This is a genomic window from Rhizobium sp. BK008 (assembly GCF_014197345.1).
In the GTDB taxonomy this organism is placed as follows: Bacteria; Pseudomonadota; Alphaproteobacteria; order Rhizobiales; family Rhizobiaceae; genus Rhizobium; species Rhizobium anhuiense.
Genome location: NZ_JACIFK010000014.1, coordinates 1 through 56867 on the forward strand (window position 1 = coordinate 1; position 56867 = coordinate 56867).

The 56867-nt window shown below is 62.0% G+C and carries 54 protein-coding genes and 1 tRNA gene (1 of these 55 running past the window's edge); 27 read left to right on the forward strand and 28 right to left on the reverse strand.

Annotated elements, in window-relative coordinates:
* Positions 1-465 precede the first annotated feature (465 nt).
* Entirely contained in the window at positions 466-2406 is a 1941-nt protein-coding gene (locus tag FHT69_RS32600) for a M23 family metallopeptidase (RefSeq protein WP_028757565.1), read from the forward strand.
* Between the two features lie 113 nt (positions 2407-2519).
* Here FHT69_RS32600 and clpB read toward each other — a convergent pair whose 3' ends face one another.
* The 6 genes from clpB to FHT69_RS32630 all read right to left on the reverse strand — a co-directional run bounded on the left by clpB (position 2520) and on the right by FHT69_RS32630 (position 12047).
* Complete coding sequence (gene clpB, locus FHT69_RS32605) at positions 2520-5120, reverse strand: ATP-dependent chaperone ClpB (RefSeq protein WP_168334065.1); 2601 nt, start codon at positions 5118-5120, stop codon at positions 2520-2522.
* A gap of 251 nt (positions 5121-5371) precedes the next feature.
* On the reverse strand, positions 5372-6106 hold the full coding sequence (locus FHT69_RS32610) for a DUF4167 domain-containing protein (RefSeq protein WP_168334066.1): 735 nt from the start codon (positions 6104-6106) through the stop codon (positions 5372-5374).
* Positions 6107-6449: 343 nt separating this feature from the next.
* Positions 6450-7310 (reverse strand): peptide chain release factor N(5)-glutamine methyltransferase, encoded by an 861-nt coding sequence (prmC, locus tag FHT69_RS32615; protein WP_183904653.1) that lies wholly within the window; start codon positions 7308-7310, stop codon positions 6450-6452.
* Entirely contained in the window at positions 7307-8386 is a 1080-nt protein-coding gene (gene prfA / locus FHT69_RS32620) for a peptide chain release factor 1 (RefSeq protein WP_127431884.1), read from the reverse strand. The genes prmC and prfA overlap by 4 nt, the downstream gene beginning before the upstream one ends.
* A gap of 29 nt (positions 8387-8415) precedes the next feature.
* Positions 8416-10683, reverse strand: a complete 2268-nt coding sequence (gene ptsP / locus FHT69_RS32625) for a phosphoenolpyruvate--protein phosphotransferase (protein ID WP_047619955.1) — start codon at positions 10681-10683, stop codon at positions 8416-8418.
* Between the two features lie 89 nt (positions 10684-10772).
* Complete coding sequence (locus FHT69_RS32630) at positions 10773-12047, reverse strand: aspartate kinase (protein ID WP_047619953.1); 1275 nt, start codon at positions 12045-12047, stop codon at positions 10773-10775.
* Positions 12048-12345: 298 nt separating this feature from the next.
* Between FHT69_RS32630 and ubiG the strand changes: the two genes are divergently transcribed.
* Positions 12346-13092, forward strand: a complete 747-nt coding sequence (gene ubiG / locus FHT69_RS32635; RefSeq protein WP_097545265.1) for a bifunctional 2-polyprenyl-6-hydroxyphenol methylase/3-demethylubiquinol 3-O-methyltransferase UbiG — start codon at positions 12346-12348, stop codon at positions 13090-13092.
* 55 nt (positions 13093-13147) lie between these two features.
* On the opposite strand, the gene FHT69_RS32640 is transcribed toward ubiG, so the two are convergent.
* Genes FHT69_RS32640 through FHT69_RS32655 form a run of 4 tightly spaced genes read right to left on the reverse strand, consistent with a single transcriptional unit; the run spans position 13148 to position 15506 of the window.
* Complete coding sequence (locus tag FHT69_RS32640) at positions 13148-13576, reverse strand: DUF1178 family protein (RefSeq protein ID WP_047619951.1); 429 nt, start codon at positions 13574-13576, stop codon at positions 13148-13150.
* Positions 13573-14430: a carbon-nitrogen hydrolase family protein gene (locus tag FHT69_RS32645; protein ID WP_097545264.1), complete on the reverse strand. Its 858-nt coding sequence runs from the start codon at positions 14428-14430 to the stop codon at positions 13573-13575. The genes FHT69_RS32640 and FHT69_RS32645 overlap by 4 nt, the downstream gene beginning before the upstream one ends.
* A gap of 10 nt (positions 14431-14440) precedes the next feature.
* Positions 14441-14698, reverse strand: coding sequence for a glutaredoxin 3 (gene grxC / locus FHT69_RS32650; RefSeq protein ID WP_047619947.1), 258 nt, complete (start codon positions 14696-14698; stop codon positions 14441-14443).
* Positions 14699-14729: 31 nt separating this feature from the next.
* Entirely contained in the window at positions 14730-15506 is a 777-nt protein-coding gene (locus tag FHT69_RS32655; protein WP_097545263.1) for a ComF family protein, read from the reverse strand.
* A gap of 430 nt (positions 15507-15936) precedes the next feature.
* Here FHT69_RS32655 and FHT69_RS32660 point away from each other — a divergent pair, with 430 nt between their 5' ends.
* Complete coding sequence (locus FHT69_RS32660) at positions 15937-16821, forward strand: methyltransferase domain-containing protein (protein ID WP_127431887.1); 885 nt, start codon at positions 15937-15939, stop codon at positions 16819-16821.
* Positions 16822-16836: 15 nt separating this feature from the next.
* Here the strand turns inward: FHT69_RS32660 and FHT69_RS32665 are convergent, their stop codons facing one another.
* From FHT69_RS32665 to FHT69_RS32690, 6 genes are all read right to left on the reverse strand, one after another.
* Positions 16837-17004 (reverse strand): Flp family type IVb pilin, encoded by a 168-nt coding sequence (locus FHT69_RS32665; RefSeq protein ID WP_047619943.1) that lies wholly within the window; start codon positions 17002-17004, stop codon positions 16837-16839.
* A 70-nt stretch (positions 17005-17074) separates the two neighbouring features.
* Positions 17075-17392, reverse strand: a complete 318-nt coding sequence (locus FHT69_RS32670) for a hypothetical protein (RefSeq protein WP_047619941.1) — start codon at positions 17390-17392, stop codon at positions 17075-17077.
* 126 nt (positions 17393-17518) lie between these two features.
* Positions 17519-17932 (reverse strand): 8-oxo-dGTP diphosphatase MutT, encoded by a 414-nt coding sequence (gene mutT / locus FHT69_RS32675; protein WP_047619940.1) that lies wholly within the window; start codon positions 17930-17932, stop codon positions 17519-17521.
* On the reverse strand, positions 17929-18735 hold the full coding sequence (locus tag FHT69_RS32680; RefSeq protein WP_183906553.1) for a GNAT family N-acetyltransferase: 807 nt from the start codon (positions 18733-18735) through the stop codon (positions 17929-17931). Before FHT69_RS32680 ends, mutT begins: the two co-directional genes overlap by 4 nt.
* On the reverse strand, positions 18716-19957 hold the full coding sequence (gene argJ, locus FHT69_RS32685) for a bifunctional glutamate N-acetyltransferase/amino-acid acetyltransferase ArgJ (protein ID WP_183906562.1): 1242 nt from the start codon (positions 19955-19957) through the stop codon (positions 18716-18718). Before argJ ends, FHT69_RS32680 begins: the two co-directional genes overlap by 20 nt.
* 174 nt (positions 19958-20131) lie before the next feature.
* Complete coding sequence (locus FHT69_RS32690) at positions 20132-21013, reverse strand: peptidylprolyl isomerase (protein ID WP_183906554.1); 882 nt, start codon at positions 21011-21013, stop codon at positions 20132-20134.
* A 246-nt stretch (positions 21014-21259) separates the two neighbouring features.
* On the opposite strand from FHT69_RS32690, the gene secA reads away from it, so the two are divergent.
* The 3 genes from secA (at position 21260) to FHT69_RS32705 (ending at position 26849) form a co-directional block, all read left to right on the forward strand.
* The gene (gene secA, locus FHT69_RS32695) at positions 21260-23977 is read left to right on the forward strand and encodes a preprotein translocase subunit SecA (RefSeq protein ID WP_063476304.1); all 2718 of its coding nucleotides are present in this window, start codon (positions 21260-21262) and stop codon (positions 23975-23977) included.
* A gap of 178 nt (positions 23978-24155) precedes the next feature.
* The gene (locus FHT69_RS32700) at positions 24156-25571 is read left to right on the forward strand and encodes a lipopolysaccharide biosynthesis protein (RefSeq protein WP_183906555.1); all 1416 of its coding nucleotides are present in this window, start codon (positions 24156-24158) and stop codon (positions 25569-25571) included.
* Entirely contained in the window at positions 25572-26849 is a 1278-nt protein-coding gene (locus FHT69_RS32705) for a GNAT family N-acetyltransferase (protein WP_047619931.1), read from the forward strand.
* Here FHT69_RS32705 and FHT69_RS32710 read toward each other — a convergent pair.
* Positions 26846-28477 carry an AMP-binding protein gene (locus FHT69_RS32710; RefSeq protein ID WP_183906556.1) on the reverse strand — a complete coding sequence of 544 codons (1632 nt, stop codon included), beginning with the start codon at positions 28475-28477 and terminating at the stop codon, positions 26846-26848. The genes FHT69_RS32705 and FHT69_RS32710 overlap by 4 nt on opposite strands.
* Positions 28478-28696: 219 nt before the next feature.
* Here FHT69_RS32710 and FHT69_RS32715 point away from each other — a divergent pair, with 219 nt between their 5' ends.
* Entirely contained in the window at positions 28697-29677 is a 981-nt protein-coding gene (locus FHT69_RS32715) for an aldo/keto reductase (RefSeq protein ID WP_028759090.1), read from the forward strand.
* Positions 29678-29775: 98 nt separating this feature from the next.
* Here the strand turns inward: FHT69_RS32715 and FHT69_RS32720 are convergent, their stop codons facing one another.
* Positions 29776-30354: a TetR/AcrR family transcriptional regulator gene (locus tag FHT69_RS32720; protein WP_028759089.1), complete on the reverse strand. Its 579-nt coding sequence runs from the start codon at positions 30352-30354 to the stop codon at positions 29776-29778.
* 129 nt (positions 30355-30483) lie between these two features.
* Here FHT69_RS32720 and FHT69_RS32725 point away from each other — a divergent pair, with 129 nt between their 5' ends.
* Positions 30484-31779 (forward strand): MFS transporter, encoded by a 1296-nt coding sequence (locus FHT69_RS32725; RefSeq protein WP_028759088.1) that lies wholly within the window; start codon positions 30484-30486, stop codon positions 31777-31779.
* 124 nt (positions 31780-31903) lie between these two features.
* A tRNA-Leu gene (locus FHT69_RS32730) sits at positions 31904-31988 on the forward strand.
* Positions 31989-32190: 202 nt separating this feature from the next.
* On the opposite strand, the gene FHT69_RS32735 is transcribed toward FHT69_RS32730, so the two are convergent.
* A complete protein-coding gene (locus FHT69_RS32735; protein ID WP_028757264.1) occupies positions 32191-32478 on the reverse strand; it encodes a hypothetical protein in 288 nt (95 codons plus the stop codon).
* Between the two features lie 166 nt (positions 32479-32644).
* Positions 32645-32929, reverse strand: coding sequence for a hypothetical protein (locus FHT69_RS32740; protein ID WP_047619967.1), 285 nt, complete (start codon positions 32927-32929; stop codon positions 32645-32647).
* A 202-nt stretch (positions 32930-33131) separates the two neighbouring features.
* Here FHT69_RS32740 and FHT69_RS32745 point away from each other — a divergent pair, with 202 nt between their 5' ends.
* The gene (locus FHT69_RS32745; protein WP_047619925.1) at positions 33132-34880 is read left to right on the forward strand and encodes a cation:proton antiporter; all 1749 of its coding nucleotides are present in this window, start codon (positions 33132-33134) and stop codon (positions 34878-34880) included.
* A 145-nt stretch (positions 34881-35025) separates the two neighbouring features.
* On the opposite strand, the gene FHT69_RS32750 is transcribed toward FHT69_RS32745, so the two are convergent.
* Positions 35026-35316, reverse strand: a complete 291-nt coding sequence (locus FHT69_RS32750) for a hypothetical protein (RefSeq protein WP_132576104.1) — start codon at positions 35314-35316, stop codon at positions 35026-35028.
* A 202-nt stretch (positions 35317-35518) separates the two neighbouring features.
* Between FHT69_RS32750 and FHT69_RS32755 the strand changes: the two genes are divergently transcribed.
* Complete coding sequence (locus tag FHT69_RS32755; protein ID WP_183904661.1) at positions 35519-36109, forward strand: YqaA family protein; 591 nt, start codon at positions 35519-35521, stop codon at positions 36107-36109.
* Between the two features lie 78 nt (positions 36110-36187).
* A complete protein-coding gene (locus FHT69_RS32760) occupies positions 36188-36709 on the forward strand; it encodes a disulfide bond formation protein B (protein ID WP_183904662.1) in 522 nt (173 codons plus the stop codon).
* Positions 36710-36769: 60 nt separating this feature from the next.
* Here FHT69_RS32760 and FHT69_RS32765 read toward each other — a convergent pair whose 3' ends face one another.
* Both FHT69_RS32765 and FHT69_RS32770 read right to left on the reverse strand, forming a co-directional pair.
* Positions 36770-37327, reverse strand: a complete 558-nt coding sequence (locus FHT69_RS32765; RefSeq protein ID WP_004671754.1) for an HNH endonuclease — start codon at positions 37325-37327, stop codon at positions 36770-36772.
* Between the two features lie 111 nt (positions 37328-37438).
* Positions 37439-38131, reverse strand: a complete 693-nt coding sequence (locus tag FHT69_RS32770; protein ID WP_183904663.1) for a DNA-3-methyladenine glycosylase family protein — start codon at positions 38129-38131, stop codon at positions 37439-37441.
* Here FHT69_RS32770 and gluQRS point away from each other — a divergent pair.
* Positions 38130-39011 carry a tRNA glutamyl-Q(34) synthetase GluQRS gene (gene gluQRS, locus FHT69_RS32775; RefSeq protein WP_183904664.1) on the forward strand — a complete coding sequence of 294 codons (882 nt, stop codon included), beginning with the start codon at positions 38130-38132 and terminating at the stop codon, positions 39009-39011. The two genes, FHT69_RS32770 and gluQRS, sit on opposite strands and share 2 nt — an antisense overlap.
* Here gluQRS and FHT69_RS32780 read toward each other — a convergent pair.
* Positions 38976-39899, reverse strand: coding sequence for a YihY/virulence factor BrkB family protein (locus FHT69_RS32780; RefSeq protein WP_028757257.1), 924 nt, complete (start codon positions 39897-39899; stop codon positions 38976-38978). The two genes, gluQRS and FHT69_RS32780, sit on opposite strands and share 36 nt — an antisense overlap.
* A 76-nt stretch (positions 39900-39975) precedes the next feature.
* Here FHT69_RS32780 and FHT69_RS32785 point away from each other — a divergent pair, with 76 nt between their 5' ends.
* The 7 genes from FHT69_RS32785 to FHT69_RS32815 all read left to right on the forward strand — a co-directional run bounded on the left by FHT69_RS32785 (position 39976) and on the right by FHT69_RS32815 (position 45363).
* Positions 39976-40809 (forward strand): SDR family oxidoreductase, encoded by an 834-nt coding sequence (locus tag FHT69_RS32785; RefSeq protein WP_097545254.1) that lies wholly within the window; start codon positions 39976-39978, stop codon positions 40807-40809.
* 18 nt (positions 40810-40827) lie between these two features.
* On the forward strand, positions 40828-41031 hold the full coding sequence (locus FHT69_RS32790) for a twin transmembrane helix small protein (protein WP_028757255.1): 204 nt from the start codon (positions 40828-40830) through the stop codon (positions 41029-41031).
* A 20-nt stretch (positions 41032-41051) separates the two neighbouring features.
* The gene (locus FHT69_RS32795; RefSeq protein WP_183904665.1) at positions 41052-41630 is read left to right on the forward strand and encodes a cob(I)yrinic acid a,c-diamide adenosyltransferase; all 579 of its coding nucleotides are present in this window, start codon (positions 41052-41054) and stop codon (positions 41628-41630) included.
* Between the two features lie 28 nt (positions 41631-41658).
* On the forward strand, positions 41659-42444 hold the full coding sequence (locus FHT69_RS32800; protein ID WP_183904666.1) for a rhomboid family intramembrane serine protease: 786 nt from the start codon (positions 41659-41661) through the stop codon (positions 42442-42444).
* 186 nt (positions 42445-42630) lie between these two features.
* The gene (locus FHT69_RS32805; protein ID WP_183906557.1) at positions 42631-43380 is read left to right on the forward strand and encodes an electron transfer flavoprotein subunit beta/FixA family protein; all 750 of its coding nucleotides are present in this window, start codon (positions 42631-42633) and stop codon (positions 43378-43380) included.
* Between the two features lie 23 nt (positions 43381-43403).
* The gene (locus tag FHT69_RS32810; RefSeq protein WP_168332716.1) at positions 43404-44333 is read left to right on the forward strand and encodes an electron transfer flavoprotein subunit alpha/FixB family protein; all 930 of its coding nucleotides are present in this window, start codon (positions 43404-43406) and stop codon (positions 44331-44333) included.
* A 148-nt stretch (positions 44334-44481) separates the two neighbouring features.
* Complete coding sequence (locus FHT69_RS32815) at positions 44482-45363, forward strand: 3-hydroxybutyryl-CoA dehydrogenase (protein ID WP_028756415.1); 882 nt, start codon at positions 44482-44484, stop codon at positions 45361-45363.
* Between the two features lie 178 nt (positions 45364-45541).
* Here the strand turns inward: FHT69_RS32815 and tlpA are convergent, their stop codons facing one another.
* Positions 45542-46204 carry a thiol:disulfide interchange protein TlpA gene (tlpA, locus tag FHT69_RS32820; protein ID WP_183904667.1) on the reverse strand — a complete coding sequence of 221 codons (663 nt, stop codon included), beginning with the start codon at positions 46202-46204 and terminating at the stop codon, positions 45542-45544.
* A gap of 39 nt (positions 46205-46243) precedes the next feature.
* On the opposite strand from tlpA, the gene argH reads away from it, so the two are divergent.
* The 4 genes from argH to FHT69_RS32840 all read left to right on the forward strand — a co-directional run bounded on the left by argH (position 46244) and on the right by FHT69_RS32840 (position 52314).
* Positions 46244-47647, forward strand: coding sequence for an argininosuccinate lyase (argH, locus tag FHT69_RS32825; RefSeq protein ID WP_028756417.1), 1404 nt, complete (start codon positions 46244-46246; stop codon positions 47645-47647).
* 154 nt (positions 47648-47801) lie between these two features.
* Positions 47802-47996, forward strand: coding sequence for an LPS translocon maturation chaperone LptM (lptM, locus tag FHT69_RS32830; protein ID WP_028756418.1), 195 nt, complete (start codon positions 47802-47804; stop codon positions 47994-47996).
* 11 nt (positions 47997-48007) lie between these two features.
* Positions 48008-49276 carry a diaminopimelate decarboxylase gene (gene lysA / locus FHT69_RS32835; protein ID WP_028756419.1) on the forward strand — a complete coding sequence of 423 codons (1269 nt, stop codon included), beginning with the start codon at positions 48008-48010 and terminating at the stop codon, positions 49274-49276.
* A 368-nt stretch (positions 49277-49644) separates the two neighbouring features.
* The gene (locus tag FHT69_RS32840) at positions 49645-52314 is read left to right on the forward strand and encodes a TIGR02302 family protein (RefSeq protein ID WP_183906558.1); all 2670 of its coding nucleotides are present in this window, start codon (positions 49645-49647) and stop codon (positions 52312-52314) included.
* Between the two features lie 127 nt (positions 52315-52441).
* On the opposite strand, the gene FHT69_RS32845 is transcribed toward FHT69_RS32840, so the two are convergent.
* The 3 genes from FHT69_RS32845 to FHT69_RS32855 all read right to left on the reverse strand — a co-directional run bounded on the left by FHT69_RS32845 (position 52442) and on the right by FHT69_RS32855 (position 54517).
* Entirely contained in the window at positions 52442-52801 is a 360-nt protein-coding gene (locus FHT69_RS32845; protein WP_018495840.1) for a response regulator, read from the reverse strand.
* A gap of 385 nt (positions 52802-53186) precedes the next feature.
* Entirely contained in the window at positions 53187-53729 is a 543-nt protein-coding gene (gene hpt / locus FHT69_RS32850) for a hypoxanthine phosphoribosyltransferase (RefSeq protein WP_028756421.1), read from the reverse strand.
* 134 nt (positions 53730-53863) lie between these two features.
* Positions 53864-54517 carry a hypothetical protein gene (locus FHT69_RS32855; protein WP_168332719.1) on the reverse strand — a complete coding sequence of 218 codons (654 nt, stop codon included), beginning with the start codon at positions 54515-54517 and terminating at the stop codon, positions 53864-53866.
* A gap of 206 nt (positions 54518-54723) precedes the next feature.
* Between FHT69_RS32855 and ftsE the strand changes: the two genes are divergently transcribed.
* The 3 genes from ftsE to FHT69_RS32870 all read left to right on the forward strand — a co-directional run.
* The gene (gene ftsE, locus FHT69_RS32860; protein ID WP_003567051.1) at positions 54724-55383 is read left to right on the forward strand and encodes a cell division ATP-binding protein FtsE; all 660 of its coding nucleotides are present in this window, start codon (positions 54724-54726) and stop codon (positions 55381-55383) included.
* Positions 55376-56389, forward strand: a complete 1014-nt coding sequence (locus tag FHT69_RS32865; protein WP_028756423.1) for a cell division protein FtsX — start codon at positions 55376-55378, stop codon at positions 56387-56389. The genes ftsE and FHT69_RS32865 overlap by 8 nt, the downstream gene beginning before the upstream one ends.
* Positions 56390-56456: 67 nt before the next feature.
* Positions 56457-56867, forward strand: the 5' portion of a protein-coding gene (locus FHT69_RS32870) for a YdcF family protein (RefSeq protein ID WP_082849754.1). 306 nt of this gene lie beyond the right edge of the window; only the first 411 of its 717 coding nucleotides appear in the window; it begins with the start codon at positions 56457-56459; the stop codon falls past the right edge of the window.

The window sequence follows — 56867 nt, forward strand, 5'->3', positions numbered from 1 at the left end:
ATCCGCCAATCCGCTTGAGGTTCTTTAGAACGAAAGACTTCGTCGCCAGCAGCGCCGCCGCCCTCGTTCAGTGAGGGGGCTTATAGAACTAACCCTCCCAAGCAGTCAACAGGCCATTTCGAAAAAAGTGATATTTCTTTCATGTCATTGTTTTTTCAGATCAAATTCCAGGAGATACCCAGATGCGGTCATTTCCCGGATTCCGATCGGCCTTAAACCCTCAGGAAAAGATGAACGTCTTTCGACTTTTCGTGGAAAGAACGCTCTTTTGTCTCCTGCGCCCCGACATCATCACAATCTGCTGGTCTTAAGAGACACACGATTCACACAGGCAAATGCAGGCAGACTGCCTTTTCCCGGGTGATTTGACTTCCATGCTTAAAATATGCACATCTTTCGCCCCAGCCAGGATGGCTAAGAAATGCTCTCTGAGACGCCTGATGTAAGGACGCGGACCCGACTGCCATGATGACGGAGAAAATGATGATCCGCTCGTTGGGCAACGAGCCTCCGCTTCTGGCCGACGGCAGACGCGCGCCTGACCGGCGCGAAGTTTCCCTGCGCTGGCTCTCGGGCACGTTCCTCACCGGCATCACATCGTCCGTGCTCATGGGTGTCGCCCTTTTTGCCGCCCTTGACGGGCGCCAGCAGCTGGCGATCCCCGCCGAAGCCTATGCAAGTGCCGCGACAGACGCGCATGAGGATACGACAGTGGTCCGCGGCGGCCGGCTGATCGCGCCCGCCATCGCCGCAAAACCGTCCGACCGTGCCATCATGGAAGTTTCGACCGTCGTCCATGACGGCGAAAAGGAAGTCGTGCGCCGCCAGCCCTTCGCGCATGTGAAGATGACGCTGGCCGCCAACCACGTGGCGACCGAGGACTATCCGGACTTCGATCCCCTGGCGATCTTTTCCGCCGACGAGCCGCAACCCGCCCCGCAAAGCCGCACCGGCGCGCTTTACGGCTCCGACGTCGAATCCGAAGTCAGTCTGAAGACCATTCCCTTCCCGACCGGCAAGACCAGCATGCAGATGGCGTCCGGCCTGTCGCTCGAAGAGGTCGAAGAGAACGTACGCTCCAACGGCTCGGTGCTGACCGACGGCAACACGCAGCTCGCAGCGCTTTATTACGTCGATCCGCGCCGTTTCTCCAACGAGGATGCCGATGTCGATCTGACCGCCGGCCTGTCCGCCCGTGTGCTCGAACAGAACATGACGGTCTCCGCATCGGAATCGATCACACCGCAGACCGAAGAGTTCGCCGACGACATCCTGCCGGTGCGCATCGACACGCCGATCGCCAAGGCGCTGACGGATTCAGGCTATCCGCAGCAATATGCCGATGGCATTGCCGGCTTTATCTCGCAGCAACTGGGGTCCACCGATCTCGATAAGGGCGACGTGCTGCGCATCGGCATCATTCAGAAGGGCGAACAGGCCAAGATCATCCGCGCCAGCGTCTATCGCGGCACGCGCCATCTCGTCACCGTGGCCGTCGACGACAAGGGCAGATACGTGCCCGGCAGCGAGCCGCCGATGCTGGATGCCATCGCCACCGCTTTCGATGATAATTCCTTCGCGCCGCCTCCCGGCCAGAACCTGCCGCGCGTCTATGACGGCATCTATCGCGCTGCCCTTTCCTACGGCATGACCAAGGATATGACGGCGCTGATCATCAAGCTGCTCGCCAGCAACGTCGATTTCCAGGCGCAGCTAAGGACGACCGACAGTCTCGAGGCCTTCTTCTCCGTCGCCGACAGCGCCGGCCAGGCGACCGAGGATTCCGAACTGCTCTACGTCAACGCCCGTTTCGGCGATACGCAGACGCGCTTCTATCGCTTCCAGGATCCCGATGACGGCACGGTCGATTATTTCGACGAGAACGGCAAGAGCATCCGCCAGTTCCTGCTGCGCAACCCGGTTCCGAACGGCATCTTCAAATCGGGCTTCGGCATGCGCCGTCACCCGATCCTCGGTTTCGCCCGCATGCACACAGGTGTCGATTGGGCAGCGCCGCGCGGCACGGCGATCATCGCCGCCGGCAACGGCACGGTCGAGAAAGCCGGCTGGGATTCCGGCGGTTACGGCAACCAGACGATTATCCGCCATGCCAACGGCTATGAATCCTCCTACAACCACCAGAGCGCCATCGCCAAGGGCGTCGTCCCCGGCGCCAAGATCCGCCAGGGCCAGGTGATCGGCTGGGTCGGCACCACAGGCGAATCCACCGGCCCGCACCTGCATTACGAATTGATCGTCAACGGCACGAAGGTCGACCCGCTGCGCATCCGTCTGCCGGGCGGCAAATCGCTGCAAGGCGAGGCGCTGGCGAAATTCGAGGACGAGCGCAAGCGCATCGATACGCTGCTGAACAACCAGACGTCAGACCAGGTGGCCAGCAAATAATCTCCGACAGCGTCCTTTGAACTGCCTACACGCTGATCATCCCGGTCGCCGATCGCACCCCAGACGAAAAATGGCGGCCGAAGCCGCCATTCCTCATTCATCCGCAAACCGGTTTACGCCGCTTCGCTCACCGTCTGCCGCGTCTTGAACTGCAGCCGGTCCGAACCGCTCGTCACCTTCACCGTCGATCCGTCCGGCACCTGGCCGGACAGGATCTGCTCGGCGAGCGGATCCTGCACGAACTTCTGGATCACCCGCTTCAGCGGCCTTGCGCCGTAGACCGGATCATAACCCTTGTTCGCCAGCCAATGGCGGGCGTCTTCGTCGAGATCGATGACGATCTTGCGCTCGGAAAGCAGAGCCACCAGCCGTTTCAGCTGGATATCGACGATCGCGCCCATCTCCTCACGTTTCAGGCGATGGAAGAGGATGATCTCGTCGATGCGGTTCAGGAATTCCGGCCGGAAATGCCCGCGCACGACCTCCATCACCTGCTCGCGAACCGTATCGCTGTCGTCGCCGTCCCTCAGCTGCGTCAGATATTCGGCACCGAGGTTCGAGGTCATGATGATCATCGTGTTGCGGAAATCGACGGTCCGGCCCTGGCCGTCCGTCAGGCGTCCGTCGTCCAGCACCTGCAGCAGGATGTTGAAGACGTCGGGATGCGCCTTTTCGATCTCGTCGAACAGCACGACCTGATAGGGCCTGCGGCGCACGGCTTCCGTCAGCGCTCCGCCTTCGTCATAACCGACATAGCCGGGAGGCGCGCCGATCAGACGGGCAACGGAGTGTTTCTCCATATATTCCGACATATCCATGCGCACCATCGCCGTTTCGTCGTCGAAGAGGAAGCGGGCGAGCGCCTTGGTGAGCTCCGTCTTGCCGACGCCGGTCGGACCGAGGAAGATGAACGAGCCGATCGGCCGGTTCGGATCCTGCAGGCCGGCGCGCGCGCGGCGGACGGCGCGCGACACGGCCTGAACCGCATCACCCTGGCCGATCACCGATTTCGCCAATTCGTCTTCCATCCGCAGCAGCTTGTCGCGTTCGCCCTCCAGCATCCTGTCGACCGGAATGCCGGTCCAGCGGGAAACGACGTGAGCGATATTGTCGGGGCTTACCACCTCCTGCACCATCGCGCCGCGATCGCCATCCTGCTTCTCGGCATCGACGAGCTGCTTTTCTAGATCCGGAATGACGCCGTAAGTCAGCTCGCCGGCACGCTGGAACTCGCCTTTGCGCTGGGCGATCGCCAGTTCGTTACGGGCATCGTCGAGCTGCTTCTTGAGATCGGCGGCAAGGCCGAGCTTCTGCTTTTCCGCCTGCCAGCGGGCCGTCAGCGCATCGGCCTCTTCTTCGAGGTCGGTGAGTTCGGTCTCCAGCCGCTTCAGCCGGTCGGCCGAGGCAACGTCGGTTTCCTTCTTCAGGGCCTCGCGTTCGATCTTCAGCTGGATAATGCGGCGGTCGAGTTCATCGAGCTCTTCCGGCTTGGAATCCACCTGCATGCGCAGCCGCGCTGCCGCTTCGTCCATCAGGTCGATTGCCTTGTCGGGCAGGAAACGGTCGGTTATATAGCGGTTGGAAAGTGTCGCCGCGGCCACTAGCGCCGCATCGGCGATGCGCACCTTGTGATGCTGCTCGTATTTTTCCTTCAGGCCGCGCAGGATCGAGATCGTGTCTTCGACCGTCGGTTCGTCAACGACGACGGGTTGGAAGCGGCGGGCAAGGGCCGGATCCTTCTCGACATGTTTGCGATATTCATCAAGCGTGGTCGCGCCGACGCAATGCAGCTCACCGCGGGCAAGGGCGGGCTTCAAGAGGTTGGAGGCGTCCATCGCCCCATCCGCCTTGCCGGCGCCCACCAGCGTGTGCATCTCGTCGATGAACAGGATGATCTCGCCGTTCTCCGCCTGCACTTCGTTGAGTACGGCCTTCAGCCGCTCCTCGAATTCGCCGCGGTATTTCGCACCGGCAATCAGCGCGCCCATGTCGAGCGCCATCAGCTTCTTGTCCTTGAGCGATTCCGGCACGTCGCCATTGACGATGCGCAGCGCCAGGCCTTCGACGATCGCCGTCTTGCCGACACCGGGTTCGCCGATCAGCACAGGATTGTTCTTGGTGCGGCGCGAAAGCACCTGGATGGTGCGGCGGATTTCGTCGTCGCGACCGATCACCGGGTCGAGCCTGCCCTCGCGGGCTTCGGCGGTGAGATCGCGTGCGAACTTCTTCAGCGAATCGAAACCCTGCTCGGCATTGGAGGAATCCGCCGTCCGCCCCTTGCGGATGTCGTTGATGACCTGGTTGAGGCCCTGGGCCGTCACGCCTGCGTTCTTCAGCGTCGAAAAGGTCGAGGCCGAGGATTCGATCGCCAGCGCCTGCAGCAGGCGCTCGACGGTGACGAAGCTGTCACCGGCCTTCTTCGCCGCCTCTTCGGCTGTTGAAAGCACCTTGGCGAGCGGCTGCGCCAGATAGATGTTGCCGTTGCCGCCGGAAATTTTCGGCAGCTTGGCCAAAGCCGCGTCGTTGGCAAGGCGGGCCGCCTTGGCATCGCCGCCGGCGCGCTCGATCAGCGAGGCCGCCATGCCCTGATCGTCGTCGAGCAGGACTTTCAGCACATGTTCGGGCGTGAATTGCTGGTGACCTTGCGCCAGCGCATAAGTCTGGGCGGACTGGATGAAACCGCGCACCCGCTCGGAATATTTCTCGATATTCATATTCTACCTCCATGGATCGCCCTGCCCTGACGAGGCGCAGACCGATGATTGAGATCGACCCCCTGAAAAGGCAGGCCGCGCTTTGCCCGTCTGGGATTTCGGGCGAAGCAGTTCGAGGAGAATATGGTAGCCTGTTCTGCGAGTTTAAAGCCCATAAAACGAAAATCCCCGGCGCGAGACCGGGGATTTTAAAGGCAATTCGAACAGATGGCACGAGCCTCACGCTCTCCCCTGAAGGAGAAGCGAAATCCTCATTCCGATGCGACGTCAGCCAGCACCGGCGCCTCGGCAGAGGCACCCTCGCCTTCAGCGGCGGCTTCCCCTTCTGCGCCGCGACGCGGGCGACGGGGACGGTTGCCGGTGCTGCGACGGCGAGGCTGGCGTTCGCGCGGCTGGCCGCCCGAACCTTCCTCGTCCATGGCGACTTCGGCCGGTATACCTTCGATCTCCGGCTGCGGGCCGGTTCCATCGATGACCTCGGCCTGGGACACTACCGGCGCCGGAGCAGGAGTCGGCTGGGGCTGGGACTCAGGCTGCGGCCGCGGCTGATGCTGCCTGCTCTGCGGCGGCTGGACGATAACGACGTCGTCACCGTCATTGTCGTTGTTATCCATATCGTCGCCGTCGCGGTCCGCACCGTCGCGATCATTGTAATCGCCGCGATCGTCGCGCTGGAAGCGCTCCTGCATCTGCGCCTGGGCGCTGGCGATGATACGATTGTAATGTTCGGCGTGCTGGAGATAGTTCTCGGCAATCACGCGGTCGCCGGAACTTTGCGCGTCGCGGGCGAGTTGCGCGTATTTTTCGGCGATATGCTGCGCAGTACCGCGAATCTTCACATCGGGGCCGGAGCTGTCATAGGTCCGGGTCAGCGGATTGCCGCCCTTGCGGTTGAAATTGTTGTTATTGTTATTTCCACCGCCGCCGTTGTTATTATTGTTGTTACCACGCCCTCGACCGCGCTTGTTCTGCTGTCCTGGCCTCATAGATCGTTCACCTGAATTCTCTGTTTGTGATGGATACATGGCACCAACCGCCATGACCGGAAAACCGGGTCAGGACCTTTGTGCCGCGAGCATACTGCGCCTTTGCGCCGACCTGCCGCTTGGTTCTCAAGTCAGTTTGACTGATTCACGCATTGGGTCGTGTTCAACCGTTGAAACTCTCATTTAAAAGAGCGGACCCCCGAGGCAAACCAAGTACCGAACGAATCTCGTTCATTCCTATCTGCCCAACACGTAACCGCAACCTATATTGCTTCCCTGGGAAATCCAAGCCTTTTCTTCGCAATAACAATAATGTCCTGTCCAGTGCAGCAATTATCGCCTGTCACGCGAGCGCGAACACGAGCACCCTGTCGTTCTGACCATAATCTTTCACGGATTTGAGGCACTTGAAGCCTTTCGCTTCAAAGATCGCCGTCACATCGTTTCGCTGATCGTAGCCGATCTCCAGTCCGACGAACCCATCGGGTCTCATGAACCTTGCCGCATCCTTGGCTATGGCTTTGTAGGCGTCAAGCCCATCCGGGCCGCCATCCAGGGCCGCAAGTGGATCAAATTTCGTCACTTCGGGAGCGAGATCGTGAATAACATTGGACGCAATATAGGGCGGATTTGAGACAATCGCGTGAAAGGACCCTTCGATGCTCTCGAACCATCTCGACTGTATGGCCTGAAACCGATCCAGCAATCCGTTTCTTTCTGCATTCGATCTTGCCGTCAAAAGCGCATCCGCCGATATGTCGCTGCCGACACCTGACGCATCAGGACACTCGCTCAAAAGCGCAAGGCATATTGCCCCGGTCCCGGTTCCTAGATCAAGGATATGGAGACCGCCTTCAGCTTTTGCAAGGTTGCGGAGATAGCCGAGCACCGTATCGACCAGGATTTCTGTATCCGGCCGCGGCTCCAGCGTTTCCGCCGAGAGCCGAAGCGGCAAGCCGTAGAACTCCCGCTCGCCGAGAATGCGATGCACCGGCTCATGGCCGAGCCGCCGCTCCACCGCCTTGAAGATCAGCTCGGACCGCTCGGGAGAAAGTCTCTCGGCCGATCGCGTCAACAGCTCGGTCGGCGACAATTTCAGAAGGCCCGCGACCAGCAGCCGCGCATCGGTCGCCGGATCGACGATACCTGCTTCGGTGAAGCGACGGCGCGCTTCGGCAAGCATATCGGCGATCGTCGAGCTCATTGCTGTTCGCCGAGCTGTGCCAGCTGGCTTGCCTGGTAATCGGCCATCAGCGCATCGACGACCTCCTCGATCTCGCCTTCCATCATCCGGTCGAGCTTGTAGAGTGTCAGGTTGATGCGATGGTCCGTCACCCGACCCTGCGGGAAATTATAGGTGCGGATGCGTTCCGAGCGGTCGCCGGAGCCGACCTGGCTCTTGCGATCGGCAGAGCGCTCGCTGTCAGCCCGCTGCCGCTCGGCATCGTAGAGCCTGGAGCGCAGCACCTGCATCGCCTTGGCGCGGTTCTGGTGTTGCGACTTTTCCGAGCTGGTGACGACGATGCCGCTCGGCAGGTGGGTGATGCGCACCGCCGAGTCCGTCGTATTGACGTGCTGGCCGCCCGCACCCGAAGAGCGCATCGTATCGATGCGGATATCCTCCGGCCGGATCTCGATGTCGATCTCCTCGGCCTCCGGCAACACCGCAACCGTTGCCGCCGACGTATGGATGCGTCCGCCCGCCTCGGTTTCCGGCACGCGCTGCACGCGATGTACGCCGGATTCGAATTTCAGTTTGGCGAAAACGCCCCTGCCGGTGATCGTCGCGATGATTTCCTTATAGCCGCCGGCTTCGCCCTCGCTTGCCGAGAGAACTTCCACCTTCCAGCCCTTTTCCGCGGCGAAACGCTCGTACATGCGAAAGAGATCGCCGGCAAAAAGGGCCGCTTCCGAGCCGCCGGTGCCGGCGCGGATTTCGAGGATCGCACTCTTTTCGTCCGCTGCATCCTTCGGCAAAAGCAGGATCTGCATGTCCTGTTCGAGCGTCTCGATCTGCTCTTTCACCTCCGGCAGTTCCAGCTCGGCGAGGTCGCGCATCTCGCGGTCGACCGATTTATCCGCCAGCAGCGTTTCGAGATCGGCAAGCTCGGCGACCGCCTTCTCATAGGCGCGGATCTGCGTCACGACGGCCTGCAGCTCGGAATATTCGGATGCGAGCTTCACATAGACATCGGCAGCCGGGCCAGCCGACATGCGCGCCTCGATCTCGCCGAAACGGCGCTCCAGCTCGCGCATTTTTTCAACGGGAAGCTTCGCCACCCTTCACTCCGATTCTTCTTAATCTCTGTCTAAAGGGGAATATTGTGGCTCTCGGCGAAGCGGGCAAGCACCTCGCGCATCGGCATCACGGCGTGGTGATCGTCCAGCACCTCGTCCATCACCTTGGCCAGCGCCCCGACATCGAGCCCGAGCAGCATCGCCTTCACCGGTCCGATCGAGGCCGGCGACATCGAGATCGAGCGGAAGCCGATACCGAGCAGCGCCATCGCCGAGATCGGTTTGCTGGCGAGTTCGCCGCATAGCGTCACCGGCGTCTTGTTCCGATCCGCCCCGCGCACGATATCGCGCAGGATGCGCAAGAATGGTTTGCCGAGCGGATCGAAGCGATCCGAGACCCGCGCATTGCCGCGATCGACCGCCATCGAGAACTGGAAGAGGTCGTTCGAACCGACCGAAACGAAATCCACCGCCTCCATCAGTTCGTCAAGCTGCCAGAGCAGTGCAGGCACCTCCAGCATCGCTCCGAATTGCAGCTTGCGCGGCAGCCCGTGACCGAAGCGCGAGAGGTGCTGCACTTCCTTCTGCAACAGCTCGCGCACGATCTTCAGCTCCGAAACCTCGGTCACCATCGGCACCATCAGCTTCAGTTCGGTGTCGGCCGACGCCTTCAATAGGGCGCGCAGCTGGGTGCGCAATAGTCCCGGCCGATCGAGCGATAGCCGGATGGCGCGCCAGCCGAGGGCGGGATTTTCTTCCTCATGGCCGCGGAAATAGGGCACGACCTTGTCGCCGCCGATATCGAGCGTGCGGAAGGTGACGGGGCGGCCCGCCGCCTGTTTTATCACATTGCGATAGAACTGCTCCTGCTCATCCGCCTTCGGCATGGTGGAGGCGATCATGAACTGCAGTTCGGTGCGGAAGAGGCCGATGCCCTCGGCGCCCGATTCCGAAAGCTGCGGCAGGTCGACCAGCAGCCCCGCATTCATCATCAGCGCTATCCGCTGCCCATCCTTCGTCACCGGCTCGACGGCGCGCAGCGCCCGGAACTGCTCCTGCCGTCTGGCACGGAAGCGGACCTTTTCCTCGTAGGAACGCCGATGATCGGCCATCGGCCGCAGATGCACATGCCCCTCGTCGGCATCGATGATCACGGCATCGCCGTTCTCGGCGAGCGCCACGACGCCGGCTGCCTGGCCGATGACCGGAATGCCCATGGCGCGCGCGACGATCACCACATGGCTCGTCACCGCGCCTTCTTCCAGCACCAGCCCGCGCACATTGGCACGTGGATAATCGAGCAATTCGGCCGCCCCCATGGCGCGCGCCAGAATGACCGCGTCGCTGGGGAAACCCTCGGCCGTCGTCCGCCCGGTATAACCCGTCAACTGTCTGAGCAGCCGGTTCGCCAGATCCTCGAAATCGTGCATGCGTTCGCGCAGATACGGATCCGTCAGGCGCATCATCCGCGCCTTGGTATCGCTCTGCACCTTCTCGACCGCCGCTTCCGCCGTCAGGCCGTTGCGGATCGCCTCCTCGAGCTTGCGCACCCAGCCCTGATCATGCGCGAACATACGATAGGTTTCGAGCACCTCGCGGTGTTCGCCTTCCATCGACACGTCGCGACGCGACAGCATGTCGTCGATCGAGATCCGGAGCGAGCCCATGGCTTCGGCCAGCCGTCGGATTTCCTTCTCGGCATCCTCGTTGAGCAGGTTGGTGACGACGATGCGCGGCTCGTGCAGCACGACGTAACCGAGGCCGATGCCGTCATTATAGGTGTCGCCGTCGACGGTCACCGAACGCGTCAGGTCGAGTTCGAGGCCCGGCTTGGTGATCTTCTTGAGCTCGCCGGTGGCGATCATCTCGGCCAGCACCATCGCCGTCGTCTCGAGCGCTTCCAGCTCTTCCTCGCGATAGTTGCGGCTCGCCTTGTTCTGGACGACGAGAACGCCGAGCGAGCGCCCGGTTCGGAGAATCGGCACACCAAGGAAGGAATGGTAGATCTCTTCGCCCGTTTCCGGCAGGTAACGGAAAGCAGGGTGTGACTGCGCGTCGGAAAGGTTCAGCGGCTGGGCCGAGGCTGCGATCGTGCCGACGAGGCCCTGCCCCATCTTCAGTTGCGCCAGATGCACGGCCTCGCGGTTGAGACCTTCGGTTGCATAGAGTTCGAGGACGCCGTCGGCGCGCAGCACGTAGACAGAGCAGACTTCCGCCACCATGTTGCCGGCGATCTGGCGGACGATCCGGTCAAGACGATCCTGCGGCTCCAGCGGCTCCGCCATCAACTCGCGCAGCCGCCTGAGCAGCACGCGTGGACCGCCGGAAAGGTCTCTCATGGCGTCTCAAGCTCCCGAAACAACGCACTCAGTCCCGGCGGGCCGGCCCTCGTCTCCTCAACCTGAAGGGGCAGGCCGCCCACTGGGAATCAATTCTTATCCAGACCGTAGCAGGAATGCAAAGTCCTGACAGCGAGTTCTGCATAGGGACCGTCGATCAGGATGGAAATCTTGATCTCGGAGGTCGTGATCGCCTTGATGTTGATGCCTTTTTCGGCAAGTGCACGAAATGCGGTCGCGGCAACGCCCGCGTGGCTGCGCATGCCGATGCCGATGACCGATACTTTCACCAGCCCCGATTCGTTCTGCACGACATCGTAGCCGATCTTCTCCTTATGGTCGCCGAGCACCTTGATCGCCTTCTCGACGTCGCCTGAAGGGACGGTGAAGGTCATGTCGGTCTTCGACCCGTCCTCGGAGATATTCTGGACGATCATGTCGACATTGATATGGGATTCGGCGAGCGGTCCGAAGATCGCTGCGGAAACGCCCGGCCGGTCGGCAAGACGGCGAAGCGAGATCTGAGCCTCATCCTTGGCATAGGCGATGCCGGTGACTACTTCCTGTTCCACGATTTCATCCTCGTCACAAATCAGCGTTCCGGGCGGGTTCAACAGATCGCCCATGCCCGGAGCATCGGGATCTTCGAATGACGAGCGCACGAAGGTGCGCACCTTATGCACCATGGCAAGCTCGACCGAGCGCACCTGCAGCACCTTGGCGCCGAGCGAGGCCATTTCCAGCATTTCTTCGAAGGCGATCTTCTTCAGCCTGCGCGCCTTCGGCACGATACGCGGGTCGGTGGTGTAGACGCCGTCGACATCGGTATAGATATCGCAGCGATCCGCTTTGACAGCTGCCGCGATCGCGACGGCGGACGTGTCCGATCCGCCGCGCCCGAGCGTCGCGATACGGTTGTCGGGTCCCAACCCCTGGAAACCGGCGATGACGGCAACCTGCCCCTCGCCCATCCGCTTGACGATGTCGGAGCCGTCAATCTCCATGATCCGCGCCGCGCCATGGGCGTTGTCGGTGTGGATCGGGATCTGCCATCCCTGCCAGGACCGCGCATTGATATCCATCGCCTGCAATGCGATCGCCAGCAGCCCGGAGGTCACCTGCTCGCCGGATGCGACCACCGCATCATATTCCCGCGCATCGTAAAACGGAGAATTGGCACCGATCACCTTCGGCGTGCCTTGCACCCAGCCGACCAGTTCATTGGTCTTGCCGGACATGGCCGAGACGACCACCGCCACCTCGTGCCCGGCATCGACTTCGCGTTTTACGTGGCGGGCAACGTTCTTGATGCGGTCCAGGTCAGCGACGGATGTGCCGCCGAATTTCATTACGATGCGTGCCATATGCCTCTACCACGACTGGCGCCGGGACAGCGGAAAACCGAACCCGGCATCACGAAAGCTCTGGGGCGGACCGCCTGGCCAAAGAGCCGGATTCCCAACTTCTGGAACCGCTCTAAAAGCCCAGGCCCCAAAAGGCCCCAAGTTGCGGCGTCTCTTAGCGAGTTTGGCGGGGGTAGGCAAGCGCACGCGATAAAAGCTGTTGGCGGGCGGCTCCGCGCTCGTCAGTCCGCTGATCCACGCCCCTTGACTTATGCCGTCGATCGTCCGACTTCACATTGAGCGAATGAAGGAGTGGACGATGACGGAAGGCGCCAGAAGCACGATCGACCAGGGCGAAGTGGACCGCTTCTCGGCGATGGCGGCGGAATGGTGGAGCCCGACCGGTAAGTTCAGGCCGCTACACAAGTTCAATCCCGTCCGGCTTACCTACATAAGAGACAAGGCCTGCGAGAATTTCGGCCGTGATCCGAAAAGCGCCCGCCCGCTCGAAGGCCTGCGGGTGCTCGATATCGGCTGCGGCGGCGGCCTCCTGTCCGAACCTGTCGCCCGCATGGGCGCCTCCGTCACCGGCGCCGATCCGTCCGAGAAGAATATCGGCATCGCCTCTACCCATGCCAAGGCATCAGGCGTTTCGGTCGATTATCGCGCCGTCACTGCCGAGGAGCTCGCCGACGCCGGCGAGACCTTCGATATCGTCTTGAACATGGAAGTGGTCGAACACGTCGCCGACGTCGAATTTTTCATGACGACCTGCGCGAAAATGGTCCGCCCCGGCGGTCTGATTTTCGTTGCCACCATCAACCGCACGATGAAGGCGGCCGCGCTCGCCATCTTCGCCGCCGAAAACATTCTGCGCTGGCTGCCGCGCGGCACGCATCAATATGAAAAGCTGGTGCGCCCGGAAGAGCTGGAAAAGCCGCTGGCGGCAAGCGGCCTCGAGATCACCGACCGCACCGGCGTCTTCTTCAACCCACTGTCGAACCAATGGAACCTGTCCAACGATATGGACGTCAATTATATGCTGCTGGCAAAGCGGCCGGCGTAAGTCCAGGGCAGGCGCCACATGCAGGTAGCCATTGCAGCAGGCCGCGCGGACTGCGTCAGTTCACGTCTTCCGGCAAAACCGGAATGGCTGCGATCTCGATGCCCTCTTCGAGGAGTGCCTGCGCCTCGTCGAAAGTCGCCTGGCCGATGATGCCGCGAGCATCCGCCTCGCCATAATGGATCTTGCGGGCTTCCTCGGGAAACTGCGTGCCGACATCCTCGGAATTGGCCTTGACGGCCGCGACCGCCTCTTTCAGCTTCCGCAGGGCCTCCTGGCGCATGGCATCCATCGCCAATGTCTGGATCTCGTCCTTCTTCCGCGCCGTCGACACCGAAGGCGCCATCAACAGCTTGGAAATAGCAGCGGAATGACAGACGGGGCAGGTCAGGAAGCCGGTCGCGACCTGACGGTCGAAATCGGCGCTTTCGGAAAACCAGCCTTCGAATTCATGGGCATTGTCACAGGTGAGAGAATAGCGGATCAAGCGGCGACGCCTCCTGCGACTGCCCCCGCAATCTTCTCGACCGAGAATTCCCGGCCATTCCTCAGGTTCGGGATCTTGTCATGCGCGGTTTTGACCGCACTGGGATCGATCTCGGCAACGATAATGGCCTCGCCGGTGGCGCCGGCCGACGCCAGCACCGTGCCCCAGGGATCGATGATCATCGAATGGCCAAAAGTCTCGCGGCCGTCCTCATGCCGGCCGGCCTGTGCGGCGGCGATGACGAAGACACCGTTCTCGATCGCGCGTGCCCTGAGCAGAATCTCCCAATGCGCCTCGCCGGTCTGTTTGGTGAAGGCGGCGGGAACCGTCATCACCTCGGCGCCGGCAATCGCCTGGGCGCGGAAGAGCGTGGGAAACCGCACGTCGTAGCAGATCGTAAAACCTATTTCGGCAAAGGGCAGCGACAGAACACGGGCCTCCGAGCCGGCCGTATAGGCGGCACTTTCACGCCAGCTCTCGCCATTGTCGAGGTCGACGTCGAACATATGGATCTTGTCGTAGCGATTGAGGATTCGGCCGTCGGGACCGAAGAGGAAACCGCGATTGGCGATTTTGCCGTCGGCAAGGGCGATTGCCGTCGAGCCGACATGCACGTGGATGCCGAGTTCGGCGGCGAGCTCCGAGCCGGTCTTGACGATGATGTCATGCGCCTCGTCGGCAAGCACGGCGCGCGCCGCCGCGCGATCGCGCTGCAACATGCCGGTCATCTCCGGCGTCTGCACATAGATCGCGCCCTCTGCGGCGGCCTCGCGCACCAGCCGCGCCATGGCTGCGGCGTTTTTCACCGGATCGACCCCGGAACACATCTGGATGGCGGCGGCCTTGAAGCTCATCGATTTGTCCTCAGGCCGCCAGCATCGGATCGAGCTTGCCGGCCCGATCGAGCGCGAAGAGATCGTCGCAACCGCCGACATGATCGGCACCGATGAAGATCTGCGGAAAGGTGGTGCGGCCGTTCGACTTGCCGATCATCTCCTGGCGAAGATCCGGCGAAAAGGTTGCGTCGTGTTCGACGTAGTCGACGCCCTTTTCTTCGAGAAGGGACTTGGCGCGGCTGCAATAGCCGCAGAACTGCCGTGTATAGATCGTGACGGGTACCATAATCTCTCCAGACCGATGCCGGGTATTTCTGTCATATAGGCTCGGAGAGAGCCCTTGCAAAGGTTAAAACCGTTATCTCGGCCGCACCTGCCTTGCGCAATGTCCGGCTTGCCGCAGCAACCGTCGCCCCCGTTGTATAGACGTCGTCGACGAGGACGATGCGCTTGCCGAAAATGTCGTTTTCGCAACCCTTGGCAATCGCGAAAGCGCCCCTGACATTGTCCTCGCGCGCCTTCGCGCCAAGGCCAACCTGCTGGCTGGTGCGCTTGACGCGAATAAGCGTGGCTGCAAGCAGCGGCTTGCCCGAAAGCCTTGCCATATGGCGGGCAAGCTCGGCTGCCTGGTTGAACTTGCGCGCCAGCATGCGGGTGCGATGCAGCGGCACCGGGATCAGCGCATCGCAGCTTTCGACCGCCCCGTCGGAAGCGCGCAGCATCCAGGCGGCCATCATCGGCGCCAGATCGGTACGGTCGCGATATTTCAGCCCATGCACGAGATCGCGGACCGCATGGTCGTGGGTCGCAGCCGACCGCAGCCGGTCGAAGGGCGGCGGGTCAGCAATCGCCTCGGCACTGAGGATGCCGGCACCGAGATCGTGCGAGAAGGGAATGCCGAGCACCTCGCAATAGGGCCGTTCGATGAAGCGGATGCCGGACCAGCATTTTGGGCAGAGCCCGCGATGGTCGCCTGTGGAAATACCGCAGACGGAGCAGGCGGGCGGATAGAAGAAATCGGCAAGCGCCGACAACGGCCGCAAGAGATGCGCCCGCAAAAACTCTGCCGGTCTTTCGAAATCGATCGAGCCCATGCGGCTAAGACTAGAGCCTTTCCTGGTCAGATTGAAGCATTCTGTTGGCTCAAACGGAGTCGGATGGTCGACCGGCCGGCGCGCGTCGTAGCCCAGTTCTACGGCCAAGCCGGCCGGTCGATCAGCCGGCCCGTTTCAGCCAACCCTCCCGCAGATTTGCTAGGCAAATCTGCGGGACTTTAGAATCGCCGGACGCACCTATTGCTTCGCATGGCGAAGCAGTGCGGCCGGTGGGCCGGGCATCTCTACGCCAGGACAGAGGCGATCGGCTCGGACGTACCAAGGGGTATGTCCGTCGCCAATCGCCTTTGCCCTGATGAAAACCTGCTCCGGCAGAATGCTTCAATCTGGCCAAGAAAGGCTCTGGCGCGTTCTGCGCGAAACGAAAATCGTCTTGCCGCCTAAACGACGCGGGACTAAGGACATCGCCATGGAAACGATCTTCGACAAGGCCCTGATCGCCGCACACCGCCATCGTGCGCTTGCCAGCAACGACCCGAAAGCCGCCTTCCTGCTCGACATCGCCGCTGAGGAAATGGCCGAGAGGCTTGCCGTCGTCGAGCGGACCTTCGAGACCGCCGTCGAGCTGCACGGCGCAACCGGGGCTGCCGCCCGTGCGGCGCTGGCGACGGGCAAGATCGGCACGATCATCCGCGTCGAAAGCGAGAAGGCCTATGCCGGGCCGGGCGAAACCTTGATCGAGGCGCCGCTCGAAGATGTGCCGCTCGAACCGCAATCGGCCAATCTCATCCTTGCGCCGCTCAGCCTGCATCTGACCAACGATACGCCTGGCGTTTTCATCCAGATTCGCCGAGCCCTGAAGCCGGACGGGCTGTTTCTCGCTGCGATCCCCGGCGCCGGGACCCTCCAGGAACTGCGCGAGGTGCTGCTGGCCGCCGAGGTCGAGATGACCGGCGGCGCAAGCCCGCGTGTCATTCCCTTCGCCGATGTGCGCGATGTTGGCGGCCTGATGCAGCGCGCCGGCTTCACGCTGCCGGTGATCGACACGGAGAACTACACGGTGCGCTATGATTCGCTCTTCCCGCTGATGCGGGATCTGCGAGCGATGGGCATGAGCAATCCGCTTGCAGCCCGCGGCCGGATGCCGCTGACACGCGCCTTCTTCCTGCGCGCAGCGGAGATCTACGCCGAACGCTATTCCGATCCCGACGGGCGCATCCGCGCCACCTTCTCGATCATCTATGTCTCGGGATGGGCTGCGCACGAGAGCCAGCAAAAGCCGCTGAAGCCCGGTTCGGCCAAGGCTCGCCTCGCCGATGCGCTGAAAGTGGACGAGCACAAGCTCAGGCAGTAATGGCCGGCTGCCTCTTCAATTCCCAGGCAGATTGTTGCCGATCGCGTTGAAAATATCCTGCAGTCTGCCGGAGAAGATACCGAGAGCAGAGACAATTGCGCCACCGATGACGGCGGCGATCAGCCCATACTCGACCGCCGTCGCACCTCTATTATCTGCAAGAAATGCCTTCAAAAAATGCATCACCCAACCCTTAGCGCGAACGGACAGCAAACGACCAATTCCACGACCATCAGGTGATGGCCGACATTTTTCAGCAACCGGCGCCGACGCCATAGCCCTGGACGACGCAGACCGAGCCGGGTGTATCCTGGAGGACGCTGCGGCGAATCGTATAACGCTTGCCGCTTTCGGCCTTCGGAATCGATCCTGTTGTCATCGTATCAAATTCAAGGGGAGCGCTGGCAAAGACACTCTTTTTCGAGGAATCCGCAAGCATCGGCGTCAGGATGAGCGTCAGCGCAACCACCGCCGTACCGAACAGAAGGGCGATATTGAGCGCACCCGTCCTGCGCGAGGCAGACGAAGCCCGTTCCTTTTCCCGGACAGCTTTCCAGAAATCATCGTCCATGACGTCAAGCCTTTTAATACACGCACGCCAGATGCTTGATTGAGGCCGATCTTTGGCAGAAGGTGTTAAACGATCCATTAATATCCACAGCCGAAAACGACACGGCGCGATAATAATCAGGTAACGCTAAAGTAAATCCTGCAGCATCGGGATGAGCGGCTCGTCGGCCGGCGGCATCGGATAATCGCGCAACGCCTGCGGACGCACCCATTTCAGCGCCTGGCCCTCGCGGCCCTGGGGAATGCCCTCATAGCGCCGGCAGATATAAAGCGGCATCAAAAGGTGGAAGGTCTCGTAGGAATGGCTGGCGAAGGTGAGCGGCGCCAGGCAGGCGATCTTGGTCTTGATGCCGAGCTCTTCCTCGAGCTCGCGCACCAGCGTTTCTTCCGGCGTCTCGCCAGGTTCGACCTTGCCGCCGGGAAACTCCCAGAGCCCCGCAAGCGACTTCCCCTCGGGACGCTGTGCCAATAGGATACGCCCGTCGGTATCGATCAGCGCGCAGGCGGCGACCAGCAATATCTTCCGGCCTGCCTCGATCATTTCGGCTCCCGCTGCCAATAGCAATAATGATAGGCGTCGCGAAAACCGAGGCGCTCATAGAGGGCGATCGCCGGACGGTTGGAAAGCTTCACCTGCAGCCAGGCCGAACGGGCGCTGCGCATGCGTGCCCAGCGCAGCGCCGAGGTCAGGATCTCGGTGCCAAGCCCCTCGCGCCGCCGCGCCTCGGAGACCGAAAGCGACATGATGCCGGCAAGATCGTTGTCCTGAACGCAGAGCACGGTCGCAAGCGGGCCATCCGTTGCATTCTCGATCATGAACAGGCCGGATGGCGGCTTGATCGCCGTAATGATTTCGGCAAGCGCCGGCTTCAGCGTCGGCGGCGCCCGCTCGACGGCGAGATTGGCATCGACGAAACGGCCGACATCATGGGTCGGCAGGTGATCGAGCGTGTCCGGCAATTCCGCCTCGGCCAAGTCGCAGGTCATCACGACAGTCTCGTCGAACTGCATCCAGTTCTGCTGGCGCAGAAGGTCGATCAGCACCGGCGAGGCAAGCGGCGTCTGGCGGACCACGACGGCGCGGCCATAGGCCTCGAACTTTCGGCTCGCCTTTTCCAGGCGGATTTCGACGTCGCGATGATCCGAAGGATCGAGCGGCACGATCGAATTCAACCGGTTGGACGGGTGGCCGGCCGTCAGCCGCACCTGCCAGCTGCCGTCATATTGCACGGACGCCGCCGGCCAGGCGCGGAAGCCGACAGCCTCCAGCCTGCGGACCAGCGGCAGATTGTGTGAGGAAATGGATGCCTGCGCCAATGACCGATCAGCTCCGATAGTCGCCATTGATCGCAACATATTCCTTGGTGAGGTCGCAGGTCCAGACCGTAGCCGTGCCGGCACCGAGCCCGATATCGACTTTGACGGGGATATCCTGCGCCTTCATGACATCAGAGGCGGCCTCCTCGGAATAATCCGGGTCACGCTCGCCATTGACGGCGACCCTGATGTCGCCGAACCAGATGGCGAGCCGGTCGCGATCGGCCATCTCGCCGGATTTGCCGACCGCCATGACGATACGGCCCCAATTGGCGTCTTCGCCGGCGGCCGCCGTCTTGACCAGCGGCGAATTGGCGATCGACAGTGCGATGCGCTTGGCGGCGGTATCGCTCTCGGCGCCCATCACTGTGATCTCGAGCATCTTGGTGGCACCTTCGCCGTCACGCACCACCTGCAGCGACAGATCCTTCAGCACTTCGTTGAGTGCAGCGCGGAAGGTGGCAAGGCGCGGATCATCGGCGCGTTCGATACGGGCCTGGCCGTCCTCGGCCGCCGCACCCGTCGCAAACAGCATCAGCGTATCGGAGGTGGAAGTGTCGCTGTCGACAGTCATGGAATTGAAGGTCGGGCCGACACCGTCGGACAGAAGCGCCTGCAGCGCGGCCGGTGCAATGTCGGCATCGGTGACGACGAAGGAGAGCATGGTCGCCATATCAGGCGCGATCATGCCGGCGCCCTTGGCGATGCCGTTGATCGTCACGGCCACGCCGCCGATCTCGGCGCTGCGGGTCGAAACCTTCGGGTAGGTGTCGGTCGTCATGATCGCCTTGGCGGCCTCGAACCAGAAATCGCCGGTCGCTTCGACCTGCATCCGATCCAGAACGCCTGCGAATTTGGTGGCATCGAGCGGCTCGCCGATGACGCCGGTCGAGGCCAGATAGATCTCGTTTTCAGCGCAGCCAACGGCAGCGGCAGCCGACTGCGCCGTCAGCGCGGTCGCCTGGCGGCCCTTCAGCCCGGTAAACGCATTGGCATTGCCGGAATTGACGACGACGGCGCGGGCGCTGCCATGGGGAAGATTGGCCCGGCAGAAATCGACCGGCGCCGACGGGCACTTCGAGCGGGTGAAGACGCCCGCAACGGCCGCCGGCCTGTCGAAGACCATCATCAGCACGTCGGTGCGGTTCTTGTACTTGATGCCGGCGGACGCCGTCGCCATGCGCACGCCGCGCAACGGCGGCATCGAGACGAAGGATTTCGGAGCGAGCGGAGAGACGGAACCGGACATGATAAGACCTGCCAATGAGCATTTCCAGGCGAATTGGAAACCGGTTCGCCGTCCGGAAATGCGACAACAAACGATGCCGGAGCATGATGCCGAAAGTGTCGGCGTTTTTCGACGACATCATGCTCTGCTTTTTGATTTGGAAGGGCCCGGAAGAACCGGGCCCCGATGCGATGATTACTGCTGCGGCGCCGGCGCGACGGGCTCGCTGCCCGGCTCCGGCTGCTTGTTGGCCTGGTCGTAACCCTTGCGCAGCGTCTCGTCCGAGATCTCGATCTTGGCGGAGGCCTTCGCCCTGTTCAGAAGCTCAAGATACTTGTCGCGCATGACGAGCTGACGAACCTGATCCTGCACCTGCTCGAAGGGCGGCGGCGGAGCGTCGCGCTTGTCCTCGACCTTGATGACGTGGAAGCCGAAATCGGTCTTGACGGGTGTCTTGGAATAGGTGCCCTTCTCCAACGCGAAGGCTGCGTCCTCGAATTCCTTGACCATGCGGCCGCGCGAGAAATAGCCGAGATCGCCGCCTTCCGACTTGTTCGGATCGGTGGACTTTTCCTTGGCGAGTTCGGCAAAATCCTTGCCGGCGTCGAGCTGCTTGATGATGTCCTTGGCTTCGTCCTCGGTCTTGACGAGGATGTGACGGGCGTGGACTTCTTCCTGCTTCGGCAGGGCAGCGACTTCCTTGTCGTAGCGGGCCTTGACTTCCTCAGGCGTCACGATGTCGACGACATGCTTCTTGAAATAGGCGTTGTGCAGCTCGCGATCGGTGAGATACTGCATGCGCCTCTTGAATTCGTCGGTCTGATCGAGCTTCTCGGCCGCAGCGTCGGCGGCGAGCAGCTTCACGTCGATGGCGGCGGAAAGGGCTGCGACCTTCTTCTGGTCATCGGGGAGCTGCGCCAGCTGCGGGTCGAGATTGGCGACGGCAAGGTCGAGTTCCGACTGGTGGATCTCCAGATTGCCGACCTTGGCGATGACGGCGTCATCGGCATAGGCCGGGGCCTGGAGCGCAACAAAAGTTGCGAACGCCAGAACGGCAAGTTTGTTGGTGCTCAACATGAAATACCCTTCACAGTTACATCGCCGGTTTCAGCATCGCCTGAATCCAGCCCAAAATAGCCATCAACACCGGATTGTGGCCTTTCTGTATCCGCCAAATCCGTTGACATCATTCGACCCCCCTCTTATCTGTCACGCAACCTCGCGTCCAGAACAGTTTCCGGGCGTTTTAAGGCGCGCGCCTGATTTTCGGCTGGGCCGCGAATAAGAAACGTCGGGGATGAATATTGAGAAAGGACCAGTCATATGGTCAGCTTTGGCGGTATAGCCCGCAAGTTATTTGGTTCTTCCAATGACCGCCGCGTGCGGTCCTTCCAGCCGAACGTCACTGCCATCAACTCTATCGAAGAGAAGACGAAGGCCCTGACGGACGAGCAGCTCGCGGCAAAGACCGTGGAGTTTCGCGCCCTGCTCGCCGAGGGCAAGACCCTCGACGACATTCTGATCCCGGCCTTTGCCGTCGTGCGCGAAGCCTCGCGCCGCGTTCTCGGCCTGCGACCTTTTGACGTACAGCTGGTCGGCGGCATGATCCTGCATTCGAATGCGATCGCCGAGATGAAGACCGGCGAAGGCAAAACCCTCGTCGCCACCCTACCGGTCTATCTGAACGCGCTTTCCGGCAAGGGCGTGCACGTCGTCACCGTCAACGATTACCTCGCCCAGCGCGACGCCGCCACCATGGGCCGAGTCTACGGCTTCCTCGGCATGACCACCGGCGTCATTGTCCACGGCCTCTCCGACGAGGAGCGTCGCGCGGCCTATGCCTGCGACATCACCTATGCCACCAACAACGAACTCGGCTTCGATTATCTGCGCGATAACATGAAGTACGAGAAGAACCAGATGGTCCAGCGCGGCCATAACTTCGCGATCGTCGACGAAGTGGACTCGATCCTGGTCGACGAGGCGCGCACGCCGCTGATCATCTCCGGTCCGCTCGACGACCGCTCCGAACTCTATAATACGATCGACGCCTTCATTCCGCTGCTGGCGCCCAGCGACTACGAGATCGACGAGAAGCAGCGCTCCGCCAACTTCTCCGAAGAAGGCACTGAGAAGCTGGAAAACCTGCTCCGCCAGGCCGGCCTCCTGAAGGGCAACGCGCTCTACGACATCGAGAATGTCGCGATCGTCCACCACATCAACAATGCGCTGAAGGCCCACAAGCTCTTCCAGCGCGACAAGGACTATATCGTCCGCAACGACGAAGTCGTCATCATCGACGAGTTCACCGGCCGCATGATGCCGGGCCGCCGTTATTCGGAAGGCCAGCACCAGGCGCTGGAAGCCAAGGAAAAGGTGCAGATCCAGCCGGAAAACCAGACGCTGGCCTCGATCACCTTCCAGAACTACTTCCGCATGTACGGCAAGCTCGCCGGCATGACCGGTACGGCGCAGACGGAAGCGGAAGAATTTGGGAATATCTACAATCTCGATGTCATCGAGGTTCCGACCAACCTGCCGATCAAGCGCATCGACGAGGACGACGAGGTCTACCGGACCTTCGACGAGAAGTTCAAGGCGATCATCGAGGAAATCCTCGATGCCCATAAGCGTGGCCAGCCGGTGCTGGTCGGCACCACCTCGATCGAGAAGTCGGAGCTGCTTGCCGAGCGCTTGCGCAAGCAAGGCTTCAACGACTTCCAGGTGCTGAACGCCCGCTACCACGAGCAGGAAGCCTATATCGTCGCCCAGGCCGGCGTGCCGGGTGCCGTCACCATCGCCACCAACATGGCCGGCCGCGGCACCGACATCCAGCTCGGCGGCAACCTCGACATGCGCATCGAGCGCGAACTCGGCGATGTCGAAGCCGGTCCGGAGCGTGACGCCCGGATCCAGGCGATCGTCGAGGAGATCAAGGAACTCAAGCAGAAGGCGCTCGCCGCCGGCGGTCTCTACGTCATCGCCACCGAACGCCATGAAAGCCGTCGCATCGACAACCAGCTGCGCGGCCGTTCCGGCCGTCAGGGCGACCCCGGCCGCTCGAAGTTCTACCTGTCGCTTCAGGACGATCTGATGCGCATCTTCGGCTCCGACCGCATGGACAGCATGCTGACCAAGCTCGGCCTCAAGGAGGGCGAGGCGATTGTCCATCCCTGGATCAACAAGGCCCTGGAGCGCGCCCAGAAGAAGGTCGAAGCCCGCAACTTCGATATCCGCAAGAACCTTCTGAAATATGACGACGTTCTCAACGACCAGCGCAAGGTAATTTTCGAACAGCGCCTCGAGCTGATGGAAGCGGCCAATATTTCCGAAATGGTCTCCGACATGCGCCGCGAGGTAATCGAGGACATGGTCGAAAAGCATATCCCCGAGCGCGCCTATGCCGAACAATGGGATGCTGCCGGCCTGAAGACCGGTGCTTTGAACATCCTCAATCTCGATCTGCCGATCGAGGACTGGGTGAAGGAAGAAGGTATCGGCGAAGACGATATCCGCGAGCGGCTGACGCAAGCCACCAATGCCGCCTTCACGGAAAAAGCCGAGCGTTTCGGCGACGACATCATGCATTATGTCGAGCGCTCGATCGTCATGCAGACGCTCGATCATCTCTGGCGCGAGCATATCGTCAATCTCGACCATCTGCGCTCCGTCATCGGCTTCCGCGGCTATGCCCAACGCGATCCGCTGCAGGAATACAAGTCGGAAGCCTTCGAGCTCTTCACGGCGCTGCTCAACAATCTGCGCGAGGCCGTCACCGCCCAGCTGATGCGCGTCGAGCTGGTGCAGCAGGCGCCCGCCGAGCCCGAACCGCCGCTGATGCAGGCCCATCACCTGGATCCGACGACCGGCGAAGACGATTTCGCCCCAGCGATCTACCAGGCATCGGAAGTCATCGTTTCTCCCGAAAACCGCAACCCGGATGACCCGGCCACCTGGGGCAAGGTCGGCCGTAACGAGACCTGCCCCTGTGGTTCCGGCAAGAAATACAAGCATTGCCACGGCGCCTTCGAGCAGGTCTGAGGCAAGCCGCAACGATCCTGAAAATGCCGCCTTCGGGCGGCATTTTCTTTTCTCCGGCAACGTCTCGCGATTGTAACTCAGCGTCGGGCAGCAAGCCCGATCCGGAACCGTTTCTTAACCCTGTTCTGTCAAGACTTCAGGCGCGATTTGCCTGACCTTAGAGTTTTGCGTGTTCATCATGGCGGTCATAGAAACAGCGGAGAAGATGCTGCCCGCGGGCCTGCGCCCGATCGGCGGCCGAACGCTGCGCATGCTTGCGGCCGTGCTCACGGAACGCGGCGAGAAGGCGGCCGCCCAGCGCATGGCGCTGACGGCCTTTTCGATCCGTATCCTCAGCGCGGCTCTCGCCTTCGTCTCCCAGATCGTGCTCGCCCGGCTGATGGGCGAATATGAATACGGCATCTTCGTTTTCGTCTGGGTGCTGGTCGTCGTCTTCGGCGATCTCTCATGTCTCGGCTTCCACACGGCGATCATCCGCTTCCTGCCGCAGTACAGGGCAGCGGGCGCTTTCGAGGAAATCCGCGGCCTGACCGGGACGGCGCGCATCTTTGCGCTGCTTTCCGGCACGGCGGTGCTCGCCGCCGGCACGCTCGGTCTGCATTTCTTCGGCGACATGATCCAGGTCTATTATCTCGTCCCGATCTTCATCGGCCTGCTTGCCATGCCGATGATCGCGCTCGGCGACATTCTGGAAGGCACGTCGCGGGCCAACCACTGGCCGGTGATGGCGCTGAGCCCGGTCTATATCGTCCGCCCGATCCTCATCATCCTCTTCATGCTCATCGCCATTGCCGTCGGCGCCGCGCACACCGCCGTAACCGCGATGCAGGCAGCGCTCGTCGCCACCTTCGTCACTGCGCTTGGCCAGTATGCCGCAACGCTCTACCGCCTTCGCCGGCACTATGACGAAGGCCCGCGCAAGGTCGATTTCCTCGCCTGGTTCAGCGTCGCCTTTCCGATTTTCCTGATCGAGGGCGTGAGCTTCCTGCTCACCAATTCCGATGTCGTCGTCGTCGGCATCTTCCTCGAACCGCACGATGTCGCCATCTATTTCGCCGCCGCCAAGACGATGGCGCTGGTGCATTTCATCAATTTCTCGGTCAAGGCAGCCTCCGGCCCGCGCTTCTCCTCGATCATCGCCGAAGGCGACCACGGACAGCTGGCGACCGCTGCCATCGACGCCGCCCGCTGGACCTTCTGGCCGGCGCTCGGTGTCGGCCTTGCCGTGCTTGCGGCCGGCCATCTGCTGCTATCGCTCTTCGGCGGCGCCTTCACATCAGGCTATCTGGTCATGGCGATCCTGCTCGCCGGCATCCTCGCCAAGTCGCTGGTCGGCCCCGCCGAAACGTTGTTGATGATGGCAGGCAAGCAGAACCTCTGCGTCGCACTCTATGCCGGCGCACTGACGGCCAATGTCGGCCTCAACCTCGCTTTGATCCCGCATTATGGCATCGAGGGCACGGCGATTGCCACGGCCTCGGCCATGGCGGTCGAGGCGATCCTGCTGCATCTCGCCGTGCGCCGCACGCTCGGTATCGTCCTGTTCGCCTTCGCCAGCCCCTCCGCCGCAACGCCAGAAATGAGAGTTCGATAGATGGTGCGTGTTCCCCCCGTTACCGAAAGCACCAACAGCGCCGCCAACCGCATGGTGCATGATCTCGCCGCGCTGCATTTCGAAGCGCCGCAGGCCGAGGCCCGCGCCGAGATCGGCCGGCCGGGGCGCGAGCTCTGCCTCTATCCCGGCAAACTCGGCTATGAACTTCAGGATGAGCTCGACTTCCTCTCCAACCGGGCGATGGAACCGAACGTCTTCTTCTCCGGCCGCTTCCTCGCCCCCGCTATGCCGCGGCTTGAGGACCGGCAGGTGAACTTCGCCCTGATCCGCGACCACAATGCCGGCCGCAGCCGCATGCGCTTCCTGATGCCGTTTTCGGTCGACCGGCCCGGTTTTGCCGTCGGCCCGTCGATCATCCGCGGCTGGTCGAACAGTTTCGGCCCGCTCGGCACGCCGCTCGTCGATGCCGAGGATGCTGCCGAGACCCTCGACAATCTCTTCGAGGCACTGACCGTGCGCGATCTCAATCTGCCCGGCATTCTGGTTCTGCCGGATCTGCGGCTGAACGGCATCTTCGTGCGCATGCTCAAGGCTGTGGCGCTCAGCCGCAACCTTCCCGTCACCGTCACCAATCCTTACCAGCGCCCGATGCTGCAGAGCGACGAAGAGGCGCCGGCCTATCTCGGCAAAACCATCTCCTCCTCGCATATGCGCGAAATGCGCCGTCAGTGGCGCCTGCTGGAGGAACAGGGAACGGCGGTCTATGCCGTCGCCCGCCAGCCGCGCGAAATCCATATCCGCTTCGAGGAATTCCTGGCGATGGAAGCCGGTGGCTGGAAGGGCAAGCGGCGAAGCGCTCTCGTCACCGATCGCTATCACACGGCCTTTGCCCGCGAGGCGGTGTCGAACCTTGCCGCCGTCGATGCCGTGCGTATTCACACGATCGATCTCAATGGCAAGGCGATTGCCGCCATCGTCGTCCTGATGATGGGCGGCGAAGCCTATACGTGGAAGACCGCCTATGACGAGAACTATGCCCGCTATTCGCCGGGCAAGCTCTTGATGAGCGAGCTCACCGAATGGCATCTCGACGACGCCAATATCGTGCGTTCCGATTCCTGTGCCGTCTCCGATCATCCGATCATGAGCCGCTTCTGGCAGGAGCGCGAGGAGATGGGAACGCTGGTGATCGGCCTGACGCAGAACGGCGACCGCGACATGCGCCAGGTCTCGGCTCAGCTCCATATGTACCGCAGCACCCGCAACATGGCGAAGATGCTGCGCGAGAAGATCATGTCGCTTGCCGGCCGGGGCTAATTTTCGGCCGCCGCCCTTTCGCGCAGCAGCCGGCGGATCACCTTGCCGGTGGTCGTCAGCGGCAAGGCGTCGATGAATTCCACCTCGCGCGGATATTCGTGCATCGAAAGCCGCGTCTTCACCCATTCCCTGATATCGGCGGCCAGCGCTTCGCTTGGATGATGGCCCGGTGACAGCACGATATAGGCCTTGACGATCTCGGTGCGCACGGCATCGGGTTTGCCGACGGCGGCGGCAAGCTGCACGGCGGGATGGCCGATCAGACAATCCTCGATCTCGGCCGGGCCGATGCGATATCCCGACGAGGTGATGACGTCGTCGTCGCGGCCTTCGAAGGTGACATAACCCTCGGCGTCCTGACGGCCGATATCGCCGGTGAGCAGCCAGCCTTTGGCGAACTTCCGCTCGGTCGCCGCCGCATCGTTCCAGTAGCCGAGGAACATGACGGGGTCGGGACTGGCAATGGCGATCTGGCCCGGTTCGCCGGCCGGCAATTCGTCACCCACTTCGCTGACGATGGCAACGCGATGCCCCGGGACCGCCCGTCCGATGGCTCCAGCCTTGGTGACGCCATGGGCAGCGCTCGACGAGAGCACGAAATTGCACTCCGTCTGGCCATAAAATTCGTTGACGGTAATGCCGAGCGTCCGCCGCGCCCATTCATAGGTCTCGCGCCCGAGTGATTCCCCGGCCGAGCCGATGGTGCGCAGCACCAGATCATATTTCGAGCGCGGATCGGCAACGGATCGCATCAACCGCAGCGCCGTCGGCGGAATGAAGGCATTGCGCACCTTCATCTCCGCCATGATGCGATAGGCCATGTCGGCATCGAATTTCTGCGCCGGCGACGAGACTACGGGAACGCCGAGCAGCAGGCTCGGCAACAGCGCATTGAGCAGACCGCCCGCCCAGGCCCAGTCGGACGGCGTCCAGACCTTGTCGCCCACTTTCGGAAAGCCCTCATGGGCAAACTGCATACCCGGAATATGGCCGGGCAGAACGCGATGGCCATGCAGCGCGCCCTTGGGCGGCCCCGTCGTTCCCGAGGTGAAGATCATCAGCGCCGGATCGTCCGGACCGGTCCTGGCGACGTCGAAGACAATGGGATGGCCGTTCACCAGATCGCCAAAGGCAACCGCATCGACATCCGCTCGGTCGATGCTGACGACATGTTTCAGCATCGGCAGGCGATCGCGGATCTGCCGGATGCGCTCGAGACCGAAACCATTGGTGACGATTGCTGCAACACCTGCTGCCTTCAGCCGGTATTCCAGCGCCTCGACGCCGAAGAGCAGCGCCAGCGGCAGCGCGACCGCGCCGGTCTTGTAGATCGCCACATGTGCGATCACCGTCTCGAAGGATTGCGGCAAGAGCAGCGCGACACGATCGCCGCGCTCCACCCCAAGCGAAACGAGCGCATTGGCGAAGGCCGAGGACTGGTCGGCGAGGGCGCGATAGGTCATCGCGCGGTGATGGCCATCCGGGCTGAAATGCTCGAGACAGACGCGCTCCGGATCTCTCGCGGCCCAGTCGTCGCTGACGGCGCGGCCGATATTGAAATCTTCGGGAATCCGCCACAAAAAATCGCGATAGAGATCGTCGTAGCGATCATGGGGCGGCAGTTTCATAGGCAAAATCCGGTGAATGTTGCACCAGCTAACACCTTGTGCTGCAATTGCGCAAGCGGCCGGTCCGGGCGGCGATGACTGCCCGGCTTCAAAGCCATCACGCATAGTTGCACGCATGGCAGAACGGATTCTTCGCCAGGTGCCCTGCGACTTTGCCGGCTTTCGCACTAGATCATGGAAAGCCGCCTGGGGGCCACCAATTCATCACGGAGCCGTTTCATGGAATACGCAAAATTTGGGAAGACCGGACTGGAAGTGTCGAAAATCTGCCTGGGCTGCATGACCTTCGGCGATCCCGGCCGCGGCAATCATGCCTGGAGCCTCAGGGAAGACGAAAGCCGGACGATGATCAGGCAGGCAATCGACCTCGGCATCAATTTCCTCGACACCGCCAACACCTATTCCAACGGTTCCTCGGAGGAGATCGTCGGCCGCGCCATCAAAGATTTCGCCAAACGCGAGGATATCGTGCTGGCGACCAAGGTGTTCAATCGCATGCGGCCGGGCCCGAACGGCGCCGGCCTGTCACGCAAGGCGATCTTCGACGAGATCGACAACAGTCTGCGTCGCCTCGGCACCGACTATGTCGATCTCTACCAGATCCACCGGTTCGACTATACGACGCCGATCGAGGAAACGCTGGAAGCGCTGCACGACGTGGTCAAATCGGGCAAGGCGCGTTATATCGGCGCTTCCTCCATGTATGCCTGGCAGTTCGCCAAGGCGCTCTACGTCTCCAGGCTGAACGGCTGGACCGAATTCGTCAGCATGCAGGACCACCTGAACCTGCTCTACCGCGAGGAAGAGCGCGAAATGCTGCCGCTCTGCGAGGATCAGAAGATCGCCGTCATCCCCTGGAGCCCGCTGGCCCGCGGCCGCCTGACCCGCGACTGGGACGAGACGACGGCACGCAGCGAAACCGACGAATTCGGCAAGACGCTCTACACCCAGTCCATCGATGCCGACCGCAGAATCGTCGAGGCGGTGGCCGAGATCGCCAGGACCCGCAACATCTCCCGCGCCCAGGTCGCAACCGCCTGGATCCTGCAGAAGAGCGCGGTGACCGCGCCGATCATCGGTGCCTCCAAGCCGAACCATTTGCAGGACGCCGTTGCCTCGCTCTTGGTCAAGCTTACCCCCGAGGAAATCGCGGCACTGGAAGCACCCTACATCCCGCACGCCGTCGCCGGCTTCAAGTAGTCAGCCGGCCGGCTTCTCAGCAGGCATGAGCGAGGCAGATCCCTCTCCGCGCCCGCGCGGAGAGGGAGATCGGCATTATGACTATTCCACGACCGATCTTACATCCGGCTGCCGGGGTCGAGCTGCCGGCGCATCGTCACCAGAAATTGCTCGGCAAGCGCCCTATCCTCGACCGCGCGGGCAAGAATGACGGCGCCCATCATCGACGAGAGCGTCGTCGCGGCATTGGCCCGGCGTTCTTCTTCAGTCTCGCCGGGAACGATATCGGCGAGCGTGTCGACCAGCACGGACAGCCCGTCGCTGAAGACCGCGCGGACAGCCCCCCGGCTGCGGCTCACCTCCTGGATCAGCGTTGCGAAGACGCAGCTGCCACCCGGATCGTCGACCGTGCGCCAGTGAATATAATGGTCGAGAAGTGCTGCCAGCGGCCGGTCCGGCGATTCGGCGATGTGCTCTTTCCACCGCGTTTCCACTCTGTCGATCAGCTTGCGGCTGACCTCGAGCGCCAGATCGTCCTTCGAACTGAAATGACCGTAGAAGCCGCCATGCGTCAGCCCCGCCGCCTTCATGATGTCAGCAACGCCGACCCCGTCGAAACCGTTCTCGCGGAAAAGCACGCCCGCAACGCTCAGGATCTTTTCGCGGTTTTCGGCAAATTTCTCGCGGCTGACCCGCATTTTTCGTCTCCAGAAATAGTCGCTTGACAAAATATATGACGTCCATCATCAATACGCAAGAAATATGATGACCATCATGTAAATCGGTCCTGTACTTTCGCGAACCTGAATTCGAACGGAATCTTGCCCATGGTTTCCACAGCCCTCGCCTCCACCCTTGCCCGGCGCAACATCCATTACGGCTGGGTCGTCGTTGCCGCGACCTTCCTCACCATGCTGGTCACCGCCGGCGCCATGGGCGCACCCGGCGTTCTCATCAAGCCGCTGCAGGACGAGTTCGGCTGGGAGACCTCGCAGATTTCCTCGGCGCTGGCGATCCGTCTGATCCTGTTCGGTTTCATGGGTCCGTTCGCCGCCGCCTTCATGAATTATTTCGGCGTGCGCAAGGTCATCGTCTTCGCGCTCGCCCTGATCGGCGCCGGCTTCATCGGTTCGCTGTTCATGACGACGCTGTGGCAGTTGCTGCTGCTGTGGGGCATCGTCGTTGGCTTCGGCACCGGTCTGACAGCCATGGTGCTCGCCGCGACGATCTCCTCCCGCTGGTTCACCAGGCATCGCGGCCTCGTCGTCGGCATGCTTTCGGCAAGCTCGGCCACCGGCCAGCTCGTCTTTCTGCCGCTGATGGCCGAACTGACAGAACGCTACGGCTGGCGCTCGACAGTGTTTTTCGTCTGCGCCATGATCATGGTCGCAGCCCTTGCCGTACTCGCCTTCATGCGCGACCGCCCGGCCGACCTCAACTTGCCGGCTCTCGGCGAAACGCAGGTGACGCCGCCGCCGGCAGCCACCTCGCTCGGCGTCGCGCTGATGACGCCGATCACCGTCCTCAGGGAAATCTCGAAGACCTCGACCTTCTGGATCCTCTTCGCCACCTTCTTCATCTGCGGCCTCAGCACCAACGGCCTGATCCAGACCCATTTCGTCACCCTCTGCGGCGATTTCGGCATCGTGCCGGTTGCCGCCGCCAGCGTGCTCGCCGTCATGGGCATCTTCGATTTCTTCGGCACGATCGGCTCCGGCTGGCTCTCCGACCGGTTCGACAATCGCTGGCTGCTATTCTGGTATTACGGCCTGCGCGGCCTCTCGCTGCTCTACCTGCCCTTCAGCGATTTCAGCTTCTACGGCCTTTCCATCTTTGCCATCTTTTACGGCCTTGACTGGATCGCCACCGTGCCGCCGACCGTCAAGATCGCCGCCGACCGCTTCGGCCGCGAAAAGGTCGGCCTCGTTTTCGGCTGGGTCTTTGCCGGCCATCAGCTGGGAGCCGCCACCGCCGCCTATGGCGCTGGCCTCTCGCGCACGGAGCTTTCGAGCTATCTGCCCGCCTTCTTCATCGCCGGCGCCTTCTGCCTGCTGGCCTCGATCCTGGCGATCACATTGAAGAAGTCCGGCCTCAGCAGCCCGGCCCCCGCTGCAGCCCATTGATATCGACCGGACCCGGCCCCGAAACGAGGCCGGGTCTCTCCACCGGATCGGTCTGATAACTTCGCTTGCCCGTCTTGCGCGCGCAGGCGCTCGCATGTTAGACAGCCGCCCGTTCGTATCCGTTGCCCCATTGGCGGAATTGGTAGACGCGCTCGACTCAAAATCGAGTTTCGAAAGAAGTGCTGGTTCGACCCCGGCATGGGGCACCACCTACGCTCTGCGAACTTCGGCTCGGCAGGCCGAAGAGCAGCTAAGCGAAGGGTTGTCGCGCCGTAGCTCCGTCAGGAACGAAGGCGGACTGGTTCGACAATGCTCCGGCTGGCTGCACCATCATCTCAAATCGCTTCGCGTAGCCCTGCCTCAGGAGACCTGATACGGGACTACGGAGCAAAATTAGCCTGCGGGTGAAGCCTACTTGTTCTTCAACAGCCACATTTTGCCGGCCATGGTGATGCCGTAGACGTCTTTTGAGACGTCGTCGTCCAGATGCCGCCGCTCGAGGAAACCCGGCTCCTTCAATTCACCCAGCGTCTTGGCAGTGACTGATTTGATTTTCTGCGGCCGCTCTTTCCAGCGGTCGGTTTTTGCGTAAGTCACCTGCGCGTTCTGGTGCGTCCATTTGTTGGCTGGCTGAGGATAGAGATCTCCATCCCTGGCGAGTTTGAGTGCGGCGATCTGGGACGGGGTAAGCTCAATCATAGTAAAAATCCTGTGCGGGAGGTATTTGCGCTGGGAACGCGCTTTTACCAAAGGCGTGCTCATAACACCGACGGACCACTTCCACCACCCATTCAGATAATCGCGCCACAAAAGGCGAAAACCCGGTTCGTGGGAACCGGGCTTCGCCCTTGCAGCGTATGTCTCGTTAATTGCAGCGTCGGACCGTCTTGGTGACCTCGCCTTCATCGGTCTGGCGTGTGACGCTCCTGGTTTCGCAGCCACTATCGCGGTAGCGGCGGTGCTCACGTTCGCGCACGGCACCAAAAGTGACGCCCCGCTCGCTGATGGTAATTCCAGGTCTTACCCGCTCGTGACGATAGCCGTCATCATAGGAACGCTCCCTGACATAGACGCTATCGGCAAGAACAGGCGCTGCAAACGAGCAGGCGGCAAGGGCCGCCACAGTACAGTTCAGGATAATCTTCCGCATGTCGTTCTCCTTTCTTGATGAAAGGGCAACGAGGAAAGCCGCAAGTGGTTCCAACATTGTGACGGCCCGGCCGTGCCGCAGACAACGTCTGCATCTGGCGGGCCAGAACTATGAGTGAGGGGGCCTCGCCGCTCAAATCACTTGTTTAATTTTGCTTGCGCTTCGTCCAAAGTGGCCGCCGCTACAAATAGAGAGGGCGGACGTGCATCAGGAAGTAGGACTCATCGCGACGGTTGCCGTCAGTTTTGTTTTCGCCGCGATCCTGGGCTACGGCGCCGATCGGCTCCGGCTGCCGCCGCTCGTCGGCTACCTGATGGCCGGCATCCTGATGGGGCCGTTCACCCCGGGCTTCGTCGCCGACACCGCCCTTGCCGGTCAGCTCGCCGAAATGGGCGTCATCCTTTTGATGTTCGGCGTCGGCCTGCATTTTTCCGCCTCCGACTTGCTCGCCGTGCGCGGCATCGCCGTGCCGGGCGCGATCGGACGGATCATTCTCGCCACCCTGCTCGGCGTCGGCCTTTGCCAACTCTGGGGCTGGAGCCTCGGCGCCGGCATCGTCCTCGGCCTCAGCCTGTCGGTGGCGAGCACCGTCGTTCTCTTGAAGGCGCTGGAGGAGCGCAATCTCGTCAACGCGCCAAGCGGACGCGTCGCCGTCGGCTGGCTGATCGTCGAGGATCTGGTGATGGTGCTGGCGCTGGTGCTGCTGCCGGCGCTCGCAGAGCTTCTGGGTGGCAACGCCGCCGATACGACCAACCACGGCCTCGGCGACCTGCCGCTGGTGCTGACGATCGGCCTGACGCTGTTGAAGGTGGCGGCCTTCGCCGCCATGGCGATCTTCCTCGGCCCTCGCATCGTGCCCTGGCTGCTGACGATGATCGCCCGCACCGGCTCGCGTGAGCTGTTCACGCTGACAGTCCTGGCGATCGCGCTCGGCATCGCCTTCGGCTCGGCGGCGATCTTCGGCGTCTCATTTGCGCTCGGCGCATTTTTTGCCGGTGTCGTCATGAGCGAATCCCAGCTCAGCCACAGGGCGGCCGCCGATTCGCTGCCGCTGCAGAATGCCTTCTCCGTGCTGTTTTTCGTCTCGGTCGGCATGCTCTTCGACCCCTCGATCCTGGTGCGCCAGCCGCTGGCCGTGATCGGCGCGCTCGCGCTGGTCATCCTCGGCAAGGGCATCATCACCTTCTTCATCGTCATCCTGCTCAGATATCCAATCGGCCTGGGGCTGACATTGGCCGGCGGCCTCGCCCAGATCGGCGAATTCTCCTTCATCCTCGCCGGTCTCGGCGTGTCGCTCGGGCTTCTGCCGCATGAGGGCCAGGATCTGATCCTTGCCGCCGCAATCCTGTCGATCACGCTGAACCCGATCGTGATCCTGGCGACCGACGGACTGAAGAAATATATCCATTCGACATGGCCCTCCCTTTGGGAAAATTACGGCAGAAAGAGGCAGAAAGCGCTCGGCAAGGAACTGGAAAAGATCAGGGCGCTCAGCGAGGAGCGCGAGCGTCAGCATCAGTTGAAGATGCAGCAGCTGATCGAAACTTTCCCGTTATTCTCCGAGGTCAGCGAGGACGCGCAAGAGGAGCTGCTGCTGCTCTTCAAGGCAAAGTCCGCCCCTCCCGGCGAACGCGTCATTCGCCGCGGCGACCGCGGCGACAGCATGTATTTCATCTCTTCGGGAGCGGTGGAGGTGCGGCTCGCCAGCGGTGCGATCCGCCTGGAACCGGGCGCCTTTTTTGGCGAAATGGCGCTTCTCACCGGCGGACGACGCACCGCCGACGTCATTGCCGTCGATTTCTGCCAGTTCGAGGTGCTCGAGCGGCGCGACTTTAACATGTTCATGTCACACCATCCCAACCTGCGCGCCGCCGTCAGCGAAATGGCCCAGAAGCGCACGGAGATGAACGTCCTGCGCCAGCAATGGGAAAAGTCGATGGACCTGTCCTGAGCAAACACCGCCGCATTTCTCGCGGGAGCGCGATAGCGTGATTGCCTAGAGTAGGTCGCGCAAAACTGAGCAGCGGTTTTGCAATTCCGACATGCGTAAAAGCAAAGATCTAAATCGCAAGCGAAACTGAGGATTGCGACGCGCTTTAGACCGCCGGCCAATAGCCATCAGCACGGAAATCCTCCGGGATCGGATCGAGGCTCGACAATGTCTCGGCCGCGAAATCGATCTGTAGCGACAGGTATTTGAGAGACGCCAGCATCGGCGCGCCGGTCGCAAACTCCCGGATGCGGGACAGATGATAGCCGCTGGCGCTCAGCCGCCGCGCAGCCTCCTGGCGTACATCGTCTCTGCTCGGTCCGCGCCCCTTTTCGGACCGGTCATCCATTTGCACGGCCTGCCCACGGCCGCCTTCGATCACTTTGAACATTCTCATGCCACCCTGCACGTCGACCCTATGCTCTGATACAGCTTGCCGCAGAATGGCCGATTCGCAATCCCATGAAATCTCGAGAGAGGCGCCGATGCGCCGCATCACGAAAATTTTTGGACGGCGGTGGCAGGAAGGACACGGGCGAGCATTTACAGCACCGCGCACGGCCCCTAAAGCTTTTGCACCGCAACAGGAAGGAAACGGAATGCTCCGCAGACTTTACGACTGGACCATGTCTTTGGCCTCGCGCAAATCGGCCGAAGTCTGGCTCGCCGTCATCGCCTTCGTCGAAAGCTCCGTCTTTCTCGTCCCCGCCGATGTGCTCTTCCTGCCAATGGCGCTTTCGAGGCCGGAACGCTCCTACCGCTATGCGCTGATTGCAACCGTCGCCTCCGTGCTCGGCGGCATCGCCGGCTGGGCGCTCGGCTTTTACGCCTATGAGACGGTTGCGCGGCCGATTCTCGAATTCTACGGCAAACTCGACGCCTTCGAGCAGATGAAGGCCTATGTCACCTACGAGTGGATCCTGCTGCTGCTCGTCACTTCGGGTCTCGCGCATCTGCCGCCGATCAAGATTGTCACGATTTTGTCCGGCGTCATCCACGTCAATCTGGGGCTTTTCGTCGTCTCGGCGATCGTCGCGCGCGGCGCGCGTTTCCTCTTCCTCGCCTGGCTGCTGCGCCGTTACGGAGAACCGATCCGCCATTTCATCGAGAAGCGCCTCGGCCAGATCGTCAGCGTCGGTGCCGCCGCCGCGATCGTGTTATATCCCGCCTACCGCTATCTCGCTCACTAGAACAGGATGATTTTCGGCCGAACAGGCCTAAAATCTGAATCCGCATCTCAGGCTTTACCAACTTTGCGGAGTTCCGCCATGACTGCCATTTCCTCGCCGCTCACCCGCCCCGGCTTTACCTATTCCCTGCTGCTCGCGATCGGCATGGCGGCCGTCGTCGGCACGGCGCTGGGCTTCCAATATATCGGCGGCTATATTCCCTGCGCGCTCTGCCTGCTGCAGCGCCAGCCTTATTATTACGCCATCCCGATCGCGATTCTCGCCGCAATCTCCGAACTCGTCGGCCTGCCGAACTGGATCACCCGCGCGCTCATCCTGGCGGCCGGCATCCTGATGCTGGTCACGGCAGGCATGGGTGTCTATCACGCTGGCGTCGAATGGCATTTCTGGCCGGGGCCGGCCACCTGCTCGACCACGGCAAGCAGCATGACGACCAATGCCGGCGATCTGCTCGGCGAACTCAACACCATCAAAGGCCCGTCCTGCACCGATGCAGCGCTGCGGGTGCTCGGCCTGTCTTTTGCAGGCTGGAACGTGATTGCCGGAATCCTGCTCGCAGCCTTCGCCTTTGTAGGCGTTCGCAAGGCTGCCTCTGCATAATCCCTTAAGTCAGCCGTTCTCTGCGCCTCCGAAGAACGCGCCGTGCTGCAAGCAACGCGATCAAGGCTGCAGTTCGGTATCCCAGTAGAGATAATCGAGCCAGCTGTCATGCAGATAGTTCGGCGGGAACAGCCGGCCGTTATTGTGCAGATCCTGCACCGTCGGCTGGTAGGGCTTCTGCGCCGGGAACATGCCGGCCTGCTTGGGAAGCTTGCTGCCCTTGCGCAGATTGCAAGGCGAACAGGCAGCCACGACATTCTCCCAGGTCGTCTCGCCGCCATGGGCGCGCGGGATGACGTGATCGAAGGTCAGGTCGTCATGGGCGCCGCAATACTGGCATTCGAACCGGTCACGCAAAAAGACGTTGAACCGGGTGAAAGCGGGATTGCGGGACGGCTGAACGTAAGTCTTGAGGCACACGACACTCGGAAGCCGCATCGAGAAGCTCGGTGAGGAAACCGAATGTTCATACTCTGCGATGATATTCACACGGTCGAGAAATACCGCCTTGATCGCGTCCTGCCAGGACCATAGCGACAAGGGATAATAACTCAGCGGCCGGTAGTCAGCGTTCAGGACGAGCGCCGGCAGGGCCTGCGGGGAGACTGCAATCGTCAAGGGACTCTCCTGATCGATTCGGCATCTGCACCTGTATATTAGGCCGGTTGTTACAGGATTGTGAAGTCCAATAAATTCAGAGGATAAAGGCAAAATGAAGAGTGTTGCCGATCAGCCGATCGGCACTATGTCGCGGCGCATTTTCGTGGCGTAATAGGCCCAGAAAAGCCGTGCAGCCACCGAGCGCCACGGCGACCAGACTTCCGAAAGCTCGGCAAGCACCTTCGCCTGAGGCCGTGCCGCAAGGCCGAATGCCGCACCGACGGCATTCTGCAGTGCGACATCGCCGGCGGGGAAAACATCGGCATGGCCGCCGCAAAACATTAGATAGACCTCCGCCGTCCACGGGCCGATACCCTTCAGCGCGGTGAGTTCGCCAAGCGCCTCGCCCGGCGGCTTCAGGCAGAGGCCGGAGAGATCGAGGCGGCCGGAGGCAACCGCTTCGGCGATCCGCGACAGAGTCTCGGCCTTGGCGCGCGACAGGCCGAATTCGCGCCATGCCTCTGCGTGAAGCAGCATGTAGCCTTCGGCAGTCAAAAGACCATCCGCCGGCAGCATGCGCCGCCAGATCGCGTCGGCGCTGGCGCGCGACACCATCTGCGAGACGATGATATGGGCAAGCCCGGCAAAGCCGGGTTCGCGCAATCGCAGCGGAACGGGTCCGGCGTCCGCTGCGATCGGCGCAAGGCGCGGATCGAGGCGAAGCAATGCTTCGAGCCCCTGCCTGACGTCGTCTTCGTTGCGGATGATCTGCACATTGCCTCGCAGTGGTTCAAAAGCCGAATCCATGGCAGAAGAAAGCATGACCACGAGTGAGCGTCAAAAACCCGTCTTTCGTTTTGCGCCGAGTCCCAACGGGGCGTTGCATCTCGGCCATGCCCTCTCGGCGCTGCTGAACCACGACATGGCGCGGGCTGAACAAGGCCGCCTGCTGCTCCGCATCGAGGATATCGACCAGACACGCTGTACGCCCGAGTTCGATGCCGGCATCCACAGAGATCTCGACTGGCTTGATATCCGCTGGGAAAGCCCGGTGCGGCGCCAGTCGGAACATTTCCCCGAATATCAGGCAGCATTGCATGCGCTGATCGAGCGCGGTCTGGTCTACCCGGCCTTCCTGACGCGCGGCGAGGTGAAGGCGCGCGTCGCGGCCTACGAGGCGGCGGGAGAATCCTGGCCACGCGATCCAGACGGCACTCCGCATTATCCGGCAGGTGACCGCGACCGGCCGAAAGACGAATGGCAGGAAATGCTGACCGCGGGGAGGAAACATGCCTGGCGGCTCGATATGCGCAAGGCGCTCGACCTGATCGGTCAGCTGCTGTTCTGGACTGAAACCGGCGACGGTAGGACTGGCGAAATCGCCGCCGAGCCCGGCGTCTGGGGCGATGTCATCTTGTCGCGCTCGGATGCGCCATCGAGCTATCATCTTTCCGTTGTCGTTGACGATGCGCTGCAGGGCGTCACCCATGTCGTTCGGGGGCTCGACCTCTTCCATGCGACATCGGTGCACAGGCTGCTGCAGGTGCTGCTCGGGCTACCGCAGCCGGTCTATCACCATCATCGCCTCATTCTCGGCGCCGACGGCCGCAAACTTTCGAAAAGCGAAGGCGACACCGGGCTTGGCGAATTGCGCGCCCAAGGCATGTCAGGAGCGGATATTCGCCGTCTTGTCGGGCTCTGATGGCCTTTCGACACGCTCTCTGCCGACGATCGAAAGCGTATGGGAAAACATCCGGAAGACGCGGAACTTGATCAGCGCCGCATTGATCTCCGCCCCGATGATGAAGATGACGCCGACCATGTAGAGGAAGATCAACACGATCATGACGGAGGCCAGACCGGCATAAGTTGCCGTATAATTGGCGAAGGTCGCCAGGTAGTAGGCAAAGATCAGTGCGCCGGCGAGCCACAGAAGCAGTGTCAGCAAAACGCCCGGAATAACGTCGAAGACTCGTCGTTTGCCGGCCGGCAGCCAGAGATGCATGACCAGCAGTCCAACCGTCAGAACCACCAGCGTGCCGTAGATGCGCCAGCTGAAGACGATGTCGAGCGTATCGGCAAACAGTGGGAACCATTTCCTGGAATAATCGAGCGCCAGCGGCAGGGCGACGAGCAGAATGCTGATCGCCGCAAAGATGATGACCGCGATCAACACGTAGCCGAGGCTGAAGAGACGGGTGAAATACCAGGGCCGCGTCTCCTGCACCCGGTAGGCGCGGTTGAGCGAGATGCGCAACGCCTCGACGCCGTTCGAAGCGAAATAGGCGGCCGCCAGCACCGAGATCGTCAGCAGCCCGCCGCGCGGAATGGTCAGCACCTGCAGCACCTGGTCGGCCAGCGGCTTGGCGATCGCCTCGGGCCAGGTGTCGAAGATCAGGTGGATGGCGGTCGAGGAGAACTGATCGGCGCCGAGGAAGCTTGCAAGCGCGGTGCCGAAGATCAGGAACGGGAAAACCGCAAGCAGGCTCGACAGCGCCACGTGACTTGCCATGGCGAAGCCGTCATCCTCGATCATGTGACAGATCGCGTCATAGACCACGTCGTAGATCGTGCGCAGCACCTTCGGCATTCCGTCTCCGGCTTTCCAGATTGTATCCTCTGGCCGAATATGGGAAACGAGTCCCATTTTGTACAGGAATCATTCCATGGCGGGAGAGCGCATCATCGTCGTCACCGGATGTTCGTCCGGGATCGGCGCTCATTGCGCGCGGGCGCTGAAAGCCGATGGCTGGCGTGTCTTCGCGACGGTGCGCAAGCCGGACGACCTCAAGGGGTTGGAAGCAGACGGCATAGAGACCTTCCTGATGGACTATACCAGGCCCGAGACGATTTCCGACCTGGTCGGCGCGGTTCTCGAACGCAGCGGCGGCCGCATCGACGCGCTCTTCAACAACGGCGCCTACGGCCAGCCGGGCGCCGTCGAGGATCTTTCGACGGCAGTGCTGCGCGCCCAGTTCGAGGCGAACTTCTTCGGCTGGCACGAACTGACGCGGCAGGTCATTCCGCCGATGCGCAAACGCGGAGAGGGGCGGATCGTCCAATGCTCGTCGATCCTCGGCGTCGTGCCCTATCGCTATCGCGGCGCCTACACCGCGTCCAAATTCGCGCTCGAAGGCCTCAGCATCACACTGCGCATGGAGTTGCAGGGCAGCGGCATCCATGTGAGCCTGATCGAGCCGGGACCGATCGCCACCCGTTTCACCGCCAACGCGCTTGCAAAGATCAAGGAGAATATCGACCTCGACAATTCGCCGCACGCGGTCGATTACAGCAGACAACTGGCAAGGCTCGACGGATCGGGGCCGGTCAACCGCCATAAACTCGGCCCGGAGGCGGTCTATTCCGTATTGAAACACGCATTGAACTCGAAAAATCCAAGACCACATTATCCCGTAACGACTCCGGCTAAGCAGGGCATGTTCCTGAAGCGGCTGCTTCCGGCAGACCTCTTCTACCGCCTGATGCGCTGGACGGACTGACTGAGAAAGCTGAGTGCCATGTCCACGTTCACCTATGTCCTCGCGATCATCGTTATGGGCGCCGTCGCCCTGGTGCTGATCCGCGGTCTCTTCAACATGATGAAGGGCGGCGATGCCAACCGCTCCAACAAGCTGATGCAGCTTCGCGTCCTGTTGCAGGCGATCGCCGTCGTCCTGATCATGATAACGCTCTGGCTGACCGGCGGCGGCCGCCCGACCTGACGGGGCTTTGAGGGGGAACCGTGGTCAAACTCAACAAGATCTACACCAAGACAGGTGACGACGGCACGACCGGGCTGGTTTCCGGCCCCCGCCGGACAAAGGACGATCTGCGCGTCGAGGCCTATGGCACGATCGACGAGGCCAATTCCGCGATCGGCCTGGCGCGGCTGCACACTTCAGGCCTGCCCGAACTCGACGCCATGCTGATGTCGATCCAGAATGATCTCTTCGATCTCGGCGCCGATCTCGCCACCCCTGACACCGGTGAGCCGCCGGCCTATGAGCCGCTGCGGATCGTCGAGACGCAGGTCGACCGCGTCGAGCGCGATATCGACCAGTTGAACGCCGGTCTGGAACCGCTGAAATCCTTCATCCTGCCGGGCGGCAGCCCGGCCGCCGCACATCTGCATCTTGCCCGGACGATTGCACGGCGCGCCGAACGTCTGATGGTGGCGCTTGCCCGCACCGATGGCGAAATCGTCAGCGAGGCGGCGATGAAATATGTCAACCGGCTCTCCGATTTTCTCTTCGTCGCCGCACGCCATGCCAATGCCCGCGGCCATGCGGATGTGCTTTGGGTTCCGGGAAAAAACAGATAGGCTTGCCGCACGATCGCCGGGGGGCCTTATGTTCATACCACTTCACGACGCCAATACGCTGAAACATATCAAGGTCCAGTGGGTGACACTCTCACTGATCGCACTGAATATCGCGGTCTGGCTTTTGACCAGCCTGGAGAGCGAACAGGCAGCCCAGGCGACGACTGTCGGGCTCGGCTATATCCCGGCGATCGCCTTCGGCGACGCTGTGCTGGCGCCGGGCTTGGAAATCGTGCCGGAACCGCTGACCTATCTCACCTATGCCTTCGTCCATGCCGGCTTCTGGCATCTGGCCTCCAACATGATCTTCCTCTGGGTCTTCGGCGACAATGTCGAGGATGCCATGGGGCATCTGCGTTTCCTGATTTTCTACCTCCTCTGCGCGGCCGCCGGCGCGCTCTGCCACGGCCTGCTGACCATGACCTCCCAAGCGCCGCTGGTCGGCGCCTCGGGGGCGATCTCCGGCGTCGTTGCCGCCTATGTCATGCTGCATCCGCGCGTCAGGGTCTGGGTGCTGGTGTTCTTCCGTGTGCCATTGCCCCTGCCGGCCTTCATTCCGCTGCTTTTGTGGATCGGGCAGCAGTTCTTCATGCTGGCGATCGCCCCTGACGGCGACGTGTCCTGGGGAGCGCATGTCGGCGGCATCCTTGCCGGCGCTCTTCTGATCCTGGTGTTGCGCCGGCCGGGTGTACCGCTCTTCGACCGGCAGATCGTCACGCCCCGCGCCGTGAGAAACGACCGCAGTGCCGGTCCGGCCATCACGGCCGGTACGGACGGGCAAACGGCGCAGCGCTTTCCCTGGGGCCGACGCTGATAGCTATATTGACGTGAACGTAAACGTCCATATATTGCCAAGGCAAATTGCCTGCCGGCGTCATGGAAGCGTTGAATTTGGAGGAAAAACGCGTATCCATGTCGCCATTCGACAATCGGAGCGGCGCCCAAGCGCGCATTTTCTAAAAAAGCCTCTGAAGCCAGTTTCTCCTGAAGGAAGGACCCCATGAAGATACTCGTGCCAGTCAAACGGGTTGTCGACTACAACGTGAAGATCCGGGTTCGTCCGGATGGCACGGGTGTCGAGCTTGCCAATGTGAAGATGTCGATGAACCCGTTCGACGAGATCTCGGTGGAAGAGGCGCTGCGGCTGAAGGATGCCGGCAAGGCCGAAGAGGTGGTCGTGGTGTCGATTGGTCCTGCCAAGGCCGAGGAGACGCTGAGGACGGCACTCGCCATGGGCGCCGACCGGGCAATCCTGGTCGAGACCGACGATGCGGTCGAGCCGCTGGCCGTTGCCAAGATCCTCAAGGCTGTCGCCGATGCCGAACAGCCCGGCCTTGTTATCGTCGGCAAGCAGGCGATCGACGACGATTCGAACCAGACCGGCCAGATGCTGGCGGCACTGCTTGGGTTTGCCCAGGCGACCTTCGCCTCGAAGATCGAGATTGACGATGGCAAGGCGACCGTCACCCGCGAGGTCGATGGCGGCCTGCAGACGATCGAGATCAAGCTGCCGGCAGTGGTCACCTCGGACCTGCGCCTGAACGAACCGCGTTATGCCTCGCTGCCGAATATCATGAAGGCGAAGAAGAAGCCGCTCGACAAGAAGTCTCCTGCCGACTTTGGCGTCTCCACAGCGCCGCGGTTGAAAGTGTTGAAGACCGAGGAGCCGTCCGGCCGCAAGGCTGGCGTCAAGGTCAAGTCGGTCGCCGAGCTGGTCGACAAGCTCAAGAACGAAGCCGGCGTGCTTTAAGCCAGAACCAGGGAGCCCTCATCATGACCATTCTTCTTCTGGCTGACCACGACAATGCAAGCCTTTCCGACCAGACCGCCAAGGCGCTGACGGCCGCAACCAAGATCGGCGGCGACGTGCATGTGCTGGTCGCCGGCAAGGGCGCCAAGCCCGCTGCCGATGCGGCGGCCAAGCTTGCCGGCGTCTCCAAGGTGCTGCTGGCCGAAAGCGATGCGCTGGCCAACAATCTGGCCGAACCGCTGGCCGACCTGATCGTCTCGCTGGCCGGCAGCTATGACACGATCCTCTCGGCTGCGACGTCGGTCGGCAAGAATGTGCTGCCGCGGGTGGCTGCCCTGCTCGATGTCGCCCAGCTCTCCGAGATCATCGAGGTGATCTCTGCCGATACCTTCAAACGGCCGATCTATGCCGGCAATGCCATCCAGACGGTGCAGGCAACCGATGCCACGAAGGTCATCACCGTGCGCACCGCCTCCTTCGCCTCTGCAGCCGAAGGCGGCTCCGCGCCGATCGAGACGGTTGCAGCGGTTTCCGATCCCGCTCTGTCGCGCTTCGTCGCCGATGCGCTGTCGGCCTCCGATCGTCCGGAGCTGACCTCGGCGAAGATCATCATCTCAGGCGGCCGGGCGCTGGGTTCGGCGGAAAAATTCCGGGAGGTCATCCTGCCGCTCGCCGACAAGCTCGGGGCTGCCGTCGGGGCAAGCCGTGCGGCCGTCGATGCCGGTTATGCGCCGAACGACTGGCAGGTCGGCCAGACCGGCAAGGTGGTGGCGCCGCAGCTCTATATCGCCTGCGGCATATCAGGCGCCATCCAGCATCTGGCCGGGATGAAGGATAGTAAGGTGATCGTCGCCATCAACAAGGATGAGGAGGCGCCGATCTTCCAGGTCGCCGACTACGGACTGGTCGCCGATCTCTTCGACGTCCTGCCGGAATTGCAAAAGGCGCTCTGAGCGCGTCAAATGCTTTTCTTTCGCACGTGCGAATGACTGGAAAATTATCTTTTATCGGTCTACTACTGCTGCCGGGCGATCCTTCGTCCGGCAGTATTGCTAGAAAAATGCGGCAGCGCGGGGGCGGATGCCGTGCGGGGGTTTGGAGATGAATGCGGTGTTGAAGAATATTGGTATCATCGGTGCCGGCCAGATGGGCTGTGGCATCGCGCATGTTTCGGCCGCCGCAGGTTACAGGGTTCACATCTACGACCTCTCCCAGGACCGCATCGAATCCGGCCTCGCCACCATTAACGGCAACCTCGCCCGCCTGGTGACCAACGGCAAGATGACCGAAGAGGAACGCAAGTCGACCTTGTCGTTGATATCCGGCTCGTCCGACGTCAATGATCTCGCCCCGTCCGATCTCGTCATCGAAGCCGCCACCGAGGATGAAACCGTCAAGCGCAAGATCTATGCGCAGGTCTGTCCGGTCCTGAAGCCGGAAGCGCTGCTTGCCACCAACACCTCTTCCCTTTCCATCACCCGGCTTGCTGCCGCCACCGACCGCCCCGAACGCTTCATGGGCATACATTTCATGAACCCGGTGCCGGTGATGAAGCTGGTCGAACTGGTGCGCGGCATCGCAACCGATGAAAAGACCTTCTCCGCCGCCAAGGAATTCGTCGGCACGCTGGAAAAGACCATCACCGTTGCCGAGGATTTTCCGGCCTTCATCGTCAACCGCATCCTGCTGCCGATGATCAACGAGGCCATCTACACGCTCTATGAAGGCGTCGGTACGGTCGACGCCATCGATACGGCGATGAAGCTCGGCGCCAACCATCCGATGGGGCCGCTGCAGCTTGCCGATTTCATCGGTCTCGACACCTGCCTGTCGATCATGCAGGTGCTGCATGACGGTCTGGCGGACTCGAAATATCGTCCCTGCCCGTTGCTGGTGAAATATGTCGAGGCCGGCTGGCTCGGACGCAAATCCGGCCGCGGCTTCTATGACTATCGTGGCGAAGTGCCGGTCCCGACGCGTTAAGCGGCCATCACCAGAAAGGGCGAATAGACCGAGCGCCCGCTAAATGCTTTCCTTGCCGGGAACGGGAGGAAACGCCATGTCGACCGAAACACCCATGTTCCTGCTGCAATGCTGCGTCCTTATCGGAATCGCCGGCGTCTTTCTCATGAGAGGAGATGGGGACTCCTGATCAACGTCGTTACGACCCGATCGCACCCTTGATTAGCGCCTTCGCGTCTTCGCTATCCCACGCGGCCGGGCCGTTCATGGCGGAGATCAGGCAGCCCTTGTCGTTGAGCAGCAGCGTCACCGGAAGGCCGAAGGCAAGCCCTTCCTTCTTCAGGCTGTTGAAGACGCCGATCGTATTGTCGCGGTAGAGCTGCAGCGCATCGACGCCGGTTTCAGTCAGGAAGGTCTTCGGCTTCTCATCGTCGCCGGTGTCGATATTGACCGGCACGACTTGGAATTTGTCGCTGCCCATCTCCTTTTCGAGTGCGTTCAGCGCCGGCATTTCCTCGCGGCAGGGCACGCACCAGGTGGCCCAGAGATTGAGAAGCACGGTCTTGCCGGCGAAATGATCGAGCGTCAGCGGCTTACCATCCGGCCCGTTGAAGGAAACCGCCGTCAGCTTGCGCGGCTCGGTGGCGGCAACCATGGCGGCCACCTGCCCCTTCATCAGCGGTGTGAGGCTGGCTGCGCGGTCCCTGGCAGACTTGCATTCCGCAGAAGCGGTTTCACCACCGCCATTGCCAATCCCCGTCTCCTTCACGTATACCGCTGCCGCACCGGCAACGACACCCGCAACGGCGGCCATCGCGATCCATTTCAGGGATGGCAGCCCGAGGGGTTTTCTTGTCGTCATTTCATTCTCCTGGACATGCATCCTCAAGGCGGACACCTCATGGCCGACGACACCACGGACACCAAATCCTCCAACCAGATGTGGGGCGGTCGCTTCGCCTCCGGCCCGGACGCGATCATGGAGGAGATAAATGCCTCGATCGGTTTCGACAAGAAGCTATTCGCGCAGGATATCCGCGGTTCGATCGCCCACGCGACGATGCTCGCCCATCAGGGGATTATTTCATCAGACGATAAGGACAAGATCGTTCACGGGCTAAACACGATCCTGTCAGAAATCGAAAGCGGCAATTTCGAATTCTCGCGCCAGCTCGAAGACATCCATATGAATGTCGAGGCACGCCTGGCGACGCTGATCGGACCGGCGGCCGGCCGGCTGCACACCGCCCGCTCGCGCAACGATCAGGTGGCGCTCGACTTCCGTCTCTGGGTGAAGGAAGAGCTTGAGAAGACCGAGAAGATGTTGACCGGTCTGATTGCCGCCTTCCTCGACCGCGCCGAAGAGCATGCCGAAAGCGTCATGCCCGGCTTCACCCACTTGCAGACCGCCCAGCCCGTTACCTTCGGCCATCACTGCATGGCCTATGTCGAAATGTTCGGCCGCGATCGCTCCCGCGTGCGCCACGCCATCGAGCATCTGGACGAAAGCCCGATCGGTGCTGCCGCCCTTGCCGGCACCGGCTATCCGATCGACCGCCACATGACGGCCCGGGCACTCGGTTTCCGCGAGCCGACCCGCAACTCCATCGATACGGTCTCCGACCGCGATTTCGCCATCGAATTCCTGTCGATCGCAGCGATAACAGGCATGCACCTGTCGCGTCTGGCGGAGGAGATCGTCATCTGGTCGACCCCGCAATTCGGTTTTGTCCGTCTCTCCGACGCGTTTTCGACCGGCTCGTCGATCATGCCGCAGAAAAAGAACCCCGATGCAGCCGAACTGGTGCGCGCCAAGACCGGCCGCATCAACGGCTCGCTGGTGGCGCTGCTGACGATCATGAAGGGCCTGCCGCTCGCCTATTCCAAGGACATGCAGGAAGACAAGGAACAGGTCTTCGACGCAGCCGAGAGCCTGGAACTGGCAATCGCCGCCATGACCGGCATGGTGCGCGACCTGACCGTCAACACTGCGCGCATGAAGGCGGCGGCCGGCTCCGGCTATTCGACGGCGACCGATCTTGCCGACTGGCTGGTGCGAGAAGCGGGCCTGCCCTTCCGCGACGCCCATCATGTCACCGGCCGCGCCGTGGCGCTTGCCGAAAGCAAGGGCTGCGATCTTGCCGAACTGCCGCTCGCCGATCTGCAGGCGATCCATTCCGCGATCACCGACAAGGTCTATGACGTGCTGACCGTCGAGGCCTCGGTCGCCAGCCGCAAGAGCTTCGGCGGCACTGCGCCGTCTGAAGTGCGCAGGCAGATCGCCTTCTGGCGCGCCCGCAACTGAAGAGCAAAGGGCGGGCCGAAAAGCCGCCACGCCCCTCCTTCAGGCGCGGAAAGACCTCCAACAATCAGGGTGCACAAGGCGGATAAACTTCGCTATGAAGATGTCCATCATTCGAGATGAATGACGCCAGCACATGCCGCAGAAGAGGATATCCATGCAGAAGAGCTTGCCGCACCTCGTCCGCCTGACGGTGGTTCTCGCCGTCATCGGCCTTGCCGTTGCCGGATGCGGGCGCAAGGGCGACCTCGATCCGCCGAGCGCTGCGGCAACCAAGGAAGGCGACGTTTCCAAGCCGACGAAAAAGCCGGGAACTGTTGATAAGCCATTCCTTCTCGACCCCCTTCTTTAAGGCATAAGCTCGTGAACCATTTCGAATACCGTGACGGCGTCCTTCATGCCGAGAATGTCTCCGTTCCCGAGATCGCCAAGGCGGTCGGCACGCCGTTTTACATCTATTCCACCGCGACGCTCGAGCGCCATTACCGCGTCTTTTCGGAAGCCTTCGCCGACATGGACTCCATGGTCTGCTATGCGATGAAGGCGAATTCGAACCAGGCGGTGCTGAAGACGCTGGGCCGTCTCGGCGCCGGCATCGACGTCGTCTCCGAGGGCGAGCTGCGCCGCGCGCTTGCCGCCGACATTCCGGCAAACCGCATCATGTTCTCAGGGGTCGGCAAGACTCCGTCCGAGATGGATTTCGCGCTTGAGGCCGGCATCTACTGCTTCAACGTCGAATCCGAGCCTGAGCTCGAAATCCTCAACCAGCGCGCCGTCAGCGCAGGCAAGAAAGCGCCGGTTTCCTTCCGCATCAACCCGGATGTCGATGCGAAGACGCATTCCAAGATCTCGACCGGCAAGAAGGAAAACAAGTTCGGCATCTCCTGGGAGCGCGCCCGCGCCATCTATGCCCATGCCGCCAGGCTGCCGGGCATCGAGGTCACCGGCATCGACATGCATATCGGCAGCCAGATCACCGAGCTCCAGCCCTTCGACGACGCCTTCAAGCTGCTGCACGACCTTGTCGCGACGCTGCGCGCCGACGGCCACACGATCCACCACGTCGATATCGGCGGCGGTCTCGGCATCCCCTATAAGGACGACAACAATCCGCCGCCGCTGCCGGATGCCTATGCGGCAATCGTCAAGAACCAGCTGCGCGGCCTGGACTGCAAGATCATCACCGAACCCGGCCGGCTGATCGTCGGCAATGCCGGTATCCTGGTGACCGAAGTCCTCTATGTGAAGGATGGCGGCGAGAAGACCTTCGTCATCGTCGACGGCGCCATGAACGATCTCATCCGCCCGACGCTCTACGAAGCCTATCACGAGATCCGCCCGGTGACGATTTCGGCGGCCAACGCTCCGCGCATTCGCGCCGACGTCGTCGGTCCGGTCTGCGAGACCGGCGACTATCTGGCGCTCGACCGCGAAATGGCGATGCCGAAGCCCGGCGACCTGATGGCCGTCAGCACTGCCGGCGCCTATGGCGCAGTCCAGGCCGGCACCTATAACAGCCGCCTGCTGGTGCCCGAAGTTCTGGTCAAGGGCAGCGATTTCCATACGATTCGCCCGCGCAGAACCTACGCCGAGCTGATCGGCCTCGACTCCGTCCCGGCCTGGCTGGATTAACGCGTCGGCCCGAAAATCGGAATCGATTTTCGGAAAGCACGAAGCGTAGATTCAAAATGCTAGAGCGTCCTTTGTGCGTCCGAAAGGACGCACGGCGCTCTAAAGCATGTCGCGCAAAAGTGCGCAGCGGTTTGCGATCACGACATGCGTGAAACAAAGACTTAAAGCGCCAGGAGCGATCTGAAAGATCGCGACGCGCTTTGAGCAGCCATCACTTTTTGGCGAATAAACGTGAAAAGCCGGTATTACCGGCCGCTCGCCCTCGCCTTCGCCACAAAGAGTGTTATCCTTTCGTTCATGAGCGTATTGCCCCGCAATCGCCGGAAGCGCCCTCTGTTTCAGAACGCCAGATCGCGGAGACCGGACCGATGACAAGCCCCTCAAGGCAGAAGAAAGGTGCGTTTGCGCTCCGTCCTTCGCTTGCCCGGCTGGTGACGACCAAACGTCTGCTGGCGCGCGTGGTGCTGTTTTTCGAGCAGTTGCTGCCGCCTTTGATGCCGGTCCTGGCGGTCGTTGCCTTTTATCTCTGCGCCTCCTGGTTCGGCGTTTTCCGCAGCGTGCCGGACTGGCTGCGCATCCTGCTGCTGATCGCCTTTGCCGCCGCCTTTCTCGCCTCGCTCATCCCCTTCCGCACCCTGCGCTGGCCGAAGGTCGCCGAAGCCGATCGCCTGCTGGAGGAACGCAACGGCCTGCCGCACCAGCCGGTCACCGTCCAGGAAGACGAGCCCGCCTTCGATACGCCCTTCGCCCGGGCGCTCTGGCGCGAGCACCAGACGCGCATGGCCGAAAAGATCGCAGCGCTCGATGCCGGCCTGCCGCGACCTGATATCGCCGCGCATGACCGTTTCGCCCTGCGCGCCATCCCGGCGCTGCTGCTGGTCACTGCCTTCGGTTATTCGCTGTCGATCAACGGCGGCTCGATCAGCGACGCATTGCAGGCGGCACCCGAGCAGGTGGTCAGCGATCCGGCGGTGCGCATCGACGCCTGGGTGACGCCGCCGTCTTATACCGGCCGTGCGCCGATCTATCTGACGGCCGATGGCAGCGAGCAGGCGCCGATCGGCATTCCGCAGTTTTCAGGCCTCACCGTCCGCGTCAGCGGCGGAAAGACGGCCGAAAAAGTGGTGTTCCGCAAGGCCAATGGCGAGGCGCGGGATATATCAGTGCAGGCGGATAGCAAGCCTCAGCAAGCGGCGGCAGCAGGCGGCGAGCAGCCGAATGCCGCACCCGCCAGCCAGGCCCCAGCCAGCCAGGCACTCGTCGCGCAGACGCATGTGATGAAGCTCGAGGAGAATGGCGCACTCGAAGTCAACGGCCGCCGCTGGAGCTTCGACGTGCTTCCCGACAAGGCCCCGGAAATCGCCTTCGACGGCTTGCCGAAGCCCAGCGTCAATGGCGCGCTTGAAATCGGTTTCACCGTCAAGGACGATTACGGCGTCCAGGAAGCGCATGCGGAAATCGTTCCCGTCGACACCGATCCGACGGCGACGCCGCTCTATCCGCTGCCGGAATACCGGCTGGATATCCCCCGCCGCAACGCCCGCGACGCCAAGGGCGTAACCAGCCGGAACCTGAGCGAACATCCGCTTGCCGGCAAACGCGTGCGCATCACGCTCGTCGCCAAGGATGCCGCCGGCCAGACCGGCCGCAGCCCGCCGCATGAGATGATAATGCCGTCGCGGCGCTTTAACGAGCCGCTCGCCGCCGCCGTCGCCGAAGAACGGCAGGTTTTCGCCCTCGACACCCGCAAGATGCCGCAGGCGATCGCGCTGAACGAGGCGCTGACCATCCGTCCCGAGGAGACCATCCCCAAGCTTACCAACTACCTGCTGCTCGAATCCGCCTTGACGCGCATGAAGCTCGCAAAGGGCGAGGATGCGCTGAAAGATACCGCCCAATATCTCTGGGAGATTGCGCTGGGCATGGAGGACGGCGATCTTTCGCTTGCCGAGCGCAAGCTGCGCGAAGCCCAGCAGAACCTCGCCGACGCGTTGGACCGCAACGCCCCGGATGCCGAGATCAAGAAGCTGATGGACGAGCTGCGCAAGGCGATGCAGGACTATATGAGTGAGCTCGCCCAACGCATGCAGAACGCGCCGATGCAGCCGAACCAGAATGCGCAGAACATCCTGCGCCAGCAGGATCTGGAACGGATGATGGATCAGATCGAGAATCTCGCCCGCTCCGGCAATCGTGACGCGGCCCAGCAGATGCTGTCGGAATTGCAGCGGATGATGAACAACCTGCAGGCGGGCCGACCGCAGCGCGGCCAGCAGAGCCAGGAAAACAGCGAAGCCCGCAAGCAGATCGACAAGCTCGGCGAGATCCTGCGCGACCAGCAGAAGCTGATGGAACAGACCTTCCGGCTCGACCAGCAGCTCAGGGACCGCATGCAGCGCGGCGAGCCTGACATGGGCGAGAGCGATCCGCTGCTCGACGAGATGAACCCCGGAGACAACGGCGAGCCGCAGGATCAGCAGCAGGGCCAGCAAGGTAAGGAAGGCCAGCAGCCCTCCGACCAGATGACGGCCGAACAGCTACGCGAGGCGCTGAAGCAGCTGCGCGCCCACCAGGATGCACTGGGCAGGCAGCTCGGCGAATTGCAGAAAAGACTCGGCGAGATGGGCATGAAGCCCGGCCCCGGCTTCGGCCAGGCGCAGCGCGAAATGGAAGGCGCCGGCCGTGAACTCGGCCAGGGCCGCGGCCAGCCGGCCATCGAGGGCCAGGGCCGCGCGCTGGAAGCGCTTCGTCAGGGCGCCCGCGACATGATGAACCAGATGATGCAGGCGCAGCAGGGCCAGCAGGGTCAGGGTCCGAACGGCCAGGTGGGCCAGGGCGACCAGAATGGCCGCGACCCGCTCGGCCGGCCGCGCCGGCCCCAGGGACCGGAATTCGGCGATAACAGCGTGAAGGTGCCCGACGAAATCGACGTTCAGCGGGCGCGAGAAATCCTCGACGCAATTCGCGAAAAGCTTGGCAACAATCCGCCGCAGGAAATGGAACGGCGGTACCTCGAACGGCTGCTGGATATCCAGTAGGCCTGACGCCACCGGGTTATGGATAGAATGATTTTAGGCCGGACCGGCCTAAAATCTGAATCCGGATCTATCAACAAATAGAGCGGGATACCGTTCGAAAACCGCTCACGCCTTCCAGCATCGTCCTCTACGCGACGAGCGCCCGGGCGACCGCCTTGCGGATATCGGGAAGCGCGAACGGTTTGGCGACGACATCGATGATCTTTTCGGCAAGATCGTCGGCCCGTTCGCGCTGTTCGGCATAACCGGTCATCAGCAGGATCTTCAGGCTGGGAAAAGCGTCTTTCGCCTGATGGGCGAGTTCAATACCGTCCATCACAGGCATGCGGATATCTGAAAGCAGCAGATCGTAGACCCCATCCTTGAGCTTTTCCAGGCCCTCGGCCCCGTCGGCCGCCTCATCGGTCTCGTGGCCATCAAGCCGCAGGGCCCGGGCTACGAAAGACCGCAGGGAATCCTCGTCTTCCGTGATCAGAATTCTTGCCATATGTGCATCGCTCCGTGTCAGCCCCGCGACGGAAATCACCAGACTTTCCTTTTCGATCGGTAAAGATGACGAAGCGATGGACGAGATGGTTAACAACCCGTCTCGAACAGTAAGATAGCACCACGGGGCGCGCAAAAGCGCTGCAACATTTAGAACCTTTCCGGGTTAGCTTGCAGCATTCTGCCGGAGCAGGTTTTTGTCAGGGCAGAGGCGATTGGCGACGGGCATACCCCAAGGTACGTCCGAGCCGATCGCCTCTGATCCTGGCGCAAAGATGCCCGGCCCTTCGGGTTGGCTGAGGCGGGCCGGCTGATCGACCGGCCATCCGACTCCGCTTGAGCCAACCGAATGCTGCAATCTAACTCGGAAAGGCTCTAGCTGTCGCTCAGGCGTCCCCGGTGACCACGCCGACGAAGGGCAGTTCGCGAAAGGCATAGGCGACATCCATGCCATAGCCGACGACAAAATAGTCAGGGCATTCGAAGCCGACATAATCGGCCTCCAGCTTTTCCTTGCGCTTCACGCGCTTGTCGAGCAGCACGGCGATGGTGACGTTGCGCGCCCCGCGCTCGAAGAGCAATTCCTTGGCAAAGAGCAACGTCCGGCCGGATTCGAGGATATCGTCGATCAGCAGGACATCGCGGCCATGCACGTCGCTGTCGATATCCTTGACGATGCGCACGCCCTGCGAAACCGTACCGATGCCGTAGCTCGACAGCGTGATGAACTCGACCTCCGGGGCAAGCCCGGTGTCATGCAGGGCTCGGATCAGGTCGGCGGCAAAGATGAAGGACCCCTTGAGCACGGCGATGACCAGCAGGTCCTTGGTCGGGCCGTCGGCGATCTCGCGCGCCATCGAATGATTGCGCTCGGCGATCTGCTCGGCGGTGAAAAGCGGCTCGATGTTTTTTCCGCGCACGACAGGCATAAGGCTTGCTCCATGAAAAGAAGGGTAAGCCGTTAGCACATATGCGGACCTGAAACAGCCTCGCCAGCCATGAAATTAACGGGATTGGCGCCACCTGTGGCAAGAAAACCGGCCATTCCGTGCCCCGACGCGCTCTATGGCAGGAAGGACAGCCGGACCTCCGGCATCTTTCCGCCGGCATGCTGGACGCGCGCCGAGAAGCCCCGGCTTTGGCCGCTATAGATGACATCGGCCGGCGGGTTGATGACAACGCTTGCGGTCAGCCGCTCGTCGGTCACGAGGTCGGCACGGATCGGCTGCACCGTCTGCGTCGTGCCGCTGTCGTTTTCGATGATGCCGTTGATGACGAGCACCCGCATGCCGTTCGCATCACGCGGCGTCACCGTGACATGGCTGAAATGCAGCGGCACGCCGGAATAGGCTCGCTCGCCGGAAAGGCCGGAAAAACCGCCCGCGAGCCCGAAGACGAGCACGATGAGCCCCAGCACCAGTGCTGCGAAGCTGCGCATCGACGCGCGCTGCAGCCAGGATTCCACTGTCTGCAGAACGGAAGCGGCCATCGCCGGCAGGAGCGGCGGCTGTGCGGCCTGTGCCGCAGCCATGCGTTTGCGGTTGTCGTTATGGGTCCTGGCAGTGTATTCCCGAGGCCGCACTTTGCCGAGGGTGACGAATTCGGCGTCGGAGATATCGGCAGCACGCGCCGAGCGGTACTGGCGGCTGGCGGGTTCGGGCGGCAGGAAATCATAGGCCTGGCTCGGTGTCCGGCGGCTGAAGGAGGATGCTTCCATGGTGGCTGCCTCGCAGATGTCCACATGGTTTCGATGCCAGGGGAAATCTTGGCATTGAAACGAATCCCGCTCAGTCGTAAATTTTAATGGTTAATGCTTCGCAAAGATTGCCATCAAACGGGCGTCTTTCCGGCAAAATTTACCGGCTGTTAACGGTGTTGGTTAACAAGTCACGCGGTGAAACCCACAACAGACTGAGCTGCCCGTTGATCCACTTCGAGAATGTCGGTTTGCGCTATGGCATGGGCCCGGAAATCCTCCGGGACCTGACCTTCGACATTCCGAAGAAATCCTTCCAGTTTCTGACGGGGCCATCGGGCGCCGGCAAGACCTCGCTGCTGCGGCTGCTCTTCATGTCGCTGCAGCCGACACGCGGCCTGATCCGCATGTTCGGGCGCGACATTTCCGAAATCCCCCGGCCCGAGCTGCCGTTGTTGCGCCGTCGCGTCGGCATCGTCTTCCAGGATTTCCGCCTCCTCGATCATCTCACCACCTATGAGAATGTCGCTTTGCCATTACGGGTGCGCGGCAAGGATGAGAGCTCCTACAAGACCGACGTCCTGGAACTGTTGAAATGGGTCGGTCTTGGCGAACGCATCAACGTGCTGCCGCCCGTGCTCTCCGGCGGCGAGAAGCAGCGCGCCGCCATCGCCCGGGCGCTGATGGACCGGCCGGAGGTGCTGCTTGCCGACGAACCCACCGGCAATGTCGACCCGCCCATGGCCAAGCGCCTGCTCAATCTTTTCCTCGAGCTGAACCGCCTCGGCACCGCGGTCGTGATAGCCACCCATGACCTGGCGCTGATGGAGCAGGTGGAGGCCCGCCGCATGATCCTCTCGGGGGGGCATCTCGATATCTATGACTGAGCCCCCATCCGGAAACCGAGACAAGGCGCCTGGTAAGGCGGAGCAGAAGCGACCGGAAATGCGCGTGCGCCCGACCGCGCCGATCCTGCCGCCATCCAACATCCAGGGCAGCGCGTTGATGGTGGTGATATCGATCATGGCCTTTCTCGCCTGCCTGACGCTCGGCGGCGTCAGCATGGTGCGCTCGACGGCGGCAAGCTGGGAGAGCCAGATCTCCCGCGAGATCACCATCCAGATCAAGCCGGACGACAATCTCGACATGGAAAAGGCGCTGACCCAGGCGCGCGACCTGGCGCTGACTTTCGTCGGCACCAAGAGCGGCCAGATCGTCGACGAGGCGGCGACCGCCCGCCTGCTCGAGCCCTGGCTCGGCCCCGGCCTCGATCTCAAGGATCTGCCCGTCCCTCGCCTCGTCATCATCACCATCGACGAGAGCAATCCACCGGATTTCGATTCGATGCGGTCGCTGCTGAAGGACAGCATCCCGCAGGCCACCCTCGACGACCACCGCACCTGGGTCGACCGGCTGGTGTCCATGGCCCACACGACTGTCATGATCGGCACCGGCATCCTGCTCCTGGTCTTCACGGCGATGGTGCTCACCGTCGTCTTCGCCACGCGTGGCGCGCTGTCGGGTAACCGTCACGTCGTCGAAGTGCTGCATTTCGTCGGCGCCGAAAGCTCCTTCGTCGCCACCGAATTCCAGAAGCATTTCCTGAAGATCAGCCTCAAGGGCTCGGCAATCGGCAGCGCGCTTGCCGCGCTGTTCTTTGCCAGCGCCGGGTTCTGGCAGAGCCGCACCCTTGCCACCCCGGAAACCGACCAGGCGACCGCGCTCTTCGGCACCTTCTCGGTCGGTGTGCTTGGTTATGCCGGCATCTTCGCGACGATGATCGTCATCGCGCTCCTGACCACTTTCACCGCTCGCCTGACCGTCATGCGGACGATCTACGAAATCGATACACTGCGCTCGGACCCGACACGCACCGACGGCATCGCAAGTTGATCGTGACCATGCCGTTTTACCACGAAAGCGTCTGTTCTGCGCCGCAATCAGCGTATAATCACGATTCATGACCATGGGACATACGACACCCAACCCGATTCAGCAGGACCCGGAGCTTGACCGCCCGGCGGGTGTGCCGCCGCGGCGCGGGCCGATCCGCCGCCTGCTGCGCTGGGGCGGCTTTGCCTGCGTGTTGGCAATGGCCCTGGTGTTCGGCGGTTTCCTGCGTTTTGCCGATTCCGTGACGACGCTGAAGCCGCCGGCCGAGCCGAAGGCGGATGCGATCGTCGTCCTGACCGGTGGCTACCAGCGTATCGACCAGGCCGTGGAACTGCTGCAGAAGGGTGCCGGCAAGCGCTTGCTCATTTCCGGCGTCCACCCGACCACGACGCCGGCGCAGATCCGCAGGATGACCCAAGGCTCGGCCGATCTCTTCTCCTGCTGCGTCGATATCGGCTATGATGCGATCGACACGATC

Coding starts and splice junctions, on each gene's coding strand:
- ubiG (WP_097545265.1), top strand. CDS start 12,346: ATGACGGAAGGCGCCAGAAGCACGATCGACCAGGGCGAAGTGGACCGC.
- FHT69_RS32770 (WP_183904663.1), bottom strand. CDS start 38,131: ATGCTTTCTTCTGCCATGGATTCGGCTTTTGAACCACTGCGAGGCAAT.
- FHT69_RS32670 (WP_047619941.1), bottom strand. CDS start 17,392: ATGGACGATGATTTCTGGAAAGCTGTCCGGGAAAAGGAACGGGCTTCG.
- FHT69_RS32800 (WP_183904666.1), top strand. CDS start 41,659: ATGTTCATACCACTTCACGACGCCAATACGCTGAAACATATCAAGGTC.
- hpt (WP_028756421.1), bottom strand. CDS start 53,729: ATGCCTGTCGTGCGCGGAAAAAACATCGAGCCGCTTTTCACCGCCGAG.
- FHT69_RS32780 (WP_028757257.1), bottom strand. CDS start 39,899: ATGCCGAAGGTGCTGCGCACGATCTACGACGTGGTCTATGACGCGATC.
- gluQRS (WP_183904664.1), top strand. CDS start 38,130: ATGACCACGAGTGAGCGTCAAAAACCCGTCTTTCGTTTTGCGCCGAGT.
- FHT69_RS32630 (WP_047619953.1), bottom strand. CDS start 12,047: ATGGCACGCATCGTAATGAAATTCGGCGGCACATCCGTCGCTGACCTG.
- FHT69_RS32715 (WP_028759090.1), top strand. CDS start 28,697: ATGGAATACGCAAAATTTGGGAAGACCGGACTGGAAGTGTCGAAAATC.
- FHT69_RS32610 (WP_168334066.1), bottom strand. CDS start 6,106: ATGAGGCCAGGACAGCAGAACAAGCGCGGTCGAGGGCGTGGTAACAAC.
- ptsP (WP_047619955.1), bottom strand. CDS start 10,683: ATGAGAGACCTTTCCGGCGGTCCACGCGTGCTGCTCAGGCGGCTGCGC.
- FHT69_RS32755 (WP_183904661.1), top strand. CDS start 35,519: ATGCTCCGCAGACTTTACGACTGGACCATGTCTTTGGCCTCGCGCAAA.
- FHT69_RS32705 (WP_047619931.1), top strand. CDS start 25,572: ATGGTGCGTGTTCCCCCCGTTACCGAAAGCACCAACAGCGCCGCCAAC.
- FHT69_RS32665 (WP_047619943.1), bottom strand. CDS start 17,004: ATGCATTTTTTGAAGGCATTTCTTGCAGATAATAGAGGTGCGACGGCG.
- FHT69_RS32655 (WP_097545263.1), bottom strand. CDS start 15,506: ATGGGCTCGATCGATTTCGAAAGACCGGCAGAGTTTTTGCGGGCGCAT.
- FHT69_RS32810 (WP_168332716.1), top strand. CDS start 43,404: ATGACCATTCTTCTTCTGGCTGACCACGACAATGCAAGCCTTTCCGAC.
- FHT69_RS32815 (WP_028756415.1), top strand. CDS start 44,482: ATGAATGCGGTGTTGAAGAATATTGGTATCATCGGTGCCGGCCAGATG.
- FHT69_RS32700 (WP_183906555.1), top strand. CDS start 24,156: ATGGCGGTCATAGAAACAGCGGAGAAGATGCTGCCCGCGGGCCTGCGC.
- FHT69_RS32760 (WP_183904662.1), top strand. CDS start 36,188: ATGACTGCCATTTCCTCGCCGCTCACCCGCCCCGGCTTTACCTATTCC.
- lptM (WP_028756418.1), top strand. CDS start 47,802: ATGCAGAAGAGCTTGCCGCACCTCGTCCGCCTGACGGTGGTTCTCGCC.
- FHT69_RS32735 (WP_028757264.1), bottom strand. CDS start 32,478: ATGATTGAGCTTACCCCGTCCCAGATCGCCGCACTCAAACTCGCCAGG.
- argJ (WP_183906562.1), bottom strand. CDS start 19,957: ATGTCCGGTTCCGTCTCTCCGCTCGCTCCGAAATCCTTCGTCTCGATG.
- FHT69_RS32785 (WP_097545254.1), top strand. CDS start 39,976: ATGGCGGGAGAGCGCATCATCGTCGTCACCGGATGTTCGTCCGGGATC.
- FHT69_RS32645 (WP_097545264.1), bottom strand. CDS start 14,430: ATGAGCTTCAAGGCCGCCGCCATCCAGATGTGTTCCGGGGTCGATCCG.
- FHT69_RS32740 (WP_047619967.1), bottom strand. CDS start 32,929: ATGCGGAAGATTATCCTGAACTGTACTGTGGCGGCCCTTGCCGCCTGC.
- tlpA (WP_183904667.1), bottom strand. CDS start 46,204: ATGACGACAAGAAAACCCCTCGGGCTGCCATCCCTGAAATGGATCGCG.
- grxC (WP_047619947.1), bottom strand. CDS start 14,698: ATGGTACCCGTCACGATCTATACACGGCAGTTCTGCGGCTATTGCAGC.
- FHT69_RS32840 (WP_183906558.1), top strand. CDS start 49,645: ATGACAAGCCCCTCAAGGCAGAAGAAAGGTGCGTTTGCGCTCCGTCCT.
- secA (WP_063476304.1), top strand. CDS start 21,260: ATGGTCAGCTTTGGCGGTATAGCCCGCAAGTTATTTGGTTCTTCCAAT.
- FHT69_RS32660 (WP_127431887.1), top strand. CDS start 15,937: ATGGAAACGATCTTCGACAAGGCCCTGATCGCCGCACACCGCCATCGT.
- FHT69_RS32845 (WP_018495840.1), bottom strand. CDS start 52,801: ATGGCAAGAATTCTGATCACGGAAGACGAGGATTCCCTGCGGTCTTTC.
- argH (WP_028756417.1), top strand. CDS start 46,244: ATGGCCGACGACACCACGGACACCAAATCCTCCAACCAGATGTGGGGC.
- FHT69_RS32805 (WP_183906557.1), top strand. CDS start 42,631: ATGAAGATACTCGTGCCAGTCAAACGGGTTGTCGACTACAACGTGAAG.
- FHT69_RS32750 (WP_132576104.1), bottom strand. CDS start 35,316: ATGAGAATGTTCAAAGTGATCGAAGGCGGCCGTGGGCAGGCCGTGCAA.
- FHT69_RS32680 (WP_183906553.1), bottom strand. CDS start 18,735: ATGGCGACTATCGGAGCTGATCGGTCATTGGCGCAGGCATCCATTTCC.
- FHT69_RS32690 (WP_183906554.1), bottom strand. CDS start 21,013: ATGTTGAGCACCAACAAACTTGCCGTTCTGGCGTTCGCAACTTTTGTT.
- FHT69_RS32725 (WP_028759088.1), top strand. CDS start 30,484: ATGGTTTCCACAGCCCTCGCCTCCACCCTTGCCCGGCGCAACATCCAT.
- FHT69_RS32600 (WP_028757565.1), top strand. CDS start 466: ATGATGACGGAGAAAATGATGATCCGCTCGTTGGGCAACGAGCCTCCG.
- clpB (WP_168334065.1), bottom strand. CDS start 5,120: ATGAATATCGAGAAATATTCCGAGCGGGTGCGCGGTTTCATCCAGTCC.
- FHT69_RS32855 (WP_168332719.1), bottom strand. CDS start 54,517: ATGGAAGCATCCTCCTTCAGCCGCCGGACACCGAGCCAGGCCTATGAT.
- mutT (WP_047619940.1), bottom strand. CDS start 17,932: ATGATCGAGGCAGGCCGGAAGATATTGCTGGTCGCCGCCTGCGCGCTG.
- FHT69_RS32790 (WP_028757255.1), top strand. CDS start 40,828: ATGTCCACGTTCACCTATGTCCTCGCGATCATCGTTATGGGCGCCGTC.
- FHT69_RS32710 (WP_183906556.1), bottom strand. CDS start 28,477: ATGAAACTGCCGCCCCATGATCGCTACGACGATCTCTATCGCGATTTT.
- prmC (WP_183904653.1), bottom strand. CDS start 7,310: ATGAGCTCGACGATCGCCGATATGCTTGCCGAAGCGCGCCGTCGCTTC.
- FHT69_RS32720 (WP_028759089.1), bottom strand. CDS start 30,354: ATGCGGGTCAGCCGCGAGAAATTTGCCGAAAACCGCGAAAAGATCCTG.
- FHT69_RS32865 (WP_028756423.1), top strand. CDS start 55,376: ATGACTGAGCCCCCATCCGGAAACCGAGACAAGGCGCCTGGTAAGGCG.